The following is a 57671-nucleotide window of genomic DNA, read 5'->3' on the forward strand; positions in this document are numbered from 1 at the left end:
CGATGGATGTTTCTTTGATTGTTCCAATTGCCATGGAAGAGAAACTTCGTTTTGCTATTCGTGAGGGCGGTCGTACTGTTGGTGCAGGAATCGTTTCTAAGATCATTGAATAAATAATGGTTGTTGAAGAGTATTAAAGGTATAATTTTGAGAGTTAGGGGTATAGCTCAGTTGGTAGAGCGGCGGTCTCCAAAACCGCAGGTCGCGGGTTCAAGTCCTGCTGCCCCTGCCAAATAGTAGGGTTTTAGCTGTAAGAAGGTGGTTTTTTAAACTGCCCTCTTCTCTTTTTTTTGTATAGGGCTTGTTTTTTTGTGTGTGAATCGGTATTGAGTAGAGAATGAGGAAGCTGCATGAGGCTGAAGATTGGTTTTTGCATCTTTGTCATATTTATTTGTTGTATAAATCGCAATAAGATTAGAAAGTGTATAGTGTGACTGATGGCATCTAAAACCAATCCAATTACCTTTTTAAAGCAGGTTTATGCAGAAACAGTTAAGGTGAAGTGGCCTACGCGTCGTGAGACAGTAATTTCTACTGTTATGGTGTTATTGGTGACTGCATTGGCTTCAGCTTTCTTTTTTATTGTGGATCAGGTTATGCATTTTGGTGTTTGGCGGGGTATTGATCTTCTAAAGTATCTTTTTAGTTGATAGTACAAGGAAGTGTGACTGTGGCTGCTCGTTGGTATATTGTTCAAGCATATTCAAATTTTGAGAAGAAGGTGGCGGAAGCTATTGACAAGGAGGCAAAGCAAAAGGGGCTTGACCATCTATTTGAAAAGATTTTTGTTCCCACAGAGCGTGTTGTAGAAGTTCGTCGTGGGCGTAAGGTTGATGCTGAGCGAAAGTTTTTTCCTGGTTATGTTCTTGTTTGCGCTGAGTTGACAGATGAGGTTTATCATCTCATTAAGAATACTCCTAAAGTGACAGGCTTTTTGGGATCAGATGCGCGTCCTGTTCCTATTTCCGATCGGGAGGTTGAGCAAATTCTTAAACAAGTTCAAGAAGGGATTGATTCTCCAAAAGCTTCCGTATTGTTTGAGGTTGGAGAGCAAGTTCGTGTCGCTGATGGACCTTTTGTTTCATTTAATGGTATTGTTCAAGAAGTTGAAGAAGAGCGTTCTCGTCTTAAGGTTGAGGTGTTGATTTTTGGGCGTCCTACGCCTGTTGATTTGGAATTTGGTCAGGTTGAAAAACTCTGATTAGACTTAGAGTGGTTTTAATCGCTTTAAGTAATTGGTGGGAGGTGATTTATAGCTTTTGTCGGCTTGATGATCCGAACCACTCGACTGCAGCGGGTAGTGGGCAATGTGCATTGCCAGCTTACCTAGTGAAATTGAAGGCAGATTGTTATGGCAAAAAAAAGTATAGGTCAGCTTAAATTGCAGGTTCCTGCGGGAGCTGCTACTCCATCTCCACCGATTGGTCCTGCTCTTGGGCAGCGCGGTATTAATATTATGGAATTTTGTAAGGCGTTTAATGCAGCTACGCAAGAAATGGAAAAGGGGGCGCCAATTCCAGTGGTTATTACTTATTATCAAGATAAGTCTTTCACTTTTTCTTTAAAAACACCCCCTGTATCGTTTTTCTTGAAGAAGGAAGCAAATTTAAAATCTGGTTCGAAAGAGCCTGGTAAGGTTTCTGTAGGGAATATCTCTCGTGATAAAGTTCGTTTAATTGCACAAGCAAAAATGAAGGATCTTAACGCAAATGATATTGAGGCGGCGATGCGCATGGTTGAAGGTTCTGCTCGCTCTATGGGCTTAGAAGTGGTGGACTAATGTTATGGGAAAAGTAGCAAAGAGAGTGAAAAACATCCGTAAAGATGTTAATTTTAATGAACTTTACGCTTTAAAAGATGCAGTTTCGATGGTTAAAGAGCGTGCGATTGCTAAGTTTGATGAAACAATTGAGATTTCAATGAACTTAGGTGTTGATCCTCGTCATGCAGATCAAATGGTTCGAGGTGTTGCTCATTTACCTAATGGGACTGGGCGGAATATCCGCGTCGCTGTTTTCGCGCGTGGGGATAAAGCTGATGAAGCTAAAGCCGCTGGTGCTGATATTGTAGGAGCTGAGGATTTATTTGAAAGTGTTAATGGTGGAACGATTGATTTTGATCGTTGTATTGCAACGCCAGATATGATGCCACTTGTTGGTCGTCTTGGTAAGATTCTTGGTCCACGAAGTTTGATGCCAAATCCAAAAGTTGGTACTGTAACAGTTGATGTTGCTAGTGCTGTCAAAGCTTCTAAAGGTGGTGCTGTTGAATTTCGTGTTGAAAAAGCTGGTATCGTGCATGCTGGTATTGGTAAGGCTTCTTTTGGGGTTGAGAAGATAGTGGAAAATATTAAAGCTTTTGCTAGTGCTGTTATCAAAGCCAAGCCGCAAGGTGCGAAAGGTGAGTATATTAAGCGTGTTGCAGTTTCTTCGACTATGGGGATTGGAGTTAAAGTGGATCCTGCGACTGTTCGTTCGGAGTAAGCCTGAGAAGATTTATAATTTTGTTTTTTGGGGTATGTGAATATCAAGATTGTGTTTACAGTGTCGATTTTTATCGGCATTTGGCTATCTAAGCTTTATTAAGCTTGGGTTATACCGGAAGAAATTCCGGAATATCCTGTCCGAGATTGTGGGTGATACTATTTGAGTATCTTAATCGAAAAAAGCCTGCATGAGACTGGGGGTAAAAACTGAGAGTTAAAAAACTTAAAGGGTTTGAGCCAAGGTTGCCTTTGATCGCTCTGCGTGAAAAAGGGGACAGGATCCTCATCGGTAGCATAAGGTATTCTTATGTTGTCAAAGGTAACCAACAGATTTGTTTTAAGCAAATCTGTTAGATGGAGAGAGACAGTGAATAGAGCGGAGAAACGCGAATTTGTTACATGGCTTAACGAGGCTTTTCGAAAGTCTGGTTCTGTTATTGTTGCACATTATTCCGGTCTGACAGTTTCACAGATGAACGATCTTCGTTCAAAAATGGGTGAAGCTGGTGGTGCCGTTAAAGTCGCCAAAAACCGTCTTGCTAAAATTGCTCTTCAGGGCACGGAATCTGAATCGATAGTGGATTTGTTTACCGGACAAACACTTATTGCTTATTCAGAAGATCCAATTACAGCACCGAAAGTTGCTGTTGATTTTGCGAAAAGCAATGACAAATTTGTCATCCTTGGCGGTTCAATGGGAGCAACAAGTTTGAGTGTAGATGCTGTGAAGTCATTGGCTTCATTGCCTTCACTGAATGAGTTGCGGGCAAAACTCGTGGGTATGATTTCTACTCCTGCGACCCGTATCGCACAGGTTGTTAATGCACCTGCTGGTCAGGTCGCACGTGTCATTGGAGCATATGCTCAGGAGGATAAGGCGGCCTAAGGCTGTTTTGTATTCACGTTGATGGAAGAGCTTTGATGTTTTTCTGTTTTTTTGAATAAGTTAAATAATGGTTCAAATCTTTTAATTGAAGGAATTTAAAAATGGCTGATCTAGCGAAGATCGTAGAAGACCTTTCTAACCTCACCCTCTTGGAAGCTGCTGAGCTTTCTAAGTTGCTTGAAGAAAAATGGGGGGTTTCGGCTGCTGCTCCTGTAGCTGTAGCTGCTGTTGCTGGTGCTGCTGCTCCAGCTGCTGAAGAAAAAACAGAATTTGATGTTATTCTTGTTGAAGGTGGTGCGCAAAAAATCAATGTCATTAAGGAAGTTCGTGCTCTTACTGGGCTTGGTCTTAAAGAAGCTAAGGATCTGGTTGAAGGGGCACCTAAACCTATTAAAGAAGGGGCTTCTAAAGACGAAGCAGAAAAAATTAAGTCTCAACTTGAAGCTGCTGGTGCTAAGGTTGAACTTAAGTAAATTTTATTTTATCGGCGGGCATCTATGTTCGCCGATTTCCTGTCTCCTAAAAAGGAGGTAGAGGAACAATAAAAACCTTTTCCGAACAGTCCAGTAGCTGTGATGGGTATGGGATTTATTTTTAGTTCCCTCATCGTAGAGCTAAGTGAATAAGTGGCTTGAGTTTGTGGGGAAAATTGATGGTGCTCATTATTGGGTATCAAGTGAACTGGTCTGCATGTGCAGGTTAATGACATAAAGCTTTCAAGGTTTAGTCTACCTTGGAGAGTAAAGATCAAGGAGCGACGATGGCTCAGACCCTAGCGATGATGTCTCAATTCAATGGTCGTAAGCGCGTACGCAAATTTTTTGGTAAGATTCCTGAAGTAGCAGAGATGCCGAATCTTATTGAGGTTCAAAAAGCGTCATACGATCAGTTTCTCATGGTTGAGGAACCGAAAGGTGGACGACCAGATGAAGGTTTGCAAGCTGTTTTTAAATCGGTATTTCCCATTTCGGATTTTTCCGGTACAGCTATGCTCGAGTTTGTTGGTTATGAATTTGATTTACCAAAATTTGATGTTGAAGAATGCCGTCAGCGTGATTTGACTTACGCTGCACCATTAAAGGTGATATTACGTTTAATCGTTTTTGATGTTGATGAGGATACTGGCTCAAAGGATATCAAAGACATTAAAGAGCAGGGCGTTTATATGGGCGACATGCCTTTAATGACGACGAATGGTACCTTTGTCATTAATGGTACGGAGCGTGTTATTGTTTCACAGATGCATCGTTCTCCTGGTGTCTTTTTTGATCATGATAAAGGAAAGTCGCATTCATCGGGAAAGTTTCTTTTTGCCGCTCGCGTTATTCCTTATCGCGGCTCTTGGCTTGATATTGAGTTTGATGCTAAGGACATCATTTATGCTCGTATTGATCGGCGACGCAAGATTCCTGTTACGAGTCTTTTTATGGCATTAGGTATGGATGCATCAGATATTTTATCGACGTTTTATAATAAAGTTACTTATGAGCGAGATGGGGATGGATGGCGTATTCCTTATTCTGTTGATCGCTTTAAAGGGATGAAGCTCGTTTCTGACCTTATAGATGCAGACAGTGGTGAAGTTGTTGCTGAGGCTGGTAAAAAGATAACGGTTCGTGTTGCAAAGTCTTTGGCAGAAAAAGGTCTCAGTGCGGTTAAGGTCAGTGAAGATGATCTGTTAGGATGCTATTTAGCGGAAGATATAGTCAATTACCAGACAGGTGAGATTTACCTTGAAGCTGGTGATGAAATTGACGAAAAAATATTAAAGATTTTATTTGACGTTAATGCGGATCAAATTAATATCCTTGATATTGACCACATGAACATTGGGGCATATATCCGCAATACTTTAAAAGCAGATAAAAATGAAAGTCGGCAAGATGCATTGTTTGATATTTATCGTGTAATGCGTCCGGGGGAGCCACCAACAATGGATACAGCAGAAGCTATGTTCCATTCATTGTTTTTTGATCCAGAGCGCTATGATCTTTCAGCTGTTGGGCGTGTTAAGATGAATTTACGTATGGATCTTGATTGTCCGGACACAGTTCGCGTTTTGCGTCAAGAAGATATTCTTGCTGTTGTTAAGATGTTGGTTGAGCTGCGTGATGGTCGTGGTGAAATTGATGATATTGATAATCTTGGTAATCGTCGTGTTCGTTCCGTTGGGGAACTGATGGAAAATCAGTATCGCATTGGTTTACTTCGTATGGAGCGTGCGATAAAAGAACGTATGTCATCGGTTGAAATTGACACAGTCATGCCACAGGACTTGATAAACGCAAAGCCTGCTGCTGCAGCGGTTCGTGAATTTTTTGGATCTTCGCAATTATCGCAGTTTATGGATCAAACCAATCCATTGTCAGAGATTACCCATAAGCGCCGTCTTTCTGCTCTTGGTCCAGGTGGTTTGACACGTGAACGTGCGGGTTTTGAAGTTCGTGACGTACATCCTACGCATTATGGTCGTATTTGTCCGATTGAAACGCCGGAAGGTCCTAATATTGGTCTGATTAATTCCTTGGCAACCTTTGCGCGGGTTAACAAGTACGGTTTTATTGAGAGTCCATATCGCAGAATTATTGATGGTAAAGTGACAACAGAAGTTATTTATCTGTCTGCTATGGAGGAATCAAAGCATTATGTAGCTCAAGCCAATTCTTCACTGGATGCTGAGGGGCGCTTTACAGAAGAATTTGTTGTTTGTCGTCATGCGGGTGAAGTTTTGATGGCGCCGCGCGATCATGTGGATTTGATGGATGTTTCACCAAAACAGTTGGTTTCGGTAGCTGCAGCTCTTATTCCATTTTTAGAAAATGATGATGCGAATCGTGCATTGATGGGATCGAACATGCAGCGTCAGGCGGTTCCGCTTGTACGCGCTGAAGCGCCATTTGTTGGTACAGGAATGGAATCAATTGTTGCCCGTGATTCAGGTGCAGCGGTTAGTGCAAAGCGTGGTGGTATTGTTGATCAGGTGGATGCAACCCGTATTGTTATCCGTGCAACAGAAGATTTAGATCCTTCAAAGTCTGGTGTTGATATTTACCGTTTACAGAAGTTTCAGCGTTCTAATCAGTCTACTTGTATTAATCAGCGTCCTCTTGTGCATGTCGGTGATCGAATAGAGAAGGGTGATATTATTGCAGATGGTCCGTCTACGGATCTTGGTGATTTAGCGCTTGGTCGGAATGTTCTTGTGGCTTTTATGCCTTGGAATGGGTACAATTACGAAGATTCCATTTTGTTATCCGAGCGCATTGTTGCCGATGATGTTTTTACTTCGATTCATATTGAGGAATTTGAAGTCGCAGCACGTGATACAAAACTTGGACCTGAAGAAATTACGCGAGATATTCCTAACGTTGCAGAAGAAGCGCTAAGGAATCTTGATGAGGCTGGTATCATCTATATTGGTGCTGAAGTTCAACCTGGTGATATTTTGGTTGGAAAGATTACACCAAAAGGTGAAAGTCCCATGACACCGGAAGAGAAGCTTTTGCGTGCAATTTTTGGGGAAAAGGCTTCAGATGTTCGTGATACTTCTATGCGAATGCCTCCTGGAACTTTTGGGACTGTTGTTGAGGTTCGTGTTTTTAATCGTCACGGTGTGGAAAAAGATGAACGTGCGATGGCGATTGAACGTGAGGAAATTGAGCGTTTAGCTAAAGATCGTGATGATGAACAATCGATTCTTGATCGCAACGTTTATGCGCGTCTTGCCGATATGTTAACAGGTAAAGTTGCTATAGAAGGTCCAAAAGGCTTTTCAAACAGCAAGAAGCTTGACAATACGATAATGGATCAGTATCCGCGTTCACAATGGTGGCAATTTGCTGTTGAAGATGAGAAGCTTCAGAGTGAAATTGAGGCTTTGCGCAAGCAATATGATGAATCAAAAGAAGCATTACAACGTCGCTTTATGGATAAAGTTGAGAAGGTTCAAAGAGGCGATGAAATGCCTCCTGGTGTCATGAAAATGGTGAAGGTTTTTGTTGCTGTGAAACGCAAAATCCAACCAGGTGACAAAATGGCGGGACGTCATGGTAATAAAGGAGTTGTATCGCGTATTCTTCCAGTAGAGGATATGCCGTTTCTTGAAGATGGAACTCATGCTGACATCGTATTGAATCCGCTTGGTGTGCCTAGTCGTATGAATGTTGGACAAATTCTTGAGACACATCTTGGTTGGGCATGTGCTGGTATGGGCAAGAAAATTGGCGATTTGGTAGAGTTATATCAAGAGACAGGGGACATACTTCCTTTGCGTCAGCGCATTGAGAATCTTATGCCTGATAATAATCATAATGAACCAGTACGTCAGTATGATAATGAAAGTCTTTACAAATTGGCACTACAGATGAGGAAAGGCGTTTCAATCGCAACACCTGTTTTTGATGGGGCGCATGAAGCTGATATCAATATGATGCTGGAGGATGCAGGTTTAGATAGCTCAGGGCAGGTTACGCTTTATGATGGTCGTACTGGAGAGCCTTTTGATCGTCCAGTAACTGTGGGCTATATTTACATGTTGAAATTGCATCACCTTGTTGATGATAAAATTCATGCACGTTCGATTGGGCCATATTCGCTTGTTACACAACAGCCATTAGGTGGTAAGGCACAATTTGGTGGTCAGCGTTTTGGTGAAATGGAAGTCTGGGCTCTTGAAGCCTACGGTGCGGCATACACTTTACAGGAAATGCTGACTGTAAAATCAGATGATGTGGCTGGTCGAACAAAAGTCTATGAAGCAATTGTGCGTGGTGACGATACATTTGAGGCCGGTATACCTGAAAGCTTTAATGTGTTGGTGAAAGAAATGCGTTCACTTGCTCTTAATGTAGAACTTGATGATGCACGTGAACTTATTGCACAGCGGGCATTGTCTGATACAGCAGAGTGATAATTCAAGGAGTGCGCTCGAGAAAGTACGCTCTGATTACTCTGGAAGGCTAAATAAGGAAATTTCTATTAAGGTGACACAGACGGTTTAAAAGGTAGAAATAGGTTTTAAATAAGATCTGTGATAGAATTAATGAGATATTACAACAGGTTCTAAGAATCTTTGAAGGAGAACGGCATGAACCACGAGGTCATGAATCTTTTCAATCCTCAGGCGCCAGCGCAAACATTTGACTCTATTCGTATTTCTATTGCGAGTCCTGAGAAGATTTTGTCCTGGTCGTACGGTGAGATCAAGAAGCCTGAGACTATTAATTATCGGACTTTTAAGCCAGAACGTGATGGTCTTTTTTGTGCACGTATATTTGGCCCTATTAAGGACTATGAATGTTTGTGCGGTAAATATAAACGCATGAAATATAAGGGCATTATCTGTGAGAAATGTGGTGTAGAGGTTACTCTTTCGCGCGTACGTCGTGAGCGTATGGGGCATATTGAGCTCGCGGCACCCGTTGCACATATTTGGTTCCTTAAATCGTTACCAGGTCGCATTTCTACGCTTTTAGATTTAACTTTAAAAGATATTGAGCGGGTTCTCTATTTTGAGAATTATATTGTAACAGAACCAGGTTTGACATCCCTTAAACTTCATCAGCTTCTTTCTGAAGAAGAATATATGCTTGCTATTGATGAGTTTGGGGAAGATCAATTTACGGCTATGATTGGTGCTGAGGCCATTTATGAGCTTCTAGCTGGTATGGAATTAGAGAAAATCGCGAATGATTTACGCGTTGAATTATCTGAGACAACTTCGGAATTAAAGCAAAAAAAGTTGATTAAGCGGCTTAAGATCGTTGAGAATTTCCTTGAATCTGGCAATAAACCAGAATGGATGATTATGAAGACGATACCAGTCATTCCACCTGATTTACGCCCACTGGTTCCGCTTGATGGTGGACGTTTTGCGACGTCGGATCTGAATGATCTTTATCGGCGTGTAATAAATCGTAATAATCGTTTAAAGCGGTTAATTGAATTGCGTGCTCCTGGGATTATTGTGCGCAATGAGAAGCGTATGGTGCAAGAAGCTGTTGATGCATTATTTGATAATGGTCGGCGTGGGCGTGTGATTACAGGGGCAAATAAACGTCCCCTCAAGTCTCTGTCAGATATGCTAAAGGGTAAACAAGGACGTTTCCGTCAAAACTTACTTGGGAAGCGTGTTGATTACTCGGGGCGTTCTGTTATCGTGACAGGTCCTGAATTGAAATTGCATCAATGTGGTCTTCCCAAAAAAATGGCTCTCGAATTATTTAAACCGTTTATTTATGCGAGGCTTGATGCGAAGGGTTATTCATCAACTGTGAAGCAGGCAAAGAAACTTGTTGAAAAAGAGCACCCAGAAGTTTGGGATATTTTGGATGAGGTTATCCGTGAACATCCTGTTTTGCTTAATCGTGCTCCGACGTTGCACCGTTTGGGGATTCAAGCTTTCGAACCTATACTTATTGAAGGAAAAGCTATACAACTTCATCCCCTGGTGTGCACTGCTTTTAATGCGGATTTTGATGGTGATCAGATGGCGGTTCACGTTCCGCTTTCTCTTGAAGCACAGCTTGAAGCCCGTGTTTTGATGATGTCAACCAATAATATTCTTCATCCAGCCAATGGTGCACCAATTATTGTTCCATCGCAAGATATGGTCCTTGGTCTTTACTATCTTTCTATTGTTTCTGAAAAAGAACCAGGTGAGGGAATGGCTTTTGCTGATATAGGTGAGCTTCATTATGCCTTGGAAAATAAGGTTGTAACTCTTCACACGAAGATTAAAGGTCGTGTTAAAAATATGGAGAAGGATGGGAAAGAGGTTGCTAAGCTTTATGATACGACACCTGGACGTTTGATTATTGGTGAGCTTTTGCCCAAAAATCCGAATATCTCGTTTGATATTGTCAATCAAGAAATGACGAAAAAGAATATTTCTAAAATGATTGACCAAGTTTACCGACACTGTGGGCAAAAAGAGACTGTTATTTTCTGTGACCGTATTATGCAACTTGGCTTTTCTTATGCTTGTCGTGCAGGAATTTCATTCGGCAAGGACGACATGGTTATTCCTGATGGTAAATCGCGTTTGGTTGCAGAAACGGAGGCTTTGGCTAAAGAATATGAGCAGCAATATAATGATGGTTTGATTACGCAAGGTGAAAAATATAACAAAGTAGTAGATGCTTGGGGTAAATGCACAGATCGCGTTGCGGATGAAATGATGAAACGTATTCAGGCTGTTGAATTTGATCCCAAAACAGGTCGTCAGCGTCCAATGAACTCAATCTATATGATGTCGCATTCTGGTGCGCGTGGTTCTGCTAACCAGATGAAACAGTTGGCTGGTATGCGTGGGTTAATGGCAAAACCATCGGGTGAAATTATTGAAACACCAATTATTTCAAATTTTAAGGAAGGTCTAACCGTTAACGAGTACTTCAACTCAACCCACGGGGCACGTAAAGGTCTTGCTGATACTGCGTTAAAAACAGCCAACTCTGGTTATCTAACACGACGTCTTGTTGATGTTGCACAGGATGCTATTATTTCAGCAGTTGATTGCGGTACTGCAAAGGGGCTTACGATGCAGCCAATTGTTGATGCAGGACAAATTGTTGCCTCTCTTGGACAAAGAATTCTTGGTCGTACAGCACTTGTTGATATTTTGCATCCAGTTTCTGGAGAGATTATCCTTGAAGGTGGAGCAATGATTGAGGAGGCTGATGTTGCTAAGATTGAAGAAGCTGGAATTCAGTCTGTTCAAATCCGTTCTGCTTTGACGTGTGAAACGCGCCTTGGTGTTTGTGCTAAATGCTATGGTCGTGATTTGGCACGTGGAACACCGGTTAATCAGGGAGAGGCAGTTGGTGTTATTGCCGCTCAGTCAATTGGTGAACCGGGGACACAGCTTACTATGCGTACTTTCCACTTAGGAGGAACGGCACAGGTTGTTGATTCATCTCATTTAGAAGCTTCTTATGAAGGTATAGTGGAGATTCGTAATCGCAATGTGGTTCGCAATTCTGAAGGTCATTTGGTGGTTATGGGGCGTAATGTGGCTATTCTGATCAAGGATGAGTCTGGAAAAGAGCGCGTGGTGCATCGTGTTAACTATGGTGCGCATATTTTTGTTGATGATGGTGACGTGGTTAAATGTGGTCAACGTATAGCAGAATGGGATCCCTATACACGTCCTGTTTTAACTGAAGTTGAGGGTTATGTAGGCTTCGAAGACATGATAGATGGTTTATCAGTTACTGAAACAGCCGATGAATCTACAGGAATTACGAAGCGGTTGGTGATTGATTGGCGCGCCAATCCGCGTGGTGCTGATCTAAAACCAGCCATTATAATCCACACAGATAAAAAAGGTGAAACCATTGCCAAATTGTATAAGGGGGGAGAAGCTCGCTACATGATGTCAGTGGAAACCATTTTGTCTGTTGAGCCAGGTTCTCATGTGAAGGCCGGTGATGTTATTGCTCGCTTGCCGATGGAAAGTGCTAAGACAAAAGATATTACAGGTGGTCTACCACGTGTGGCTGAGCTTTTTGAAGCACGACGTCCAAAGGATCACGCGATCATTGCTGAAGTCAGTGGTACAATTCGATTTGGTCGTGGTTATAAGAATAAGCGTCGTATTATTATTGAACCAAATGATGAAACTCTTGAACCAGTAGAATATTTGATTCCAAAGGGGAAGTTGTTTCACTTCCAAGAAGGCGACCAAATTGAAAAAGGAGATTATATCCTCGATGGTAACCCAGCTCCTCATGATATCTTAGCGATTAAGGGCGTTGAAGCTTTGGCATCTTATCTTGTTAACGAAATTCAGGAAGTGTATCGTTTGCAAGGTGTTCTCATTAATGACAAGCACATTGAAGTGATTGTTCGCCAGATGTTGCAAAAAGTTGAAATTACTGAATCTGGAGATTCTGGTTATATTCTAGGCGATAATGTTGATCGTATTGAGCTTGATGAAATCAATGATAATTTGATTGCAGAAGGAAAGAGACCCGCATCTGGTACTCCAATTCTTCTTGGGATTACAAAAGCATCTCTTCAAACACCATCGTTTATTTCGGCAGCATCGTTTCAGGAAACAACAAGAGTGCTCACGGAGGCAGCAGTTTCTGGTAAAATTGATACTTTGCAAGGACTTAAAGAGAATGTTATTGTCGGTCGCCTTATTCCTGCGGGTACAGGTGGTACGATTGCTCAGATCCGCCGTATTGCTGCAGTTCGTGATGATCTCATCGTCGATGAGCGGCGCAAATCTAGCAATAACGAGATGGCGAAGGCTATGTTGACAAATATGACAACCGAAGCAGTTGCTGAGTAATCTAAGAACATACCAAAAAGAGTGATAGGGGAGCGCTCAAATTCTAGATTCGGGCGTTTTTTAGATCTCAAAATACAAATTTGCGTATTTTCCTAACAAATATTACTGTAAAGACTGTAAGAGGATTGGCATTTTAGCATCTTTGTTAGTTTATTATATTATTCTTATATAAGATTTATCTTCTCTATTGTTTCATTCATAATGTTTCTTGTTTATTACAATTAGTGAGATAGAGAGTTTATTTTAAAACATTTCGAAGTTGAAAAGTGCATAAGGTAATAGGGAGCAATATTTTAAAGGAAAAGGGTAGATTTTTTGAAGATAAGGTAACGATTGGTTTTGAATGTTTTTTCGATTAATATTCTCTATAAAAATTGAAAAGGCATCATAATGAATGATCAAAAATCTTTCTTATAATCCGAGAAATAATTAATTTTCTGCTATACAATGCTCGCATGATAGGAAAATATTATATTTCCTTATATTTAAAAATTCAGGAAAGCAGAGGATCAAATCTCACTAAAATTTTTATACAAAACAGCGATATTTCTAATAACAGTGTGGTCTATGAAAACAGAATGATAAAATGTACAGATATTATTCAATTAGTGAATTAACGCGCGAATTTTCAATAACTTCTCGAATTTTGCGTTATTACGAAGAAGAGGAAGGACTTCTTGTGTCTTTCCGGCGTGGAGGCACATAGTTTTATACGCAAACAGATCATTATAAATTAGAACAAATATTACGTGCAAAAAGAGTTAAATTTTCTTTGTCTGAAAGATCTGGTATGTTGACGATGATCGGAAAACCACCTGTTGATGAGGAAAAGCTTGAGGGATTAATTGCGATTATTAATAAAAAACAAGCTGATTTACAGTAGATTCAGCGTGATATGATGATCTTCTTCATGATTTAGAGCGCATAGAGGAGACTTTTTTGAGAGTTTAGCCGAAGTAAGAGTTAATCGCTGATTTTAAAGTTTATTTCATTAATTTTTGATGATTTTCTTTCCATAAAAAGGGATAAATTGTATTGTTTTCTACTGGTAGGAATCAGTAGAACCTCGGATATGGTAAGCTGTTTGGAAGGGGTAGTTTAAAAGGAGAAAGTTGTGAAGGTGTTTTCACGATATTTTAGCTTTGAATGAGCAAACAACAATATTTAAATTTATTTTTCAAAGAGATAGTAAAAACAATGACGGATGATTCTCCTCTTGATATCTTCCAATCTATTCTGTCACGTAAGTCAATTCGCGCCTTTACGCATCAGCCGGTTTCACAGGAAACGATTAGAGAAATCTTGAAACTTGCAGCACGTGCACCATCTGGGACAAACCTCCAGCCATGGCAAGTCATTGTGCTTACAGGGGATGTATTGCAGCAGCTAGGACAAGAGCTTACACGACTCGCATTCTCAGGTGTAAAAGGAGAGCGTGAAGTTCATTATTATCCACGTCAATGGCGCGAGCCTTATCTTTCAAGGCGCCGAAAAATTGGTTCAGATCTTTATAAGAGCCTTGGAATTCAGAAGGATGAGCAGGAAAAAATGCTTCAGCAGAAGGCGCGTAATTTTTCATTTTTTGGTGCACCTGTCGGACTTTTGTTTACAATGGATTACGATATGGAAATGGGAAGCTGGCTTGATTTGGGCATGTTTATGCAGACCATTATGTTAGCAGCACGTGGGTTTGGATTAGATACGTGCCCCCAAGCTGCTTTTGCTGATTATCATAAACAAATTCGTACACTTTTATCTGTGCCGTCTGATCGGCACATTATCTGTGGTATGGCACTTGGCTATCGCGATAGGAATGCTCCAGAAAATAATTTTGAAACTGAACGCGAACCAATTGAGAGTTTTGTACGTTTTATTTAATGGTATCTATAGAGTGTTTTATACTATTGAGTATAAAATTTTAGAGCTTGAAACATTATGAAAAATATTTCAGTGAGAATTTCTCTTTTTTGTTGAATTTTAATATTGCATGTTAACACTTATTTTACTACGCTCGAGACATTAAAAGATTGATTATCTCAATATCATTTTCCGTTTTGAAGGTTAGATATGGAAAGCGCTCTAGAAAGTAAGTGTTGGGTGGTAGCAAGACGAGCAACGTTTGTATTGATTGCTGTCATTTTTTTAGCTTATCTCGCAATTTGATTTTAAACGGGACAACTGTGATAAAAAAGCATATACTCAGGCTATAGGTAGTTTTGAGGTGATGTGTGTTTTTATCTGTTTTTGAGCTTTTTAAAATTGGTATTGGTCCTTCTAGCTCTCATACGATGGGGCCGATGACGGCTGCTAATATGTTTTTGCAGGAAATTCTTGTACGAAATTTTTCTCAGTCTTCTGATGCTGAGGTTTCTCGTATACGTGTTTATCTTTATGGTTCCTTGGCTTTTACAGGAATTGGTCATGCTACGGATAGAGCTATTACGTTAGGGCTTTTGGGAGAAAAAGCTTCTACAGTTGATCCTGATTCTATGGAATTCTTGTTAGAAAAGGTTACACGTGAAAAAAAAGTGCAACCAAAAGGCCATCCCGCTTACCAGTTTGATTTGCAAGATGATCTTATTTTTGAACGAAAGAGAGTCCTACCTGGGCATGCTAATGGGCTTGCGTTTGAAGGGATTGATGCTGATGGAAATGTTCTTTTGCGACAGATTTATTATTCTATCGGTGGTGGTTTTGTTGTGACTGAGGATGAATTAAGCCATATGAATGGTAATATACAACAAGAAACGTTTGAGGTTCCATATCCTTTTGATTCTGCACGTAAAATGTTGTCAATGGCAGAAAAATCAGGACTTTCAATTGCTGAAATGAAGCGCCTAAACGAAGAAACGAAGATGGAGCGTTCTGCTCTTGATACAGGGCTCGATGAAATTTTTTCAGCTATGACAAATTGTATTGATAGAGGTCTTTCAAAAGAAGGTGAGTTGCCAGGTGGATTGCATGTTCCAAGACGTGCTAAAAAGCTGCATGATAAGCTTTTGGAAAATCGAAGGAAAAATCGCAATCATCCACTTTGGGCAAATGACTGGCTTTCTGTATATGCTATAGCAGTGAATGAGGAAAATGCTGCTGGTGGTCGTGTTGTTACGGCACCGACGAATGGGGCAGCTGGTGTTGTGCCTGCAGTTTTGCGTTATTATCTCCAATTTTATGATGATTCGGATCGAGAGGGAATACATAATTTTTTGTTGACGGCAGCAGCTATTGGTGGTGTCATTAAACATAATGCTTCTATTTCTGGTGCAGAAGTAGGGTGTCAAGGTGAGGTTGGAACAGCATCTTCAATGGCAGCGGCAGGATTGACAGCGGCATTAGGTGGTACACCCGCTCAAATTGAAAATGCTGCTGAGATTGCGCTTGAGCATCATTTAGGAATGACGTGTGATCCGGTTGCAGGTCTTGTGCAAGTTCCTTGTATTGAACGCAATGCTATGGGAGCTGTTAAGGCGGTAACGGCTTCTTCTCTTGCTTTACATGGTAATGGAAATCATTTTGTTTCTCTTGATGCTTGTATAGAAACAATGCGCCAAACTGGGCATGATATGAGTGAACGCTATAAAGAAACGAGTAAAGCTGGTCTCGCAGTTAACGCAATATCCTGTTAAAGTATACAACAGATATTTAATCTAGTAAATTCTTTATGGGGTATTTTATCGCTTATAAAGGTACCAGAAGGCATCGTTATTATATTTTGCAATTCTGATATTACCAACTATTTTTGTATTAAGACGGGTCATAAAAAGGTATTTTAGTCCTTTCTTAAAGTTGGTTTTGATCCACATAGCTTTTTCATTTGTGCAAGCAAGCGTTTGTTATTGATTTATTGTGGTAAGATTTGAAATGAGAGAATATTTCTGTATTTGAGGTTTTCGCTCAGATTATAAAACAATGAATTATCTTTATAAAGATGTATTGAATAAAAAAGCTGATAATTCATTACAAATTATCATCTTTCACGTCATATAAAACTATTTTATATTGCGATATATTTTCATTTCATTCAATTACAGTGTGAAGAATAGATTGCTATGCATGAAAATTACTTGGGCGTAGCAGTATTGATGACATATGAGTAGTTAATAAATTATGATTGTGATAGTTTTTGGCTATATGATGCAAGGATTGAAGGATTTAATATGTGTTATAAGCTCCATAGACAGTGATGAGGAATGAAGGAAGAGACCGTAAAGAGTTTTATTTTAAAGTTGTTTTATATTTTGAAAAGCACACGAATTTGGAAAATGGTTTAGAAAATTTTGTACAATATATATGTTAAGACTGTTTTTTTACAATATTGAAGAGTATTTTCATCATTGAGTTGTGACGAATGGTGTAAAGCCAACGAACAAAATTTATATCCAAATATGTTCCATTTTTTTATGAAATATCAAGGATAATTTTTGATAAAAACTTCAAAAATAAGTAAGCATTTGATATTTTCTGTATATTTTAAGAGGTAGTTTTATTGAAGAATTGATCTGAGAGTTGGATAAAAAACTGCAAGCACAATTCTACCAATTTCAGGGAAAAGTGCGTTTGTTAAAGGGTTTCTAAAGATTGAAAGCAGTGTACAGAATATTCTGTTCAAGAGTTCTTGAGAAACTTACGTATAAAATCAGACATTTGTTGCACCCAGATGAATTTTAATAGGTACATTACCGGTTTGGCTGGCAACGCGTAAATGAATGCGTACAGGAGGCATTGTAAGACGACGATTTCGCATTGTTTGGTAAATGAGAAGGTTAACAAGAGACTGGGTGTCTAATGTTGCTGGAGTATGCTTTAAACCAGCGAGTTTTGTCGCAGCATCGTGAAGAGAGCGCAACGGGGAAAAAAATGATTGCTTCAATAATTTTTCTTTTTTTGGGGAAGAAGCAAGAGCATTATGTGTCATGGTACTATCCTTAACGCGAATTCAAAAACTTTCAGTAAGCTACCGTATAGCAGTTAAAATTTGCTTTCTTTAATGTAGAACAAGCATTGAGTGCAGCTTTTTTTGATTGAAATCCAACAAACCGTGCACGATAATAACGGCGTCCGCTTTTTTCAAACAGTTGCATATGTGAAGGTGCATTCTTTAAAGCGGAATACGCTGTATTTTTTGCTTTTAAAAGCAGAGTTTTTGCTTGTTCTTTATCGGGCAGAGAACCAATTTGAATGGCCCATCCAGCGCCTGTGGATAAAGAGGCCGTAACAACTTGATGCGTATCAATAGGTATTGCTTTTTGAGGGTTAGGAATTGGTATAATTGCTTGGTTTACAGCGACTATTGCCATATTGGAATTTCTCGGTTGTTCCGCAAATGCTGTCAACAGAGAAGAAATTTTGTCATCTGGATTGGTTGGCTCAGCTTTAACGATCGGTATAGGAATGTTTGCTCCAGTGGGTAAGTTATAGTGTAAAGAAGCCATAAAATGTCTATCGCTTTTCATCCGGCTTGCTTTTGGCAAATACTGGTTTAACAAGCTGGCCATATGTTCATCACGTGCGGTAGACGATTTACCTCCCATAACGACAGCAACAATAGAGCGCCCTTCAAGACGCATGGAAGTTGCTAAATTAGAACCTGACATTTGTGTATAGCCTGTTTTAATTCCATCAACGCCCTTCATTATTTTGATAAGTTTATTGTGGCTGTTAATTGTATGTCCTCGGAAAGTAAAACTTTTTATTTTGAATAAGTTATATTGTTTTGGAAAATGTTTGCGCAGGGCTAATGATAAAGTGGCCATATCACGTGCCGTAGAATAATTTCGCGTATCGGGGAGTCCTGAAGCATTTACGAAATTCGTGTGTATCATGCCAAGTTTGCGGGCTTTAGCTGTCATCATTCGAGCGAATTTCTTTTCATTTCCGCCGAGATATTCTGCAATGGCTGTAGCAACATCATTTGCTGATTTTGTAATGAGTGCTTTAGCCGCTACTTCTGCAGAAATTGTTTGGCCTGCTTTAAATCCGATTTTTGTTGGTGGGCGTGTTGCTGCATAATGTGAGACAGGGATTGGTGTATTAGGTGTCACACGACGCATATGCATAGCTTCAAAGAGCATGTACAGCGTCATCATTTTTGTTAAAGAAGCAGGATAACGCTTCAGTGTTGCATTGGCTTGAAATAAAGTTTTTCCTGTATTTGCATCTATAACGATAGCAGCATACTTATCAGGGTAAGCTCCTTGAGGAGTAGCTAATGCCCAAGAGTAAGAAAGAGCTAAAATAACAAAAGCAATTGCTACTTTTTTGTAACAACGCGCAATTTTTCGGCAGTTAATATACACTTGCGATATCCTATTTCTCCATTTACTCTGAAAATTCTGTAAAGCTCCTTTTTCTGCAGCTTATTGATGCAGTTTAGACGAATGGTATTACTAATTTATTTACAGAGATTATTTTATGAGTTTCCAATATTTGCGTTAAATACCATAACCATAAAAGAAAATTTCTTCTTTACACAAACAGGTATTGCAATAGCTATGAAAGAATTTAAGATTAACAAAAATACGCTCCACAGGAAATGATGATGGTACAGAAGCTAATGACAAATTTTATAGCGCATATTATGCACAATGAAAAGGGCAAGAATTGGGATGAAAGCAGGCATGATGCTATTATAATGCCCAAGATTAGCTTAAAACTTCAAAAGCCCAAGCTATATCGTATTCTTTTACTCAATGATGATTACACACCTATGGATTTCGTTGTTTTTGTTTTGAAAAAATTTTTTAGAAAAAGTTTTGAAGAAGCAACGCATATCATGTTAAATGTTCATCAGAATGGAGTAGGAGAGTGCGGAATTTATAGTTATGAAGTCGCTGAAATGAAAGTAGTACAAGTAAGAGAGTGCGCACGTCAAAATGAACACCCATTACAATGTGTAATGGAATGAAAGTGAGGGACTATGCCATCTTTTACACCTAGTCTTGAAGAGGTTTTGCATCGCGCATTAACAATTGCTGCTCAAGCGCGGCATGAATATGCTACATTAGAGCATCTTCTACTTGCTTTGCTAGATGATACTGATGCAAATTCAGTTATTCAGGCTTGCCAGGTAAATGTGGAAGAATTGCGAGAGCGCTTAACCAACTATATTCAGTCAGAATTAGATGTACAGATTAGAGCTGATGAGGATACAAAACCAACAACATTCTTTCAGCGAGTTATCCAGCGTGCGGTGATTCATGCTCAATCAGCTGGAAAAGACGAAGTATCAGGAGCAAACGTCCTCGTTGCAATTTTTTCTGAACGCGAAAGTTATGCGGCATATTTCCTTCAAGAGATGGGAATGACACGTTATGATGCTGTGCGTTTCATTTCACATGGTATTACGCGGGATGAGGGATTATCCATGTTACTTGATGGGCTTGAAGAGCAATTGGATCAGCAGATTTCAGACAATGATGAAAAGGTAACGAGCGCACTTACGAGTTATTGTGTTGATCTCAATTGTAAAGCACGCAATGGAAAAATTGATTTATTAATTGGTCGTGAAATGGAAATTTCACGCATGATTCAGGTTTTATGCCGAAGGTCAAAAAACAATCCGCTTTTGGTTGGTGATCCTGGAGTTGGAAAAACTGCTATAATTGAAGGATTAGCAAAACGCATTGTTGATGGGCACGTGCCTGAAGTTTTATCAAATGCAACGATATTTTCCCTTGATATGGGAGGACTTATTGCTGGTACACGCTATCGTGGTGATTTTGAAGAACGGTTAAAGCAAATTATGAAGGAATTTGAACAGTATCCAGATGCTGTTTTATTTATTGATGAAATTCATACCTTAATTGGAGCAGGGGCTACATTGGGGGGGAATATGGATGCAGCAAATCTTTTAAAACCTGCATTATCGTCCGGAACTATTCGATGTATTGGCTCTACGACTTATAAAGAATATCGCAAAATTTTTGAACAAGATCGCGCTTTAGAACGTCGTTTTCAAAAAATTGATGTGAACGAGCCTTCTGTTGCTGATGCGATTAAGATTTTGCAAGGGTTAAAGCCTTATTTTGAAAATTTTCATCAGGTCAAATATACTGATGAGGCGATGAGAGCGTCCGTAGAACTATCCTCACGTTATATGATTGATCGTCGATTACCTGATAAAGCAATTGATGTTATTGATGAAAGTGGTGCAGCGCAAAAGCTCTTGCCAAAAAAGCAACGCAAAAAGAGTATAGGCGTTAAGGAAATTGAAGTGACTATTGCTACTATGGCAAGGATTCCACAAAAAACAATTTCTGGTGATGACCAAAAGGTTCTTAGCAAGCTTGAAAGAGAACTCAAGCATGTTGTTTATGGGCAAGATCAGGCAATTTCAGCATTAGTGTCATCAATTAAGTTGGCGCGAGCAGGATTGCGCGAATCAGACAAACCAATAGGAAGTTATTTATTTTCAGGACCAACAGGTGTAGGAAAAACTGAAGTTGTAAAACAACTTGCATCTTCTTTAGGTGTTGAATTGTTACGTTTTGATATGTCAGAATATATGGAACGACATACAGTGGCGCGCTTAATCGGGGCACCTCCAGGTTATATAGGGTTTGATCAAGGCGGTCTCCTGACAGATGCGGTTGATCAGCACCCTCATGCAGTCTTATTGCTGGATGAGATTGAAAAAGCGCATCCAGAGTTATTTAATCTTTTATTGCAGGTGATGGATTATGGTAAATTAACAGATCATAATGGCAAAAAAATTGATTTCCGCAATATCATTTTAATTATGACGACCAATGCCGGTGCTTCAGATATGGCAAAGTCAGCTATCGGATTTGGCAAAGTGCTTCGCGAGGGTGATGATATTGAAGCAATTAATCGGCTCTTTACACCAGAATTTCGTAACCGGCTAGATGCAATCATTCCGTTTGCACCTTTATCTCAGTTAATCATCAATCAGATCATACAAAAATTTATTTTTCAACTTGAAGCACAATTAGCTGATAGGGGAATTTGTTTTGAATTAACTCCTCCTGCGATGGTTTGGCTTGCCAATAAAGGATACGATTCTCAGATGGGAGCACGCCCGTTGAGTCGTGTTATACAAGAATATATCAAGAAGCCATTAGCTGACGAAATTTTATTTGGAAAGTTGCGCAATGGTGGCACGGTTCGGGTATTGACACAACAATCAAATGGGGAAAAACAGAGGTTACAGTTAAAAATTTTACCTGCCGATATGTCTATTGATTCAAAGAATAGCAAAATAAAACATTTGATAAAAAAACGTGTGAAAAGAAAAAGCTCAATAACTTAAGGGGACTTTAGAGAGCAGCACGGATTTTTTTTGCATTTTCTTCAAGTGTTTCTGTGGGCGTTATAACATCATTATGGGGACAAAGCTCTATTCCTTCCATACGTGGTATAATATGGAAATGGAGATGATAAACGGTTTGTTGACTAGCTGCTTCATTAAATTGCATAACTGTTATACCATCTGCTTGAAAGGCTTTTTTGACAGCAATGGCGATTTTTTGAACAGCTTTAATAACAGGAAACAATATTTCAGTATCCGCATCCAGTAGGTTTCTCGAGTCTTTTTTAGGTATAACCAGCGTGTGTCCTGGTGCTTGTGGCATGATATCCATGAATGCAATAACATCATCATCTTCATAGACACGAACGGAGGGAATCTCATCGCGAATCAATTTAGCAAAAACATTATTGCTATCATAAGTTTGTTTCATAAAAATATTCCTTTTAGGCATTGTAATTCAGAATTTAAAAAAACTAAAGCATATTAAGGCTAATAGGGAGCTAGAATTAAAGAGAGGTTTCGTATTAGGTTGTCACTTTATAAAGGCGTGTTGCTATTGATGAGGGTTTTAGACTTCTATGATGGCTTCCACTTCTACTGGAACGTTCATTGGAAGAGAGGAAACACCAACAGCAGAACGGGCATGTTTCCCAGTCTCACCAAGGATATTGACGAATAAATCAGAAGCTCCATTGGCGACAAGAGGGATATCGGTAAAATGAGGATCTACGGCAACAAAAACAGTGACTTTTACTACACGTTTTATTCTGTTTAAATCACCCAGAGCTGCCTTGATTTGTGCGAGTATGTTGAGCGCACAGGTTTCTGCTGATTTCTTTGCTTGTTCAGTGCTAACAGCTGCACCAACTTTGCCAGTTGCTATTGGCTTTCCATCAAAAAGAGGGAGCTGTCCAGAAATAAAGAGTTGGTTGCCGCTTTGTGAGACTGTTACGTAATTGGCAATGGGTTGCGTTGCTTCAGGAAGAGTGATTCCAATTTTTTTTAAATGCCTTTCAATCGTGTTGGTCATAATTTAAACTCCATAGCTGTTCTATAATACATCAATTGCATAAACTATTTTTTGATTTAAGGAAATGTGTGGTTAATTGAGGGGTGGTCCTTTTTTGCCTTATTGTATGATGTTATGCAACGGGGATAGAATTGGAAGTTGGGAATGATCAGATCGTTATTTATAATAATTTTATATGTTGTTTTTCTATGTATTGCGAAAGCAGAAGAGTCTATTTTTATTGCACCTCATCGGGCAATTTATGATTTTCAGCTTGATAGTGTTTCTCATGACATGACAATTTCGGGAATGTCAGGGCGAATGGTCTACGAACTGACGGGGTCGGCATGTCAGGGTTATACCACACGTTTTCGTTTTATTAGCCGTATTCATCTTGAAGATATGCCGGAGCGTTTAACGGATCAACAGACGACGAGTTATGAAACAGGTGATAGCCGTACATTTCATTTTAGTGTTACAGATCAAGTTGGGCAAGAGGTTGCGCATCGTTCTGAAGGTGTAGCTGAACGTATCCAAGATGGGATCATAGTTAAACTAAAAAAGCCAAAGGAAAAAGAATACAAGCTTGCAATGGCCGAGTTTCCAATTATGCAACTGAAGAATATCATCCGCCATGCGAAAGCAGGTTATCATTTCTATCACGTTACCGTATTTGATGGAACGGATAAAGTCGACAAAGTCAAAAAAGAAAGTGTGATCATTGGAGAAAGGAATCTTCCTTTCTTTGATTCTGAAACGGGAAAAATGGGAAAATTGGATGAAGAGGAATATTGGCCCGTTACGATTTCTTATTTTGATGATGTAGAAAAAAAAGATGGTTTGCCAGTCTATCGCACCAGTTTTCTGTTATATGAAAGCGGTGTTATGCGTGATCTTCATATAGATTATGGAACTTTTTCAGTGCGTGCAAAATTGAGTAGTCTTGAATTTCTCGAAGTTGGAAAAGATCTTAATCAATGTAAACATTAAGTGATTGCAGAAAATAACTTGAAAAAGAATCAAATATTAGTATGTTCACAATATTCCACACGCGGAGTTTGGGTGTTTGCGAAGAAAATCTAGCAAACGTCCGCCGGTAGTAGGTTTCCCTACTTTTTCCGCGGAGGTTAAACCGGAAAGGATAAATTATGGCACTACCAGACTTTACTATGCATCAGCTTTTAGAAGCAGGTGTACACTTTGGCCACCAGACTCATCGCTGGAATCCCAAAATGACTCCCTACATTTACGGTCAGCGTAATAATATTCATATTATTGATTTGGCTCAGACTGTTCCTCTTTTGCACCAAGCGCTTAAACTTGTTTCAGATACGGTTGCACGGGGTGGCCGCATTCTCTTTGTTGGTACGAAGCGGCAGGCATCTGACATTATTGCTGATGCCGCGAATCGTTCAGCACAATATTATGTTAATGCGCGTTGGCTTGGCGGGATGCTCACAAACTGGAAAACGATTTCTCATTCAATATATCGCTTACGTAAGCTGGATAAAATCCTCGCTGCTGAAGCACAAGGTTTTACTAAAAAAGAACGTTTAAATCTTGAACGTGATCGTGAAAAACTTAATCGTGCACTTGGTGGCATTAAGGATATGGGATCTGTTCCAGATCTTATATTTATTATTGATACAAATAAAGAGAATATTGCACTCCAAGAAGCAAAACGTTTGGGTATTCCGGTTATTGCTATTATTGATACAAACTGCGATCCTGATAATGTTACACATCCAATTCCAGGTAATGACGATGCGTCACGTGCAATTTCTCTTTATTGTGATCTTTTTGCTCGTGCAGCTCTTGATGGTATTGCTCGCCAACAAGGTACAATGGGTGTGGATTTAGGGGCTCAAGTTGATGCGCCTGTGGAACCTGTTTTGGAAAATGCGGTTCTAGTTTCTGAGTAATATTAAGAAAGTGCCTATTGGGCTATTTAATTTTCTAAAGAAGAGGTTATAGGCGTGCATAAGGTTTTTCTTTTTGCACGCTTTCACTGTTACAGGATAAAGAGGCAAATATGAGTATTACTGCTGCACAAGTAAAAGAACTTCGGGAATTGTCAGGTGCTGGTATGATGGATTGTAAGGCAGCACTGGCGGAAACCAATGGGGATATGGAGGCTGCTGTTGATTGGCTTCGTAAAAAAGGGATAGCCAAAGCAGATAAAAAAGCGGGTCGTACGGCTGCTGAGGGATTGATCGGAATTGCATCAAAGGATTCAAGCGCAGTTTTGGTTGAAATTAATTCAGAAACAGATTTTGTAGCGCGCAATAATGTATTTCAAGACATTGTACGTAATGTGGCAACAGCTGCTTTGGGTACGCAAGGATGTGTTGACGCTGTTTCAGCGTCTCTCTACCCTAATTCTGAAAAGACTGTAGAGGCTACAATTAAAGATGCTATTGGTACCATTGGTGAGAATATGGCATTTCGGCGTTCTGCTAAAATTTCTGTTGAGAATGGTGTAGTCGCTACTTATATACACAATAGTGTGGCTGATAATCTTGGCAAACTTGGTGTTTTGGTTGCGATTGAAACAACAGGAAATAAAGAGGCTGCTCTTGCTTTTGGTCGGCAGGTTGCAATGCATATTGCGGCAACCAATCCGTTAGCACTGACAGCACAAGATGTTGATGCTGCTGCTGTTGAACGTGAAAAAGCAATTTTTTCAGATCAAGCACGTCAGTCTGGAAAGCCTGAAAATATCATTGAAAAAATGGTGGAAGGGCGTATGCGTAAGTTTTTCGAAGAGGTTGTTTTGCTTTCTCAGGCTTTTGTTATGAATCCTGACGTGACTGTTGAAGCGGCTTTAAAGGATGCTGAAAAATCCATTGGTGCGCCGGCAAAAATCACAGGTTTTATTCGTTTTGCGCTAGGAGAAGGTGTGGAGAAAGAAAATTCTGATTTTGCTGCAGAGGTTGCAGCGGCTGCAAAAGGATAGCTATTTGTAGATTATTGTCAGAGATTTAGAATCACACCATTGATTTATACAATCGCTGATAGGAGAAAGTATGATTATTGAGAGGGTGTCACGTGATAAAGTGGTGCCCTTGGTGTGTCGAAAGCAAAAAGTGAATGTGCTTTTTGGGAGATTATCAATGACATTAGCGCTACAGTATAAACGTATTCTTTTAAAGGTTTCTGGTGAGGCCCTTATGGGGGGGCAAAGCTTTGGAATTGATGTTTTCGTTGCAGATCGTATTGCTGCTGATATTGCTGAAGTGCGGGCGATGGGGGTAGAGGTTGCTATTGTTATAGGTGGGGGAAATATTTTTCGCGGTGTTGCTGTTGCTTCGCATGGTGGAGATCGTGTGACAGGTGATCATATGGGAATGCTTGCAACTGCTATTAATTCTTTAGCGTTGCGAACATCGTTGACAAAATTAGGGGTCGAAACGGTAGTATTATCTGCGATTGCTATGCCACAAATTTGTGAGAGCTTCTCACAGCGTAAAGCAATAGGTTATATGAATCAAGGAAAAGTCGTTATTTTTGCTGGGGGTACGGGTAATCCTTTTTTTACCACTGACTCTGCCGCTACTTTACGTGCAGCAGAAATTGGTGCAGATGTTCTTCTGAAGGGAACGCAGGTCGATGGTATTTATTCTGCAGATCCAAAGATAGACCCTACAGCTAAGCGTTTTGACCAGTTAACACATGTGGAGATTTTGCAATGGGGGTTGTCCGTTATGGATACAACAGCGGTTACTTTAGCACGTGAGAACAATGTACCAATTATTGTATATTCCATTCATGAAAAAGGTGGTTTAGCAAAGGTATTAAATGGCACGGGACGGTTTACAATAGTATCAGAAAAAGGATAAGCTTCAAGGTGTAATTGAAGGAGACAGAGATATGAGTATTACATCGATTATGGATGATCTGAAACGTCGCATGGATGGTGCTATTTCCGCTTTTAAACATGAATTAGGTGGTTTGCGGACAGGGCGCGCCTCGACCAGTTTATTAGAGCCGTTAACAGTTGAGGCTTATGGTTCTGTTGTACATATAAATCAGGTTGCAAATATTTCTGTTCCTGAACCACGGATGCTTTCAGTTTCGGTGTGGGATAAAACGATGGTAGGAGCTGTAGAGCGTGCTATTCGCGACTCTGGTCTTGGATTGAATCCTATCACAGATGGTATGAATTTGCGTATTCCTTTACCTGAATTAAATGAAGAGCGCCGTAAAGAACTTGTAAAGATTGCACATCAATATGCAGAGCAAGCACGTGTTGCTACCCGCCATGTTCGTCGAGATGGCATGGATAATTTAAAAAAATTAGAAAAAGAAGGTGAAATTGGTCAAGATGAAGCACATGGCTTATCTGAAAAAATTCAAAAACTCACGGATGAGACTATTGCTGATATTGATAAGATTTTGGCCGTGAAAGAATCCGAGATCATGCATGTTTAAGGCGATTTTGTCGTTAAAAGAAAAATATTTTTATTTATATTCTGTAGCATCTTTTTATAAGCGAGAGTAAGGAGTTGTGTATGCTGTTGATAGAAATGCAGGGGGATGTGGTGGCTGCGTTTTGTCGCAATTCTAAAGTATAAGGACAAGATTGATTTGAAGTGATAGATATTTTTAGATCTTTATCTGTGCGTTAGATGTGGCTCTCTACGAGAGCAGGTTATGTAGCAGGACAATGAAAGATTGTTTTGTTATGTAATGAAAATGCTTTGATTACTGAAGATTTTTAAATATTCTATAGCAAATATTAGAGAAGAATGGGATACAAGGGATAATGCCTTAATCTTGCTCTTACTTTCCGTTATGGAAGATGCGGTCGTATAGGTCAGATGATCATTGTTTTAGGTAATCTGTTTTCATGTGGCTGCTGGTTTGATAGAAGAGCGCTTATATACGAAACAAATATCAGGCCTAGGGTTTGTTATTCACATAGAGAGTGGGCTGCAGCTTTCTTATTTTAAAGGTTGAATGGTAGTGTTTGGAAACATATTTTAAGAATTGATCTTGGTACGTAAACTTTTGAGCCATTTTAGTATGTCGGATCGTTTGTGGTCAATTGTAAAAAATTTTGCAAAAATATGAATATGAATATGAAAATACTGCATGGTAAAACTCTCTGTTTGCATCGATTTTTGAGCTTGTATTTTTTGTTTTTATTTTTTGGGTATTATTTTGTCTAATCTTGTTTATCGTACTCTGACGGCTTTTGTTTTTGGCATTATTGCTTTGTGTATAACATGGGTTGGAGGTTTTCTCTTTTTTTTGTTTGTATGGATTATTGGCGGTTTTATTCTTTATGAATGGATTAGTATCACTAGAGAAAAGTGGCGTGATTCACAAAAAATATTAGCGAGTATTTTTTATTTGGTTTTTGGCTCTTTTTTGTTATCGAGTGGATCTGCTTCATTGATTTTTTGTGTTTTGATAGTTTTTGCAGCAGTGTTAGCTATTGGGCCTATGGAGAAGAGTGGTTGGATTTTTTGGGGTTTTTTATATGCATCTTTTCCGGTTGTAGCTGTATCCTTTTTACGGGGACATGAAACGTTAGGATTCCAGGTTGTTATTTTCTTGTTTACGATAGTATGGGGAACAGATATTGCGGGATATTTTTGCGGACGTGCATTTGGTGGACCTAAATTAGCACCACAATTTTCTCCTAACAAAACATGGGCAGGGGCAATTGGTGGTACGGTTGTCGGAGTTTCTTGCGGTCTATTGGTTGCTTTTCGATTTTTTGACGTAAATTTAACGAGTTTCTTTATACCATTCCTTGCTTTAGTTTTATCAATTTGTTCGCAATTGGGTGATTTAGGGCAATCGTGGCTAAAAAGGCGGTTCTCTGTTAAAGATTCTAGTTCTTTATTGCCTGGGCACGGTGGATTTATGGACCGTATGGATGGATTGGTAGGGGCTGCTTTTCTCCTCTATTTAATTGGCTCATTTATGTCTGGTATAGATACACCTTTCAATCTCTTTTGTATAGTTTAATTGGGAGGCGATATTTTGGAATTTTTAGATCATATGATCACGATGGGCAACTTTTTTTTAAGAAGTTTGAGTATTCTTTTCGTTGTTATGATTATCATTTTTGTGCACGAAATTGGGCATTATCTCATTGGGCGGTGGTGTGGTATTAAGGCATCAGTTTTTTCGCTTGGGTTTGGACCACAAATATTGAGGTATACAGATAAGCACGACACGCAATGGCGTTTAGCACTTATTCCCTTAGGAGGATATGTGAGGTTTATTGGGGATGGAGAAGATGTATCATCATTCCAGTCCTCTCCGGATGTTCAAGGATCGTTTGCTAGTGCGCATGCTTGGAAAAAAGCAGCAACTGTTTTTGCGGGTCCCTTATTTAATGGCCTTTTTACTATTGTTATTTTAACATTTTTTTTCTTTGTGTATGGTCGTGTAGCCATTGAACCGGTTGTTGGTTCTTTGGTAAAAGATTCTCCTGCTTTTCAGGCAGGTTTAGGACGAGGTGATCGTTTTATTGAAATGGATGGTCAACGGATTGAAAGTTTTGAAGATCTGATGAATTATGTGACTTTACATGGTGAAGATCCCATAGAGTTTAAAATAGAGCGTATGGGGAAGGTATTTACGACGGTGATCACGCCAAAAGTGATTGAAAGAGATGATGGATTTGGTAATCGGACTCAAAGTGGCATGATAGGTGTAGGAGTTCCTGTTGATCCCGATAATCCTACACGTTTAGATCCAGCTTATGTAAAACATATTAACTACGATTTTGTAAGAGCTGCAAAAGAAGCGTCAGCACGTGCCACATCTATTGTTACCCGAACAATTTTTCTTATGAGTCGTTTAATAGGGGGAAAAGAAGATCGTTGTCAAATGAGTGGGCCTTCTAAGATTATTCAAATTGCTTGGAAAGTGAGTGAAACAGGTTTTATCTCTTTGTTGAATTTTGCAGCTTTTCTTTCGATAAGTGTCGGGCTTATTAATCTTTTTCCACTTCCTCCACTTGATGGTGGGCATTTATTATTTCACGTTATTGAGATTTTTACTAGGAAGCCAATATCCGCTAAAATTCGGGAAATTTTTTTTCGCTTAGGTTCTTTGGTTGTCCTCTTCTTTATGATCTTTGCGCTCTTTAATGATTATTTTTGTTGGTTTAGCTAATAAATTATGGAAAACACTTTATAAATTGGGTAATAATAGAAAGAATGGATTAAAGGTCGTTTACCATGTCCACAAAATGTTGTGGCATCGTTTGCTATAATGAGTAATTAAGTGGTAAAAAGTTTCGCTATGAAATAAAGGGTTGTTATGGCGGTTAGCTTTTAGAGGCATCATGTCCAAGAAATAAGATAAGGTAAAAAAAGCCAATGACTACGAGTTCGAAATTTTTAAATGCAGCATCTGTGTTGGTGTTAGGGATGGGCTTAATTGCTCCTGCAACAGTCTTTATGTCAACTGTGATGGTTGGAGAAGTACAGGCATCTGTGGTCCATTCTATTGAGGTTCGTGGAAATAAGTTTGTAAGTGCTCAGGTAGTGCGCGACAATATAGGCATTAAAGCTGGACAGAGCTTTTCCAGTGGCGATGTCGATGCTGCGGTGAAGCGTCTTTTCGGATTAGGCTTATTTTATGATGTTAAAATAAATCAGGTTAGCAATAAGTTAGTTGTGTTCGTCAAAGAATATGAGGTAGTCAATCAGGTATTATTTCAGGGAAATAAATCTTTTAAGGATCCTGATCTTAAGCGGTTTATTTCTTTAAAACCAAATGAGCCTTTCAATTCTGCGAAGCTTTCAGCGGATATGAATACGATTCGTGAAGCTTATAAAACAGTTGGTCGTAATAATGTCGCTGTTACCGTTCAGACTATTAACTTAGGAAAAGGCCGCGTAAATGTGGTGTTCAATGTTGTTGAAGGCCGGAAGACAAAGATTAATGATATCATTTTTAAGGGGAATCACGCTTTTGGAAGCCGCCGTCTGCGTGATGTGATTTCAACAAAGCCTTCAGGAATATTCTCATTGTTGTTGGGTGGGGATGTTTATAGTGAAGAGCGTTTGGCTGCTGATGAAGAAGCTCTACGTCGCTTTTATTATAATCGTGGTTATGCAGATTTTCGCGTTGTTTCCTCTAAAGCAACTTTTGATGAAGCGAGTAATACATATAAAATTTATTTTGTTCTTGATGAAGGCGTGCGCTATAAAATTAGTGATATTCAAGTTGAGAGCGATATTGATGGGATTGATGTTCAATCTGTAAAAGGGATTCTTAAAACTCGGTCAGGTGACATTTACAGCGCAGAAAGTATCGAACAGTCTGTTGCAATTATCAATAATAAGGTTGCTGATTCGGGGTATGCTTTTGCTAAAATTGAGCCACGGGGAAATCGCGATTTGGCAAATCATACAATTTCAATTTTATATAACATTGAGCAAGGTCCGCGAGCTTATATTCAGCGCATTGAAATACGCGGCAATGAAAAGACTCGTGATTATGTTATTCGTCGTGAGCTTGATTTAAATGAGGGGGATGCTTACAATCAAACCTTGGTGCAGAGGGCAAAGCGTCGTCTAGAAAGTTTAGGCTTTTTCAAAGCCGTTAATATTTCAATAGTTCCCACAGATCAGTCTGATCAGGTTACCTTAGTTATAGATGTCGTTGAAGCTTCGACAGGAGATCTTTCTTTGTCTGGAGGATATACAACGGGTGGTACAAGCCCTGGTATGTCGCTTGAGGTGTCTGTTACCGAACGCAATCTTGGAGGGCGTGGTCAGTATGTTCGTTTGGGATTAGGTGCTGGGCAAGAAAAGTCCCGTAATTACAATTTGTCGTTTGTTGACCCTTATTTTTTAGGTTATCGCTTATCTGCGGGTGTTGATATTTTCCGTAGTACTTACCGTGCTGATAAAGCATATGATGTCCGACAGACAGGTGGATCACTTCGGTTTGCGATGCCTATTAATGATCAATTATCTGCTAATTTAGCTTATTCTTATGTGCAGGAAGAATATGATTTTGGTAAAGAATATGATTTAAGTAAAGAGGCTGACATAAGAGAATTATATGGGAAGTATTCTGGGGCAATTGTTCAAGCAGCACAGCACAGCCCTTGGAAGCGTTCATCGATTAGTTATGGTTTGACTTATAATACTATCGACGATATGAAAAACCCGCATGAAGGGTGGTACGTGCGTGTTCTTCAGGAGTATGCAGGACTTGGGGGGAGGGCAAAATTCTTAAAGACAACTGGTAAAGCGATGATGTACAAGACGCTTTCTGAACAGATGGATCTTGTCGGTTTATTTTCCTTTGGGGCAGGATATATTCACGAAATAGGCCGAGACGGTGTTCGTATCTTCGATATGTTTAAAGCGAATTCTGATATGATCCGAGGGTTCAAATACAACGGAATAGGTCCACTCCAAATTTCCAATAAAGGTGAAGCTTATTTCTTAGGGGGAACAACTTATATGAATGCGACCGCTGAAGTACAGTTTCCTATACCTGTTGTGCCTGAGGGATTAGGGTTGCGTGGTGCTTTATTTGCGGATATTGCAACGCTTTATGGCAATAATTATAAACCCGTTTTTCAGGGTGAGGCACCGGTTATAAATACCAAAAGTGCATGGCGTTCATCTGCAGGTGTGAGTTTGATGTGGGATTCGCCATTTGGACCGCTGCGTTTTGATTATGCTTGGCCAATAACAAAGCAGAAAGGTGATCGTCTGCAGAAATTAAACTTTGGTATTTCTACGAAGTTCTAATTTGGATTTTTTTAGAGGAAAAAATTTAAAGAGAATGGATTAGGCTGGGAGAGAAAGTTTTTTGATGGCGGATACATTTTTTTTTGCGCCGTCCCGGCGATTGACAGTTGCTAACGTTGCGGAGTTGACAGGTGCAAAACTTCTTAATCCAGAGTTTTCTAACACAGTTATAAATACTCTTTCTTCACTTGAGAGCGCTGTAGAAGGTTCTCTTGTTTTTGTGGAGCATCGAAAATTTTCTGATGCTCTAGCAGGGAGTTCTGCTGTTGCTGTTTTTTGTACAAATGAAATCGTTTTTAAAGTTCCTGAATCTATGGCAATTTTGGTGACATCTACACCGCAGCGTGATTTTGCCCAAATCGGTCGCATCTTATTTCCTGATTCTGTCAAGCCAATGCCTTGGTTTGGACAGAGAGAAATTTCACCGCATGCGCATATTCATCCAAGTGCTAAGTTTGCACATGATGTATGTATTGAAGCGGGAGCTGTTATTGGACGAAATGTTGAAATTGGTGCAGGGACTCTTATTTCATCTACGGCTGTTATTGGAGAAAATTGTCGTATTGGGTGTGACTGTTATATTGCCCCCAAGGTAACAGTTCAGTATTCTTTGATAGGCGATAGAGTTCAGCTTTATCCCGGTGTTTGCATTGGGCAAGATGGTTTTGGTTATGTTGGTAGTGTTTCTGGAATTGAAAAAATTCCACAGCTTGGCCGTGTTATCATCGAAGATGGTGTAGAAATTGGTGCAAATACAACTATTGATCGTGGGACATTTGAGGACACTATTATTGGTGAAGGGAGTAAGATTGATAATCTGGTACAGATTGCCCACAATGTGAAGATTGGTCGCTATTGTCTTATTGCTGCTCAATGTGGAATTGCTGGAAGTACATCCATAGGTGATATGTCTCAACTAGGCGGAAGCGTCGGGGTAGCGGATCATATCGTAATAGGTAAATGTGTTCAGATTGCTGCTGGTAGTGGTGTTATGAATGATATTCCGGATGGAGAAAAATGGGGAGGAAGTCCGGCACGACCATTCAAGCAGTGGTTTCGTGAAGTAGCGGCGTTGCGTAGTATTGGCAAAGTTAAAAAGGAGAAACGCTAATATGATCAACCCCGGAGAAATTAAAAATTTAGAAGCTGTAGATATTGAAAAATTGCTATCAATATTACCACATCGTTATCCATTTTTATTGATTGATCGTATAGTTGAAATTGATGGTGAGCAAGAAGCTATTGGTATTAAGAATATAACGATTAATGAGCCACATTTTACGGGGCATTTTCCCGTGAAGCCGGTTATGCCTGGGGTTTTGATTTTAGAGGCTATGGCGCAAACAGCGGGAGCAATTTCACTTTTAAGATTAGGGAATAAGCAAACAAATTTGGTTTATCTTATGACTGTTGATAATGCGAAATTTCGTAAGCCGGTTGTGCCTGGCGATCAACTAAAGATTCATGTTCAGCTTTTAAAAAAGAGATCTGGTATGAGGCGTTTTTCGTGTATTGCAAAAGTAGAAGATATTCGTGTCGCTGAAGCGGAAATTGCTGCAATGATTATTGAAAAAGAGTAAACAATATTAATGGGAATTTAAAAATGTCCGGTACAAAAATTCATCCAACTGCTCTTGTGGAGAAGGGAGCGCAGCTTGGTGAGAATGTACGAGTTGGACCGTTTTGTCATATTAGTGCAGATGCTATTATTGGTGATGAATGCAGTTTGATGAGTCATGTTGTGATAATGGGGAAGACAACGTTAGGAGCTAATAGTAAAGTGTTTTCACATGCAGTTTTGGGGGCAGAACCGCAAAATAATAAACATAGAGGAGGTCATACAACGCTTTCTATTGGTAAAAATTGTATGATTCGTGAAGGCGTAACGATGCATAGAGGCTCTGACTCAAGTGCGGGAATGACGATTGTTGGTGATAATTGTCAATTTTTTTGTTATGCTCATGTCGCCCACGATTGCTATGTAGGGAATAATGTGACTTTTGCGAATAATGCGATGATTGCGGGGCATGTTACTGTTGGTGATTGCGCTATTATTGGTGGTGGATCCGCTGTTCACCAGTTTGTTCGTATTGGGCATTATGCATTTATTGGTGGTGTATCTGCATTGGTTGGTGATCTAATTCCTTATGGAACAGCTGTTGGTGTGCAGGCAAAACTTGCTGGATTAAATATTATTGGGATGAAACGTGCTGGTCTTGACCGTAAGGATATTCATGCACTACGTCATGCAGTTGCCATGCTTTTTGATCATAGCAAGCCATTTAAAGAGCGTGTCAACGATGTTGCTTCTTTCTATTCCACTTCTCAGTCTGTTATTGATGTAGTTAATTTTATCAGAGAAGAAGGAAAACGTTTTTATTGTACACCTAAATTTTAAGGTGATAGAGTAAAACAAAATAAGGACTAAAAATGCTTGTTTCTGGTGCCAGAAGTGTTTTTTCCGGCCGTACTGCTATCATAGCAGGAAATGGTGTTCTCCCTATCGCTGTTGCTCAAGAACTTAAGAAGAATGGACAAAATCCTTTTCTTGTACTTTTGCGTGATGAGGCAGATGCTGTGCTTTATGGCTATGAGCATTGCGAGTTATCAATTGTAGAATTAGCGCGACTTGTTAAAGTCTTAAAGGAAGCTGGAATTTGTAATATTGTTTTGGCAGGTGGGGTAAAAAAACGGCCATTTCTTACGCAATTGCAACTCGATTGGACAACATTTTTAGCCCTCCCTAAGTTAATCTGGGCTTTGAGGGGGGGAGATGATGCGTTATTAAAAGCTTTTATACGGGTTATTGAAGCGCACGGTTTTTATGTACTTGGTGCTCACGAGATAGTACCAGATCTTTTAGCTCCGATAGAATTTAATTTAACATTACGACGAGCGACGCGAAAAGAGAAAAAAGATATTTTCTTAGCAGCAGAAGCAGCAAAGCTTTTAGGTCGATTAGATATAGGGCAAGCAGCTGTGGCTATTAATGGGAGAGTGATTGCTGTTGAGGGAGCAGAGGGAACTGATAATATGCTATGGCGGGTTTGCGAAATGCGAGAAAGAGGGCAAATTCCACCTAAGGGTGGTGTTCTTGTTAAATGTGCGAAACCACAACAAGATCATCGTGTTGATTTGCCATCAATTGGGCCTACGACAATAATGAATGTTGCAAAGAGTGGATTGTTTGGCATTGCAGTGGAAGCAAATAAAAGTCTGATATTATCAGTGCAAACGACAGTAGAAAAAGCCAACAAATATTCCCTGTTTATAGAAACATTTGAAAAGTTTGATCATGAATGATTGTGTCTTAAAAATTGCTGTTGTTGCAGGCGAGGAATCCGGTGATTTTCTTGGAGCTGATTTGATTTCTTGTTTATCAGAACAGACAGGATGCAATATCCATTTGATTGGTGTTGGTGGAAGGCATTTAAAGGAGTTAGGTTTAAAAAGCCTTTTTGATTCTCAAGAGATTGCTTTAATAGGTCTAGGTGCAGTGTTAAAGAAACTGCCATCACTGCTGATGCATATTTACAATTTGTCTAAATTTATCGCACAAGAACAACCCGATTGTTTAATTATTATTGATAGTCCTGACTTTACCCATCGTGTTGCAAAAAAGGTGCGTGCTTTAGCGCCTTCAATTCCTATCATTAAATACATTGCACCAACTGTTTGGGCATGGCGGCCGAAGCGCGCTAAAACTATGCGTAAATTTGTTGACCATGTTTTAGCAGTTTTTCCTTTTGAAGAAAAAATTATGCAAGATTTGAGTGGTCCTCCCACTACTTATATTGGACATCGCCTTTTAACTTATCCTCTGCTCTTGACTGTTCAAGCAGAAAAAAAGCGCCAATCAGAAAAAAAACATTTGTGTAGTCAGCATACACTATCACCCACGTTAGTTATTCTACCCGGATCACGCAATTTAGAGATTCGCTCTTTAATGCCTGTTTTTCGAGAAGTAGTAGAAATTCTTGTACAACGTATCCCTCATTTACGTATTGTTTTGCCAACTTTACCACATTTGGTGGATAAAATCCGTGATTTTTTACAGGGTTGGAAAAGCAAAGTAGAAATTGTTGTTGGTGAAGATGCAAAATGGCGTGCTTTTGCACAAGCAGATGTTGCGCTTGCGGCCCATGGAACGGTTTCGCTTGAATTAGCCTTAGCAAAAATTCCCATGGTCCTTTGTTATAAACTTGATCACTTTTCTAAATTATTTATTTTTCCCAAATTAATGTTATGGAGCGCTGCTCTTCCCAATATTATTTCTGATAAGCCTTTTGTGCCAGAATATTTTAATGAATTTTTGCGCCCTGGAATGTTAGCGAGGCAGATAGAACAACTTTTGTATAATTCTTTAGTGCGACAGACACAACTTGATGCTTTTGAATTAGTAGAACAAAAAATGAAGACTGAACTACCATCCGGGGTTGTTGGTGCGCAAACGATTATCACTCTTCTAAAAAACAGGACTAAACAAATAAAACAGCGTTGATAATTAATGTTTAATTTTAGCAAGAAAATCGCAAGCACGTTGGCTTTTAGGATTGGTAAAAAATTCGTCAGATGCTGTATCTTCAATAATCTTTCCGTTTTCTAGAAAGAGTATTCTTTCTGAAACTTCACGCGCAAAACCCATCTCATGGGTAACACAAAGCATTGTTATGCCTGTATTAGCCAATTGAACCATAACTTCTAAAACTTCTCCAACGCTTTCTGGATCAAGAGCTGACGTAGGCTCATCAAAAAGCATCACTTCAGGTTCCATACAAAGTGCACGAGCAATTGCAACACGCTGTTGTTGTCCACCAGAGAGTTGTAAAGGGTATTTGTTACAGTGTTTTTCAATTCCGACATCTGTAAGATAACGAATTGCTCGTTCTTTTGCTTGTTGTTTAGAAAGCCCTTGAACTGTCATAGGTGCTAAAATGCAATTCTGCATAACGCTCATATGAGGAAACAAATTAAAATTTTGAAAAACCATTCCTATTTTACGGAGAACATTTTTTTGTTGGTGTAAAGGGGCAGCATGAATATCAATATCATGAACACAAATGGAACCTCTTTGTGCTTTTTCTAATTGATTAATACAACGAATCAACGTTGATTTTCCTGATCCGGAAGGGCCACAGATAACAATGCGTTCGCCAGCTTTAACATCAAAGTTAATATCATAGAGTACCTGAAAATCTCCATACCATTTATTTAAATTTCGAATAGAAATCACAGAGTTTTGAGTAATATGAACAGATTGATTATTTTCCAAATTCATTTTGTTTTATTCTTTCATTGATAAATAAACTGATTAATTTAACATTTTGATTTGGTAAAGATTTTTGTGATCATTTTATTTACCGTAAATATCGGGTTAGACGATATTCGATAAAAACAATAAAACGGTGAATAAGCTCAACGATCAGAAGATAAATAAGAGCAGCCCAAATGTACACTTGAAAATCGAATGTACGCGAATAAGTGAGTTTGGCAATCCCCATTAAATCATAAATAGTGATGAGTGAGGCAATGGCACTGGATTTAATCATTAAAATAACTTCATTTCCCAAAGGGCGTAATGCTACAATCATTGCTTGGGGAAGAATAATTTTAAAAAATGTTACGGAACTACTCAACCCTAATGCTTTTGATGCTTCACGTTGTCCAGTTGTGACAGAGAGAAAACTTCCTTTAAAGATTTCAGATTGATAGGCAGCAGAATTGAGTGCAAAAATGAAAAGGCAACAATACCATGCGTTTTTAAAGAACCACCACAGTCCAACTTGTTGCCAGAAGTTGTTCATTGAACCAAGGCCGTAGTAAAAAAGAAAAAGTTGGGCCAATAAAGGAGATCCACGAAAAAAATAGACATAAATCTCTGCAAAATATCGTAAAAACTTATTATTTGATAAACGTGCAAACGCGATAAGCATACCAAGAAAAAAGCCAATGGAGCAAGCAATAGAAACAAGCTCAACAGTAACAATAAAGCCCCCAATAAATTTAGGCCCATAACGGTTTAAAAGAGCAGGATTAAAAAGGAAATAAAGCCACTCAGGAATCATGAACCCAACACCTTTCTATATCCTGCTTGAGTGTATATTTCCAGATAGTGCAAGACTGCAGAAAAGAACGCTGAAAATAACAAATAGAGTAAGCATGCCACAAGATAAAAAAGCATAGGCTTATCTGTGGCTGCGACTGCTAAGTTTGTTTGTCGCATAAGATCAACAAGTGAAATGGTTGACACCAAGGATGTATCTTTAAGCAAAGTCAGCCAATTATTAGAAAGACCTGGTAAGGCATTTTTAATCAGCTGAGGAAAGACAATACGAAAAAATGTAGTTGAGCGTGAAAGCCCTAGAGCTTTCGCCGCTTCATACTGACCTTTATCAAAAATATTGAATGCTCCAAGCCAAACTTCACAAGAAAAAGCTGCAAGAACCATACTGAGTGCAAGAACACCAGCAACAAAAGCATTGATACTGAACGTCATTTCAATATTAAAATAATCGAGAACAATTTGAATAATATTTTGCAAGCCGTAGTAAACTAAAAATAAGGTTAAAAGCTCTGGTAGCCCACGGAAGATCGATGAAAAAAGGATCGCTATAGCTTTAGCTATCTTAATATTGGATCGAATCATCACAGCACCCAGAAGACCTAAAGGAAGCCCTAAGAGCCCACAGCACAAAGCTAATGATAATGTCATCCCCGCACTAGAAAGTATAACCACACCCCATCCACCATTGCTAAATGATAGCAATGCTAAATTTTCAATCATTCTTGCATTCCTCACAAAGAGTTAGATAATGTTTTTTAGAAATAATCAGTTTGTTCAATTTTAGTTTGTATTGGTATTTAATAAATATCGAATGTAAAATATTTTTTCATAATTTTTTCATAAGTTCCATCCAGACGGATCTCTTTTATCGCTTCATTAAATTTATCTTTAAGCTCATTATTATTTTGACGTAGTGCGATTGCAATAGGAAAATTTGTTCCTTCCAAGGTTCCTAAAAGTTGGCAACACTCTTTTCCTTCATTGTTGAGCCAGTTTAATGCTTGCAGTTTATCAATGATAACAACATCAAGCCGACGACTTAAAAGATCGCGATTCACTTCTATTGTTGTCGGGTAGAGCTTAATGTTCACCCCTTCAGGAGCATAATGATCTTCTGCGTATGCAGCTTGTGTTGTATTGGATTGCACACCAAGATTTTTACTTTTAAAAGCTTTAGCCGAAATCTCTTTAATTTCTGAATCTTTGCTAACAATTACAGCGAGTGCTGTGTTATAATAGGGATCTGTGAAGTCAATTTTTTGTAAGCGCTCTTGTGTAGGAGCAAGGGAAGCAATGATCGCGTCGTATTTTTTTGCAAGAAGACCGGGAATCATTCCCTCTAAATCTTGAGTGGTGATAGTACACTCTACATTCATTTTTTTACAAAGTGCATAAGATATATCAATATCAAAACCTTTGAGCTCATTATTTGAGTCAATATAACTAAATGGAGGGTAGGTACCTTCACTCGCAATTTTCAGCGTTTGGGCATTGGTAAATTGGGAGAAAAATGTCGCGCTTATTATAAGAGTGACTGCTAATAATTTCATTATGTTCTCCTGTTGAATAAGCGGGAAAATATGATGCGCATATGTGAGGTCGTCATGTATTGTATAATCTGGAAGCTCTTTTGAGAGCAATATAAAAATTCACTGGTGTCCCATGTTGTTATCATTATGATAGACATCATGATCAAAAAACATTTTAGCTTTGAAAAAAAACTATCCAATTAAATATAAAAGTGCGAATTTTCTCGTAAGAAATGACAAAAACGCTAGATTTTCAATTATTCCCATGCTTCTTGAAAAGAGTTAAATAACATTTTTTAGAAATAAAAGTGTTTTTAATTTCAATACATATTGATATTTAATAAATATCGAATGAAAAATATTTTTTCATAATTTTTTCATAAGTTCCATCCAAGTGGATTTCTCTTATCGCTTCATTAAACTTATCTTTAAGCTCATTGTTATTTTGACGCAGTGCGATTGCAATAGGAAAATTTGTTTCTTCCAAAATCCCTAGAAGTTGACAGCAATCTTTTCCTTCATTGCTGAGCCAGTCTAATGCCTTTAGTTTATCAAAGATAACTAGATCAAGCCGACGACTTAAAAGATCACGATTCACTTCTATCGTTGTAGGATAGAGTTTAATGTTCACCCCTTCAGGAGCATAATGATCTTCTGCATATGCAGCTTGTGTTGTATTAGATTGCACACCAAGATTTTTACCTTTAAAGGCTTTAGCCGAGATCTCTTTAATTTCTGAATCTTTGGTGACAATTACAGCGAGTGCTGTATTATAATAAGGATCTGTGAAGTCAATTTTTTGTAAGCGCTCTTGTGTAGGAGCAATGGACGAAATGATCGCGTCGTATTTTTTTGCAAGAAGACCGGGAATCATTCCCTCAAAGTCTTGAGTGATGAGAGTACATTCGACATTCATTTTTTTACAAAGTGCATAAGATATATCAATATCAAAACCTTTGAGTTCATTATTTGAGTCAATATAACTAAAAGGGGGATAGGAAGCATCACTTGCAATTTTCAGCGTTTGGGCATTGGTAAATTGGGAGAAAAATGTCGCGCTTATTATAAGAGTGACTGCTAATAATTTCATTATGTTCTCCTCTTGAATAAGCTAGAAAATATGAGACCGTCACGTATTTTATAATCTGTAAGCTCTTCTGGAGCAATGCAAAAATTTATGAGTATTCATTTTGCTTAGGAAAGTTTTAAGAGGGTGTTTCATTCTTTTCCTCACCTGCTGAAGAGAAGAAGTATTTGGTGTATAGTTATAAAAAGCATTTTGTAATTACTCTTTGGTAATGCTTTTTTAGGGACAGAGAAAAAAGTTCTTAACATTGCTGAGTTTAGTATGTGATAGGGCTTCTGGTAGAGAGACGATGGGGAATAAACCTAATTGGGTGGAATGCGGCTCAAAAGTTAATTTTTTATCTCTTTTTGGCAAAGTATTTTTCTGATCTAAGAAAGAGCGTTTTGGATTCTATTGATTTATTAAGAAAAAGCCATCAAAAAACGTTTTTTACAGCTTTTATGATAGTATTATACCTGTAGAAAGATTTCCAAAATCGAGGTACAATACTCTTTAAATTGTACTCTTGATTATTCACAATAAAGCTTCAATCCATTGAAGCTTTATTGATTGTTTGTTTTCTTTTCTTTAATTTGTACGTTTATCTATAGGAACATATTCACGCATGGCGTAGCCTGTATAGAGTTGGCGAGGCCGACCAATCTTTTGTGCAGGATCCTCAATCATTTCTTTCCATTGTGCAACCCAACCGACACTGCGCGCTAATGCAAAAAGAACAGTAAACATTTCGGTTGGGAATCCTAGGGCTTTTAATGTAATGCCAGAATAGAAATCGACATTTGGATAAAGCTTTTTCTCAACAAAATACTCATCATTTAGAGCGATTTTCTCAAGTTCCATAGCGATATCAAGAAGTGGATCGTCTTGAATATTGAGTTCTTTTAAAACCTCATGGCAGGTTTTTTGCATGATTTTTGCACGTGGATCATAATTTTTATAGACTCTGTGACCAAATCCCATAAGGCGGAAAGGATCACTTTTATCTTTTGCACGTGCAATGAATTCAGGGATTCTCTCAACGGAACCTATTTCTTGTAGCATCTTTAAGCATGCTTCATTAGCTCCACCATGCGCTGGTCCCCAAAGGCACGCAACACCTGCTGCGATACATGCAAACGGATTAGCACCTGATGATCCAGCAAGGCGTACAGTGGATGTAGAAGCATTTTGTTCATGATCTGCATGCAGGATAAAGATTCGATCCATTGCCCGAGTGAGAACGGAATTGATTTTGTATTCTTCACAAGGAACGCAAAAGCACATACGGAGAAAATTTGCAGCGTAACTAAGATCATTGCGTGGATAAACAAAGGCTTGCCCTATACTATATTTATAAGCCATCGCAGCAAGAGTTGGAACTTTTGAGATAAGGCGAACAGAAGCAATCATTCTTTGTTGTGGGTCTGTAATATCAATAGAGTCGTGATAGAATGCAGACATAGCTCCAAGGCATGCAACCATAACGGCCATAGGATGTGAGTCACGACGAAATCCATGAAAAAACCGTGCGAACTGCTCATGTACCATCGTGTGCTGCATAATACAACGGTCAAAGTCATGTTTTTCTTGCTTTGTTGGAAGTTCACCGTAAAGTAAAAGGTAGCAGCTTTCGAGAAAATCTCCTCTTTCAGCCAGTTGGTCAATAGGATAACCACGATAAAGCAATATTCCTTTATTACCATCAATGTAAGTGATTTTTGATTCACAAGAAGCAGTTGAGGTAAAGCCAGGATCATAAGTAAAGGTGTCTGTTTCTTTATAAAGAGAAGCAATTTCAATGACATCAGGTCCACTCGTGCCTCTACGCACGGGAAATTCTATTTTTTTATCTTTCACTGTAATGTACGCTTTATTCTCAGACATTAGATACTCCTTTCAGATCCTTCGCTCCTAAAAATCAAGATGCTACCTCCTCAGATAGGAAGACATGTGATCGAAGTTTCTCCTACCTATATTGAAGGGTAGATTTACCCTAAAAGTTGACACATGCAATCTAAAAATATTTTTTATTTGCAATTTTACCAACTCAAATATGTAATTTCACGATCTAAGAAAAAAGATAGCTTTCAGTTTGTGCGGAAACATTTATAGATGACACCTATTGAGCTGATAAATTATAGGTATATTGTTAATATGTCGTTGTCATAAGTTGGTCATTGATGCGGTTAAGAGCTTCATCCTGTCCTAATAAAACAAGGAGATCAAAAACTCCCAGTGATGTTGCACGGCCTGTGAGAGCTGCGCGAAGAGGTTGGGCAACAGCCCCAAGTTTGAGATTTTGTTTTTCTGTATAATATCGAAGAGTTTCATCCAAGCTTTTTACATCCCAATGGGAGCATGTTTTCAGGGCAAGATAAATACCTTCTAAGATGGCTAGCCCATTTTTGTCTAAGAGTGTTTGTGCTTTTTCATCGAGAAGTAACGGCCGTTGCGTAAAAATGAAGGAAGCATTGTCAATGAGTTCACACAATGTTTTTGAACGCTCTTTCAAATTTGGTATAGCTTTTAGAAATTGAGCGCGTTGTTGTTCATTAAGTGTTTCAATTATTTGTAATCCACCTTCAATTTCTGGTAAAATATTAAGAGCGGCATCAAAAAGGTCTTGATCATTGCTCATACGTATATAGTGTCCATTAATGGCATCGAGCTTTTTGAGATCAAAGCGCGCTGCACCCTTATTAATATCATCGATATCAAACCAAGAAATCATGTCTTCGATTGATATGATTTCGTCATCACCATGACTCCAACCTAGACGGACAAGGTAATTACGCAAAGCAGCAGGAAGGTATCCCATTGTTCGATAAGCATCAACACCTAGTGCGCCATGCCGCTTTGAGAGTTTTGCGCCATTTTCACCATGTATAAGTGGAATATGTGCCATAACAGGAATATCCCATCCCATTGCATTAAAAATGATTGTTTGGCGAGCTGCATTTGTGAGATGATCATCACCACGTATGATATGTGTTATCCCCATATCATGATCATCAACGACGACGGCATGCATATAGGTGGGCGAACCATCGGAACGCAAAATAATAAAGTCATCGAGATCTTTATTGGGAAAGCGAACATCACCTTGAACGCGGTCGTGCACAATTGTTTCGCCATGTTGGGGTGCTTTGATGCGAATAACAGGTTTAATATCTTTGGGAGCTTCAGAAATATCACGGTCTCGCCAACGTCCATCATAACGTGGTGGTCGACCTTCTACGCGGGCATTTTCACGCATTTCAGCCAATTCGTCAGGAGAAGCATAACAATAATAAGCTTTGCCATCTTTTACTAATTGTTCAGCGACTTGTCGATGACGTTCTGCTCGTTCGAATTGTGAAATAGGAGTACCATCGTAGCTGAGTCCCATCCAGTGTAAGCCATCTATAATGGCTTTTACAGCTGCTTCTGTTGAACGCTCTCGATCTGTATCTTCAATCCGTAGAAGCATTTTCCCACCAGTATGTTTTGCATAAAGCCAATTAAAGAGGGCCGTACGGGCACCCCCAATATGAAGGAATCCTGTTGGTGAGGGAGCAAAACGGGTAATAACGGACACGGATATCTTCCTTTAAATTAAGATGTTACTTATGGAATTTTATGGAAGGGGTATGTTAGCATAGATGATAAGGTGTGCAAGAGCCGCATTATAAGTAAAGTGGGGATTTGCGGATGTTTAATCAAAATAAAGTTAAGGATGCTTTATCCATAAGCGGTGTAACAGAAAGAAAAAAATCGAGTCCGATAGAGCAGGATGCTTTTTCTACGCATTATGATACAAATAACAACAAGTGTACCGGGAAAAAGCTTTTTTTATTTACACCTTTAAAAGAAGCAATAACTTTTTTCTGGAAATGGTTGGTAGATTGCATAAACAAAGAAATCTCTTTTGGAATTCTTTTTTCATTGATTTTAATCTTTTTTTCCATAGGCATCATTTATTATTTTAGTGTGGAGAGAGAGCCAAGTTGGAGACAATTTGGTGTGTTGGTTAGCATCTTTCTTGGAATACTCTACATTTCACGTTTTTATCGGAAAGTATGGATTACCACGGGATTTCTGTTTTGTATTGTATTGGGTGCTTTGGCTGCAAAAATAGAAACGTGGCGTGTATCTACAACAATGTTGAGTGGAGACATTGTTACCACATTAACAGGAAGGATTGTTTCTATTGATTCAAGGCAAAAAGGGGGATTTCGTTTAGTTCTAGATGTTTTGAGTACACAAAAGCCAATATTACACCATCCTCCTCATTGTATTCGTTTGTCAGCAAGGTATTTACCCTATGGGTTAGCAATTGGTGATGTCCTATATGGGAAAGTCAAGATTCGTGCGTTATCTGGGCCAGTACGTCCAGGAGGTTACGATTTTAGTTTCCATAATTATTTTAAAGGAATTGGTGCTCAGGGAGTTTACTTAGGAAAACCAATAAAAATATCAGTTTTACAGTCGGATAAAATATTAACTATAGTCCAACAGAAAATTGAAAATTTACGGACAAACATGACACAGAGAATCCGTATGGCGATTGACCAAGAAAAAGGGAGTGTTGCGGCTGCTCTTATAACGGGACAGCGGGGTGGTATTTCAAATGATACAAATGAAGCATTGCGTGCGGTTGGATTAGCGCACATTTTATCAATATCAGGTTTGCATATGGCTTTGTTGAGTGGCATAGTTCTTGTGTGTATTCGCAGTTTTTTAGCACTTTCCCCAGTTTTTTCATCCTATTATTCTTCTAAAAAATTCGCTGCCATTGCGGCACTAGTGATGACAGCTTTTTATTTGATACTCTCTGGCGCCGCTGTATCAGCGCAGAGAAGCTTTGTGATGATTGCTGTTATGTTGATTGCCGTATTGTGTAATCGTTCTGCTGTAACAATACGTAATTTTGCTATTGCAGGTTTGATAACCCTTGCTGTTACGCCGCATGAAATATTAGGTCCAAGCTTTCAAATGTCTTTTTCTGCAACGGCAGCTTTAATTGCGTCTTTTGATTGGTGGAGCGGGAGTTCACTTTTTCGTAAAAGGAAAACAACACCATCTTACGTTGGAGGTGGAATGATTCGTTTTGTACTCTTAACGATACTTTCAACATGTGCATCTTCATTTGTGGCGGGCGCTGCCAGTGGAATTTATGCTGCTTATCATTTTTCCAATATTGCAATTCTTAGCATTATCAGTAATGCGTTAGCTCTGCCAATAGTATCAATGCTCATTATACCTTTTGGATTAATCGCAGTCCTTGCAATGTTTTGGGGGCTTGAATGGTTACCGCTTCAAATTATGGGTTTTGGTGTTGGTCTTGTGATAAAAATTGCTTACGCTATAAAAGCCATTTCTCCTGATTTGAATCCTGGATTTATGCCGTTATCTGCGTTGGTTCTATTGAGTATAGGTTTGGTTGGGCTAATTTTTTTTAAAACATCCATCAGGTATTTTTTTTGTCTTGTTATCTTGGCTGGTATTTATGTTTGCTTAGTGCATTCACCTATACAACTTATTATAGCAGATAATATGAGACTCGTGGGGATTGTTAATGAAAAGAAATTATATATTGATCGTTACCATATTTCTAAATTCACGACTTCTATATGGGAAAAATCATTTCGTGTGAATGAGATGATAAAACCAACGAAATATGGTCCTTCATTTCATGAGCAGTTCGTTTGTGATAATCATGTTTGTGCGTCCTTATTAGAAAATGGATTAAGAGTGATTGTCTTGCATGGAGAAACAGATCAATGCATAGAGGCAGACATCATGATTAAGACATTTGCAATGAGCAATCAAACATGCAACAAGAAGACAAAAATAATATTTACTCCCCAACAATTGTTATCACGAGGGAGTGTTATGATGACAAAAAGTGGTGATATTATTTGGTCTTCTATGGGGTTTTATAGACCGTGGAATATACACAGGCAACATTCACAAGAACTGTATAACTTATCGCATTCTCGATCCTTTTTATGACAGAGAAACAACAAAACAGGAAATTATAGGAACATTTTTCCAATTATGCTTTGTTATGTTTCTGTGACGAGGTTATCAATTCCGCTAGATCTGCATAAATTGTTTATAGTTTTTCAAAACAGACGATTTGTTGATATCCTGAACAATTTATAATTTTGTAGAGGCCTTTTATGGATGCACCTCATTGATAGTGAAAGAGAAGCTAAAAATGCTTATTTGATATGGAAAATGTCAATGAATTTTATAAAGAGATAAAATTGTTAATTATTCTATTTTATGATTATCATATATTCTTATAATCATTAACATTTCTTCAATCAAAAAGATGACGAATAAATTTATGGCAGATTAAGGCAATAGATTCATTTTTGTTATCGATCACACTGGTTGGTAAAAGGTAAAGTAATTCATGAATGTTCAGCAGTTAAAAAAAGTGGCGGCTATTAAAGCGCTTGAATTTGTTGAAGATGGTATGCGGCTTGGTATCGGAACTGGTTCGACAGTAAATGAATTTATTCGCCTTCTAGGTGAGCGTGTTGGAGATGGTCTTCGTGTAACTGGTGTTGCTACCTCACAATATTCTGAGCAACTCTGTCGTAAATTTGGGGTGCCTATCAGTACTTTAGAACAGATACCTGAACTAGATCTTGATATCGATGGGGCTGATGAAATTGGTCCAGAGATGACTCTCATTAAAGGGGGAGGGGGGGCACTGTTGCATGAAAAAATTGTAGCATCGGCTTCTCGTGCAATGCTTATTATTGCTGATGAAACAAAGATAGTAAAAAGGCTTGGTGCTTTTGCATTACCGATTGAAGTTAATCCGTTTGGTATGCATACTACACGCAGAGCTATCGAAAAAGTAGCCGATGATTTAGGGCTTTCTGGAGAAATTGCATTACGGATGAATGGAGAAACTCCTTTTGAAACAGATGGTGGACATTTCATTTTTGATGCATTTTTGGGGTGTATTTTGCAGCCAAAACTATTATCGGATGCACTCCTTGCTATTCCTGGTGTTGTTGAGCATGGTCTTTTTTTGGGATTGGCTTCGCGTGCAATTATAGCGATGGCTGATGGACAAATAAAAGTTTTAGAAGCGTTTAATTTTAGAGAAGACAATTTACATGAGGATATGCTAGCACAATAAAAAAGGGTATTGAAAGTTTTGGATAAAATAACGAATTTGGATTATAATTAGTCATCGGGGTAATCATTAAATGAAAACAATATTTTCTTTTCAGCGTTTTGTCGCGTATTGTGGTGTAGCTGCCGTTTTTGTGGTCAATATTGGGATGGCTTATGCGCAAGGCGTGAGCGAACAGCATTTAGATTCGGCAAGAAAGGCTATCAGCGCTATTCGTGCAACTGATCAATTTGATAGCTTTTTACCGAATGCGGCACATGATTTTAAAAATGAATTGATCAGCGATGATCCCAATTTGGCAACTTCTATTTCTGATATTGTTGATAAACAGGCGCTTGCTTTAGCTAAACGGCGCTCTGATTTAGAAAAAGAGATTGCTCATGTGTATGCAAAATATTTTACTCAAGAAGAACTTGATGCAATCACGGCATTCTATAGTTCTGATACCGGTAAAAAGTTTTTGACAGAGGTTCCAAATATTGCGCGTGATGCTTATTCTACATTTGATACGTGGCGTTCTGCTCTTATGCAGGATCTTATAAAAAATGTGAAAAAAGAGATGTCTGAAACACTTCATTTAAATAACTCTGCTACGCCTATGAAATCGGGATCTTCAGAAAATCACAAATAGTTTGATTGATATCATTATATAAGAGTGTGGGATTCTTTAATTTATTATAAAAACCGGCGGTGTCTCCGCCGTTTTTAATAGAAACAGGTCCTTTTAGGATTATTACTTTATAAAAATGCTGCTTGAAAATAAAATTGAAAACAAAAAGGTTTTCATTTGATAATAAACGATCGTAGCTTATTATTGTAGATGTATGAGAAGGAATAGTTCGTGGGTTCTTTTGATTTTGATTTATTCGTTATTGGAAGCGGTTCTGGTGGGGTGCGTGCAGCACGCCTTGCTGGAGGGCTTGGTAAGCGTGTCGCTATAGCAGAGGAATATCGTATAGGGGGTACTTGTGTTATTCGCGGTTGCGTTCCTAAGAAATTGTATGTTTATGCCTCACAATATGCAAAAGAGTTCCGTAAAAGCGTTGGTTTTGGTTGGAAATATGCTGAACCAATTTTTAGTTGGGAAAAATTAGTTGCAGCTAAAAATAAAGAAATATCAAGATTGGAAGGACTTTATCGCCAAGGACTGCAAAATAATAATGTTCATATTTATGAAAGTCGTGCTGTCTTTGTCGATGATCATACATTAGAGCTTTCTGTAACAGGTGAACGGGTAACCGCGGAAAAAATTTTAATCGCAACGGGTGCAAAAATTGCGTCAAATACTGCAATAAAAGGCAGTGATTTATGCCTTACTTCCAATGAAATTTTTGACCTTGAAAAACTCCCAAAATCAATAGTCATTGTTGGTGGCGGGTATATTGGTGTTGAATTTGCTAACATTTTTCATGAATTAGGTGTGAAAACAACGCTCCTCCATCGTGGTGATTTAATTCTTCGTAACTTTGACTATGATTTGCGACAGCTGCTTAATGATGCAATGGTTGAAAAAGGGATTTCTATTATTTATGGGGAAACAGTTTCCAAAGTGCAAGCTACAGGAAATTATTATAATCTTGTTTTATCCAGTGGGCAAATGATCAGTACTGATCAGGTGATGTTAGCTACGGGGCGCGTACCAAATACAATGGGTTTAGGACTCGAGCGGGCAGGCGTTAAAGTGAATGAGTTTGGTGCAGTTGTTGTTGATGAAAGAATGACAACAGATGTTCCCCACATTTGGGCTGTGGGTGATGTAACAGGTCATATTCAATTGACGCCTGTTGCGATTCATGATGCAATATGTTTTGTTAAGACTGCATTTGAGAATATACCCACTACACCCGATTATGATTTAATTACAACGGCGGTTTTTTCACAGCCTGAGATTGGAACGGTAGGTCTTTCAGAAGAAGATGCGCTACATCGTTATAAGCGTCTTGAAATTTATCGTACGGTTTTTCGTTCTATGCGCAATGTTCTCTCCGAGAGTTCTGAAAAAATGTTTATGAAGCTTATTGTTGATGGTGAAAGTCGTATTGTTGTGGGTGCTCATATTTTAGGGGAGAACGCTGGTGAGATAGCACAGCTCATTGGCATATCTCTCAAGGGGAGACTGACGAAAGATGTCTTTGATGAAACTATGGCAGTGCATCCAACTATGGCAGAGGAATTGGTAACGATGTATAAACCAAGTTACATCTATGAAAATGGAAAGAAAGTAGAAGGTTAAACAGCACATATTGTGGTAAGTGAGCGAGTTTTAGTACGATGAGCTATGATTTTAAGCTCTGGAGAGAATGCAATGATAAAAGAATGGGCTCCTGACTCTTGGAGAGCAAGACCAATTAAACAAGTTCCGATTTATCCGGATAAATCTGTGTTAGCAGATGTTGAACGAAAGCTACGTAGCTATCCTCCTTTGGTTTTTGCGGGTGAAGCACGTGATTTGCAAAATAAATTAGCAGCTGTTGCACAAGGTCAGGCTTTTTTATTACAAGGTGGAGACTGTGCAGAAAGCTTTGCAGAACATGAAGCTGATAATATTCGTGATTTTTTTCGCGTATTTTTGCAAATGGCGATTGTTTTAACTTTTGGCAGTTCTAAACCCGTTGTTAAAATCGGTCGCATCGCAGGTCAGTTTGCAAAGCCACGCTCTTCCGATATGGAAAGCAAAGGAGGAGCTGAGCTTCCTTCTTATCGCGGGGATATTATTAATGGTATTGAATTTAGCACGGATTCTCGTATTCCTGATCCGCAACGAATGTCTATGGCTTATCGCCAATCTGCAGCAACATTGAATCTATTGCGTGCTTTTTCACAAGGGGGGTATGCAGATTTAGAAAATGTTCATGCATGGATGTTGAGTTTTGTTTCTAACAGCCCGCAGGGCGAGCGTTATGAGTTGTTGGCAGAACGTATTTCGGAAGCGATAGATTTTATGCGTTCCATAGGGATTACGTCCAAAACAAATTCTTCATTACGTGAAACATCTTTTTATACCAGTCATGAAGCGCTTTTGCTTGGCTATGAAGAGGCTTTGACGCGAATTGATTCGACTTCTGGAGATTGGTATGCAACGTCTGGTCATATGTTATGGATTGGTGATCGTACACGTCAGATTGATCATGCGCATGTTGAATATTGCCGCGGTATCAAAAATCCACTTGGGTTAAAGTGTGGTCCTTCCATTGAGCCCTATGAGCTTTTGAGATTGATTGATATTTTAAACCCTGAAAACGAAGCGGGGCGATTGACGCTCATTACGCGTTTTGGTTATGATAAGGTTGAGAATTATCTTCCTAAATTGATCCAAGCAGTTGAGCGCGAGAAGCGTAAAGTTATATGGTCGTGTGATCCAATGCATGGCAATACGGTTACTGTAAATGGTTATAAAACGCGTCCCTTTGATTATGTGTTAAAGGAGGTAGAGAAGTTTTTTTCAGTACATTATGGAGAGGGAACTTATCCAGGGGGCATTCATATTGAAATGACAGGTCGTGATGTAACAGAATGCACAGGTGGGGCGCATGCTATTTCTGTAGAAGATTTGTCTAATCGTTATCATACCCAGTGTGATCCGCGATTAAATGCAGATCAAGCGTTAGAATTAGCTTTTCTTGTTGCAGAATTACTTAAGAAAAATCGTAATACTGATTCATTAGCTCTTGCTGCAAATGGTTAGATAAAAAGCTCGATCATATTTCATTTTAGGTGTTTATGGGAGAAGAGTTTTTTGAAAAAGAAGTGTTTTCAATAATTAAAATAGAGTTGTAATTGTCAAGCTGATGAAATGATATAAAGACTTATGAAAAATGATTTTCGGGTAGCTGTTGCCCAATTAAATCCCGTCGTTGGTGATATTGAAAGGAATTATTCTCTTGCTGTTATGGCGCATCAAACGGCTAAAGAAGAAGGTGCAGATCTTGTTTTATTCACTGAGCTTTTTATAAGCGCTTATCCGCCGGAAGATCTCGTTCTTAAGCCTGCTTTTATAAAAACATGTGAAGATGCTGTTAAGGAATTAGCAAAGATAACAGTAGGGGGACCAGGAATTATAATGGGCCTTCCTCTCAAGCGTAATGATAACATTTACAATGGTGTCATGATTCTTGATGAAGGACAGATAGTTGCTGAAAGCTTTAAGTTTGATTTACCTAATTATGCTGAATTTGACGAAAAACGACTATTTTTTCCCGGTCCATACCCTGAGCCGATTGTCTATCACGGGATAAAACTAGGAATAGTGATTTGTGAAGATATTTGGAATGATTCTTCTTTGTGTGCAAAGCTTGGCAATAAAGGAGCTGAGATCATTCTCGTTCTTAATGGTTCTCCTTATTATCGTGATAAAACATTAAAGCGTATAGAAATTGCTCGTGCGCAGGTGCTTCAATCTGGCATACCGATTATTTATGCTAATCCTGTTGGAGGGCAGGATGAGCTCGTTTTTGATGGGGGATCTTTTGCACTAAGTGCGCAAGGCAAAATAGTGTTCCAAATGAAACATTTTGAAAGCCACATTGCTTTAAGTCATTGGCAGAGAAAAACGACAGGGTGGCAATGTATTTCTGGCCCAAATGAGAATCTCCTTAATGGATTAGCGGCTGATTATCAAGCCTGTGTTTTGGGTTTGAGAGATTACGTCAATAAAAACCGTTTTAAGGATGTTATTCTTGGTCTTTCAGGAGGAATTGATTCAGCTCTTTGTGCGGCAATGGCAGTGGATGCTCTTGGAGCTGAGAGGGTTCGCACCATAATGATGCCCTATCATTATACCTCACAAGAGTCATTGAAAGATGCTAAAGAGTGTGCACGTTTTTTAGGATGTCACTATGAAGTGGTACCAATTGTACAACCTGTTGAGGCTTTTTTGAAGACAATGGCACCTATTTTTTTAGGGTTGCCATCTGATGTGACAGAAGAAAATCTTCAAAGTCGTATACGCGGTACTATTTTGATGGCCCTTTCAAATAAATTTGGCTCAATGGTGATAACAACAGGTAATAAGTCGGAAATGGCTGTGGGATATGCAACACTCTATGGTGATATGAACGGAGGGTTTAATCCTATTAAAGACATTTATAAAACGCAGGTCTATGCATTAGCGAAGTGGCGTAATAACAATCACTTGCAAAATTTGTTGGGGCCAGAAGGGATTGTAATTCCACCCAATATTATAGAAAAAGCACCTTCTGCGGAGCTTCGGGAAAATCAAAAAGATGAAGACACTCTTCCGCCTTATCCTGTTTTAGATGATATCTTGCAATTTCTTGTAGAAAATGACATGAGTATCTGTGATATTGTTAAACGTGGATATTTACGGGAAACAGTTGAGAAAATAGAACATCTTCTTTATGGTGCCGAATACAAAAGACGACAATCTGCTCCCGGCGTAAAAATCAGTTATAAAAACTTCGGACGTGATCGTCGTTATCCCATTGTAAATCGGTTTCGTGATAAAATTTGAGCATTATTTTATGATAAAAGTCCGTTTTGCACCCTCTCCAACAGGTTATATTCATATTGGCAATACCCGTAGTGCCCTGTTCAACTGGCTTTATGCGCAAGCGCATAAGGGAGCTTTTATTTTGCGTTACGATGATACAGATGTTGAACGCTCTAAACAGGAATATATTGATGCTATTGCAGTTGATCTTGAATGGCTTGGTATTCAACCAGATGAGATTTATTATCAATCTAAACGGTTTAGTCGATATGATGAAGTTGCGGAAACTCTAAAACAACGTGGTCTTCTTTATCCCTGTTATGAGACCGCGGAAGAATTAGATCGGCGCCGTAAAATCCAACTTTCTCGCAAATTACCCCCTATTTATGATCGCGCTGCATTGAAATTAACACCAGAAAATAAAAAAGCATTTGAATTGCAAGGTCGGAAACCTCATTGGCGTTTTCTTCTCCCTAATTTTGCAAATGATCCTTTGCAAACAAGGAGAACAGAAATTTGCTGGAATGATGCGGTAAAAGGAAAACAGGCGATTGATTTAGCCTCTCTTTCAGATCCTGTTTTAATTCGTGAAGATGGAAGCTACCTTTATACATTGCCTTCCGTCGTTGATGATATAGATATGGCCATTACTCATATTATTCGTGGGGACGATCACATTACAAATACAGGCGCTCAGATTGCTCTTTTTAAAGCACTCAATGCAGAATTGCCAGTTTTTGGCCATATTAATTTATTGTCTACAGTTTTAGGAAAAGGGTTTTCAAAACGGAACAACGATCTCTCTATTCGCTCTCTACGGGCGGAAGGGTTTGAATCTATCGCTGTTCAATGCCTCGCTGTTTTGATTGGGACATCACAAAATGTACATCCGTATCCCAATCAAGCAGCGCTTTTAGAGCATTTTAATCTGCAAGATACGTCAAAATCAATTGCAAAATTTGATACTACCGATCTTTTTGCTTTAAATCGTCATCTTGTGCATGAGTTAACCTATGCGGAAGTTAAAACACGACTTAAAAATCTTTCTATTGATGGCGATAAGGCGGAGTGTTTTTGGAATGCGATGAGAGGTAATATTGACAAAGTAAATGATGCTGTCTTTTGGTGGAAAATGATTCATGATGAACAAAAGGGCTTTGATACAGTAGCGCTTGAAGATCGTGCATTCGTGCGTCAATCACTCAATTTCTTGCCTGAAGGTGCATTAAATGATGAAAGTTGGAAAGTTTGGACAACGGCATTAAAAGAAAAAACAGGTCGCAGCGGAAAAGCTTTGTTTATGCCATTACGTCAGGCGCTTACTGGAATGGATCATGGACCTGAAATGGGAAAGCTTTTGCAGCTCTTAGGGCGTGAGAAAGTAGTAGAAAGATTGACATTTCAAGGAGAGTAAGTTTCCAGTTTAAGTGCGGGTTTTTATGAGCATAAATGCTGGGATATCATTGCCAAATCCAAGAGGAGACAAATCCTTATTTTTTCTAGGGTTCTGCTGCTCAGATGGTTTTACTTTATTATTTGTGGCTTGAATGTAATCTACTTTATCGTTTTTTAAGGATTTTTGAGTTTGGACAACGCGCTCTTTTTGAGTAGTTCTTTTTGACGGTTTTGGAGATCTTTTCTTTAAAACAATGTGGTCTTCTTGATCATCAGTCGTTAAAGTAGAGAGATCTCCATTGAGCCATTCAATTTTTTCGTTGCTCATTTCCTCAATGGCGTTGATATATTTTTGGTCATCTTTTGTGACGATCGTAAAAGCTTTTCCACTACGATTTGCACGTCCTGTACGACCAATTCGATGAATATAGTCTTCAGCATGTGTAGGGACATCATAGTTGAAAACATGGCTGACAGCTGGGATATCGAGTCCACGGGCAGCAACATCAGAAGCAACAAGAAGTGTGAGTTTATTATTTTTAAAATCGGCTAATGTATTTGTGCGCGAATATTGGTCCATATCTCCATGAAGGGCGCCTACACTAAAATGATGTCTGACGAGAGACCTAAAAAGTTCAGAGATATCCCTCTTTCGATTGCAAAAAATAATAGCATTTTTAAGCTCATTGCCTTCATTGTGGATAAGTTCTCGCAAAACAGCTCTTTTATCCCATGGCTTATTTCCAGATTTGACAAGTCTCTGTGTAATTGTGGTGGCTGTTGAGGATGCTTTTGTAACTTCAACAGATACAGGAAAATGTAAAAACTGTTTTGTTAGTTTGGTAATTTCTGGCGCCATTGTTGCGGAAAAGAACAAAGTTTGACGCGTAAAGGGGGTTAGTTTACAGATACGTTCAATATCAGGAATAAAACCCATATCCAACATGCGATCAGCTTCATCAATAACAAGAATTTCAACACCCATTAGGAGCAATTTACCGCGTTCAAAATGATCAAGAAGGCGGCCTGGTGTTGCTATAAGAACATCAGCTCCTCGTTCAAGTTTACGATCTTGGTGATCAAAAGAAACACCACCAATCAAAAGTGCAACATTTAGGCGATGATTTATTCCGTATTTATCGAAATTTTCTTCAACTTGAGCCGCAAGTTCCCGTGTTGGTTCTAATATAAGAGTACGGGGCATACGCGCTCTCGCGCGGCCTTTTTCAAGTAGTGTGAGCATAGGCAAAACGAAAGAAGCTGTTTTCCCCGTTCCTGTTTGAGCGATTCCTAGAACGTCTTTTCTTTGAAGCACGTGGGGAATCGTCCCACTCTGAATAGGCGTTGGAACTGTATATCCCGCTGATTTTACCGCTTTAATAACCTTTGCGGAAAGACCTAAATCATCGAAACTATTTAAAGGTGGCATCATTTTTATCAATTGCTCTGCGATTTTAATCTCGCTATCCAAACTATTTGTGAGATTAAGTATTCTACACTATTTTAGAGGGTTAAGGCGCTTTCACAAAAAAGTCAACTATAACAGCCATATACGTATAGAAAGCATAATACAATAATTAATAGCGAAATTGTTCTGATAAAATACGCTCGTCCCATGAATGATTAGAGTCAAAAAGGATTGAGGCTGTTACTTCTGTTGCTGTTGAAATAATAACTGAATGGACAGATTTGACCTCAACATTATCGGCTGCAGCATTTACGGGACGTTTGTCAGGTTCAAGCATATCCAAGCGTACTGTTGCCGTATTAGGAAGTAATGCTCCATGCCAGCGCCGAGGACGGAAAGGACTAACGGGAGTGAGTGCCATCAGTGGGGCCATGAGGGGCAAAATAGGTCCTTGTGCTGATAAATTATAAGCCGTAGATCCTGCTGGTGTGGCAACAAGGATACCATCGCAACTTAATTGTTCCATGCGTACGTTATCATCAATACTAATACGAATTTTAGCTGCTTGATAAGATTGACGAAAGAGGGAGACTTCATTGATAGCGAGTGCTTCAATAGTTCCTTGACATTCAGCTTCTGCAATCATGCGTAGGGGATGAATTTCTTTTTTATGTGCGGCAGCAATACGGCTTGGCAATTTTTGTTCATGGAATTCATTCATAAGGAATCCTACAGAGCCTTGATTCATGCCGTAAATAGGTTTTCCGGTGTTCATAACATCCCGTACTGTTTGTAACATTGTTCCATCGCCACCGATTGCAACAACAACGTCAGCTTCTTCTAGAGAAGAATGACCGTAAACAGAAATTAATTTATGAGTAGCTTTTATGGCTTCTTTAGTTTCAGCGGAAATGAAATGAAAGCGGTTTGGTA

47 protein-coding genes and 1 tRNA gene (1 of these 48 running past the window's edge) are annotated in these 57671 nt (G+C 38.9%); 35 read left to right on the top strand and 13 right to left on the bottom strand.

The window, feature by feature from the left end:
• The 13 genes from J7R13_RS07130 to J7R13_RS07190 form a co-directional block, all read left to right on the top strand.
• The coding region (locus J7R13_RS07130; RefSeq protein ID WP_017196482.1) for an EF-Tu C-terminal domain-related protein at window positions 1-113 on the top strand (113 nt) is incomplete at its 5' end.
• 43 nt (window positions 114-156) lie between these two features.
• Window positions 157-232, top strand: a tRNA-Trp gene (locus tag J7R13_RS07135).
• A 205-nt stretch (window positions 233-437) separates the two neighbouring features.
• Window positions 438-650: a preprotein translocase subunit SecE gene (gene secE / locus J7R13_RS07140; RefSeq protein ID WP_004860158.1), complete on the top strand. Its 213-nt coding sequence runs from the start codon at window positions 438-440 to the stop codon at window positions 648-650.
• A gap of 20 nt (window positions 651-670) precedes the next feature.
• Window positions 671-1201, top strand: a complete 531-nt coding sequence (nusG, locus tag J7R13_RS07145) for a transcription termination/antitermination protein NusG (protein ID WP_208438079.1) — start codon at window positions 671-673, stop codon at window positions 1199-1201.
• Window positions 1202-1351: 150 nt separating this feature from the next.
• Window positions 1352-1780, top strand: a complete 429-nt coding sequence (rplK, locus tag J7R13_RS07150; RefSeq protein ID WP_208438080.1) for a 50S ribosomal protein L11 — start codon at window positions 1352-1354, stop codon at window positions 1778-1780.
• A 4-nt stretch (window positions 1781-1784) separates the two neighbouring features.
• Window positions 1785-2483, top strand: a complete 699-nt coding sequence (rplA, locus tag J7R13_RS07155; RefSeq protein WP_208438081.1) for a 50S ribosomal protein L1 — start codon at window positions 1785-1787, stop codon at window positions 2481-2483.
• A gap of 369 nt (window positions 2484-2852) precedes the next feature.
• The gene (gene rplJ / locus J7R13_RS07160; protein WP_208438082.1) at window positions 2853-3371 is read left to right on the top strand and encodes a 50S ribosomal protein L10; all 519 of its coding nucleotides are present in this window, start codon (window positions 2853-2855) and stop codon (window positions 3369-3371) included.
• Between the two features lie 101 nt (window positions 3372-3472).
• Window positions 3473-3844 carry a 50S ribosomal protein L7/L12 gene (rplL, locus tag J7R13_RS07165; RefSeq protein WP_004860149.1) on the top strand — a complete coding sequence of 124 codons (372 nt, stop codon included), beginning with the start codon at window positions 3473-3475 and terminating at the stop codon, window positions 3842-3844.
• A 287-nt stretch (window positions 3845-4131) separates the two neighbouring features.
• Window positions 4132-8280, top strand: a complete 4149-nt coding sequence (gene rpoB, locus J7R13_RS07170) for a DNA-directed RNA polymerase subunit beta (RefSeq protein ID WP_208438083.1) — start codon at window positions 4132-4134, stop codon at window positions 8278-8280.
• 177 nt (window positions 8281-8457) lie between these two features.
• Window positions 8458-12669 (top strand): DNA-directed RNA polymerase subunit beta', encoded by a 4212-nt coding sequence (rpoC, locus tag J7R13_RS07175; protein WP_208438084.1) that lies wholly within the window; start codon window positions 8458-8460, stop codon window positions 12667-12669.
• Window positions 12670-13255: 586 nt separating this feature from the next.
• Complete coding sequence (locus J7R13_RS09680) at window positions 13256-13375, top strand: MerR family transcriptional regulator (RefSeq protein WP_246786311.1); 120 nt, start codon at window positions 13256-13258, stop codon at window positions 13373-13375.
• A 491-nt stretch (window positions 13376-13866) separates the two neighbouring features.
• Window positions 13867-14547: a nitroreductase gene (locus tag J7R13_RS07185; protein WP_208438085.1), complete on the top strand. Its 681-nt coding sequence runs from the start codon at window positions 13867-13869 to the stop codon at window positions 14545-14547.
• Window positions 14548-14897: 350 nt separating this feature from the next.
• Window positions 14898-16295 carry an L-serine ammonia-lyase gene (locus tag J7R13_RS07190; protein WP_208438086.1) on the top strand — a complete coding sequence of 466 codons (1398 nt, stop codon included), beginning with the start codon at window positions 14898-14900 and terminating at the stop codon, window positions 16293-16295.
• A gap of 1010 nt (window positions 16296-17305) precedes the next feature.
• Here the strand turns inward: J7R13_RS07190 and J7R13_RS07195 are convergent.
• Window positions 17306-17584, bottom strand: coding sequence for a hypothetical protein (locus J7R13_RS07195; RefSeq protein WP_208438087.1), 279 nt, complete (start codon window positions 17582-17584; stop codon window positions 17306-17308).
• Window positions 17585-17615: 31 nt separating this feature from the next.
• Window positions 17616-18965, bottom strand: a complete 1350-nt coding sequence (locus J7R13_RS07200; protein WP_208438088.1) for a D-alanyl-D-alanine carboxypeptidase — start codon at window positions 18963-18965, stop codon at window positions 17616-17618.
• Window positions 18966-19207: 242 nt separating this feature from the next.
• Between J7R13_RS07200 and clpS the strand changes: the two genes are divergently transcribed.
• Together clpS and clpA are read left to right on the top strand one after the other, a co-directional pair.
• On the top strand, window positions 19208-19573 hold the full coding sequence (gene clpS, locus J7R13_RS07205; RefSeq protein ID WP_208438089.1) for an ATP-dependent Clp protease adapter ClpS: 366 nt from the start codon (window positions 19208-19210) through the stop codon (window positions 19571-19573).
• Window positions 19574-19585: 12 nt separating this feature from the next.
• Window positions 19586-21937: an ATP-dependent Clp protease ATP-binding subunit ClpA gene (clpA, locus tag J7R13_RS07210; RefSeq protein ID WP_208438090.1), complete on the top strand. Its 2352-nt coding sequence runs from the start codon at window positions 19586-19588 to the stop codon at window positions 21935-21937.
• A 7-nt stretch (window positions 21938-21944) separates the two neighbouring features.
• Here clpA and J7R13_RS07215 read toward each other — a convergent pair whose 3' ends face one another.
• Entirely contained in the window at window positions 21945-22367 is a 423-nt protein-coding gene (locus J7R13_RS07215; RefSeq protein WP_208438091.1) for an HIT family protein, read from the bottom strand.
• Window positions 22368-22505: 138 nt separating this feature from the next.
• Window positions 22506-22967: a RidA family protein gene (locus tag J7R13_RS07220; protein ID WP_208438092.1), complete on the bottom strand. Its 462-nt coding sequence runs from the start codon at window positions 22965-22967 to the stop codon at window positions 22506-22508.
• A gap of 144 nt (window positions 22968-23111) precedes the next feature.
• Between J7R13_RS07220 and J7R13_RS07225 the strand changes: the two genes are divergently transcribed.
• From J7R13_RS07225 to lpxB, 13 genes are all read left to right on the top strand, one after another.
• Window positions 23112-23936: a cell envelope integrity EipB family protein gene (locus J7R13_RS07225; protein ID WP_208438093.1), complete on the top strand. Its 825-nt coding sequence runs from the start codon at window positions 23112-23114 to the stop codon at window positions 23934-23936.
• 158 nt (window positions 23937-24094) lie between these two features.
• Window positions 24095-24868 (top strand): 30S ribosomal protein S2, encoded by a 774-nt coding sequence (gene rpsB / locus J7R13_RS07230; RefSeq protein ID WP_208438094.1) that lies wholly within the window; start codon window positions 24095-24097, stop codon window positions 24866-24868.
• 110 nt (window positions 24869-24978) lie between these two features.
• Window positions 24979-25902, top strand: coding sequence for a translation elongation factor Ts (tsf, locus tag J7R13_RS07235; protein WP_208438095.1), 924 nt, complete (start codon window positions 24979-24981; stop codon window positions 25900-25902).
• 157 nt (window positions 25903-26059) lie between these two features.
• Window positions 26060-26785, top strand: coding sequence for a UMP kinase (gene pyrH, locus J7R13_RS07240; RefSeq protein WP_208438132.1), 726 nt, complete (start codon window positions 26060-26062; stop codon window positions 26783-26785).
• Between the two features lie 31 nt (window positions 26786-26816).
• Window positions 26817-27377 carry a ribosome recycling factor gene (gene frr, locus J7R13_RS07245; RefSeq protein ID WP_007551964.1) on the top strand — a complete coding sequence of 187 codons (561 nt, stop codon included), beginning with the start codon at window positions 26817-26819 and terminating at the stop codon, window positions 27375-27377.
• A gap of 732 nt (window positions 27378-28109) precedes the next feature.
• A complete protein-coding gene (locus tag J7R13_RS07250) occupies window positions 28110-28925 on the top strand; it encodes a phosphatidate cytidylyltransferase (RefSeq protein WP_208438096.1) in 816 nt (271 codons plus the stop codon).
• Window positions 28926-28940: 15 nt separating this feature from the next.
• Entirely contained in the window at window positions 28941-30083 is a 1143-nt protein-coding gene (gene rseP / locus J7R13_RS07255) for an RIP metalloprotease RseP (RefSeq protein ID WP_208438097.1), read from the top strand.
• Window positions 30084-30289: 206 nt separating this feature from the next.
• A complete protein-coding gene (bamA, locus tag J7R13_RS07260) occupies window positions 30290-32686 on the top strand; it encodes an outer membrane protein assembly factor BamA (RefSeq protein WP_208438098.1) in 2397 nt (798 codons plus the stop codon).
• A gap of 64 nt (window positions 32687-32750) precedes the next feature.
• Window positions 32751-33797, top strand: coding sequence for a UDP-3-O-(3-hydroxymyristoyl)glucosamine N-acyltransferase (gene lpxD, locus J7R13_RS07265; protein WP_208438099.1), 1047 nt, complete (start codon window positions 32751-32753; stop codon window positions 33795-33797).
• A 1-nt stretch (window position 33798) separates the two neighbouring features.
• Window positions 33799-34266 carry a 3-hydroxyacyl-ACP dehydratase FabZ gene (gene fabZ / locus J7R13_RS07270; protein WP_208438100.1) on the top strand — a complete coding sequence of 156 codons (468 nt, stop codon included), beginning with the start codon at window positions 33799-33801 and terminating at the stop codon, window positions 34264-34266.
• 23 nt (window positions 34267-34289) lie between these two features.
• Entirely contained in the window at window positions 34290-35084 is a 795-nt protein-coding gene (gene lpxA / locus J7R13_RS07275; RefSeq protein WP_208438101.1) for an acyl-ACP--UDP-N-acetylglucosamine O-acyltransferase, read from the top strand.
• A gap of 32 nt (window positions 35085-35116) precedes the next feature.
• The gene (locus J7R13_RS07280; protein WP_208438102.1) at window positions 35117-35989 is read left to right on the top strand and encodes an LpxI family protein; all 873 of its coding nucleotides are present in this window, start codon (window positions 35117-35119) and stop codon (window positions 35987-35989) included.
• Window positions 35982-37187, top strand: a complete 1206-nt coding sequence (gene lpxB / locus J7R13_RS07285) for a lipid-A-disaccharide synthase (protein WP_208438103.1) — start codon at window positions 35982-35984, stop codon at window positions 37185-37187. Before J7R13_RS07280 ends, lpxB begins: the two co-directional genes overlap by 8 nt.
• Before the next feature lie 3 nt (window positions 37188-37190).
• Here the strand turns inward: lpxB and J7R13_RS07290 are convergent, their stop codons facing one another.
• The 7 genes from J7R13_RS07290 to gltX (J7R13_RS07320) form a co-directional block, all read right to left on the bottom strand.
• Window positions 37191-37964, bottom strand: coding sequence for an amino acid ABC transporter ATP-binding protein (locus tag J7R13_RS07290; RefSeq protein WP_281432493.1), 774 nt, complete (start codon window positions 37962-37964; stop codon window positions 37191-37193).
• A gap of 79 nt (window positions 37965-38043) precedes the next feature.
• Window positions 38044-38751 carry an ABC transporter permease gene (locus tag J7R13_RS07295; protein ID WP_208438104.1) on the bottom strand — a complete coding sequence of 236 codons (708 nt, stop codon included), beginning with the start codon at window positions 38749-38751 and terminating at the stop codon, window positions 38044-38046.
• Entirely contained in the window at window positions 38748-39470 is a 723-nt protein-coding gene (locus J7R13_RS07300; protein ID WP_208438105.1) for an ABC transporter permease, read from the bottom strand. The genes J7R13_RS07295 and J7R13_RS07300 overlap by 4 nt, the downstream gene beginning before the upstream one ends.
• Window positions 39471-39547: 77 nt before the next feature.
• Entirely contained in the window at window positions 39548-40300 is a 753-nt protein-coding gene (locus tag J7R13_RS07305; RefSeq protein ID WP_208438106.1) for a transporter substrate-binding domain-containing protein, read from the bottom strand.
• A 316-nt stretch (window positions 40301-40616) separates the two neighbouring features.
• On the bottom strand, window positions 40617-41369 hold the full coding sequence (locus J7R13_RS07310) for a transporter substrate-binding domain-containing protein (RefSeq protein ID WP_208438107.1): 753 nt from the start codon (window positions 41367-41369) through the stop codon (window positions 40617-40619).
• A gap of 564 nt (window positions 41370-41933) precedes the next feature.
• A complete protein-coding gene (gene gltA, locus J7R13_RS07315; RefSeq protein ID WP_208438108.1) occupies window positions 41934-43229 on the bottom strand; it encodes a citrate synthase in 1296 nt (431 codons plus the stop codon).
• A gap of 265 nt (window positions 43230-43494) precedes the next feature.
• A complete protein-coding gene (gene gltX / locus J7R13_RS07320; RefSeq protein WP_208438109.1) occupies window positions 43495-44922 on the bottom strand; it encodes a glutamate--tRNA ligase in 1428 nt (475 codons plus the stop codon).
• Window positions 44923-45035: 113 nt separating this feature from the next.
• On the opposite strand from gltX (J7R13_RS07320), the gene J7R13_RS07325 reads away from it, so the two are divergent.
• The 7 genes from J7R13_RS07325 to gltX (J7R13_RS07355) all read left to right on the top strand — a co-directional run bounded on the left by J7R13_RS07325 (window position 45036) and on the right by gltX (J7R13_RS07355) (window position 55349).
• Window positions 45036-47339: a ComEC/Rec2 family competence protein gene (locus J7R13_RS07325; RefSeq protein WP_208438110.1), complete on the top strand. Its 2304-nt coding sequence runs from the start codon at window positions 45036-45038 to the stop codon at window positions 47337-47339.
• A gap of 409 nt (window positions 47340-47748) precedes the next feature.
• Window positions 47749-48489, top strand: coding sequence for a ribose-5-phosphate isomerase RpiA (gene rpiA, locus J7R13_RS07330; RefSeq protein WP_208438111.1), 741 nt, complete (start codon window positions 47749-47751; stop codon window positions 48487-48489).
• A 70-nt stretch (window positions 48490-48559) separates the two neighbouring features.
• The gene (locus J7R13_RS07335) at window positions 48560-49117 is read left to right on the top strand and encodes a DUF2059 domain-containing protein (RefSeq protein ID WP_208438112.1); all 558 of its coding nucleotides are present in this window, start codon (window positions 48560-48562) and stop codon (window positions 49115-49117) included.
• A 210-nt stretch (window positions 49118-49327) separates the two neighbouring features.
• A complete protein-coding gene (gene gor, locus J7R13_RS07340) occupies window positions 49328-50719 on the top strand; it encodes a glutathione-disulfide reductase (RefSeq protein WP_208438113.1) in 1392 nt (463 codons plus the stop codon).
• A gap of 72 nt (window positions 50720-50791) precedes the next feature.
• Window positions 50792-52171 carry a class II 3-deoxy-7-phosphoheptulonate synthase gene (locus tag J7R13_RS07345; RefSeq protein ID WP_208438114.1) on the top strand — a complete coding sequence of 460 codons (1380 nt, stop codon included), beginning with the start codon at window positions 50792-50794 and terminating at the stop codon, window positions 52169-52171.
• A gap of 123 nt (window positions 52172-52294) precedes the next feature.
• The gene (locus J7R13_RS07350) at window positions 52295-53956 is read left to right on the top strand and encodes an NAD+ synthase (protein WP_208438115.1); all 1662 of its coding nucleotides are present in this window, start codon (window positions 52295-52297) and stop codon (window positions 53954-53956) included.
• Between the two features lie 10 nt (window positions 53957-53966).
• A complete protein-coding gene (gene gltX / locus J7R13_RS07355; protein WP_208438116.1) occupies window positions 53967-55349 on the top strand; it encodes a glutamate--tRNA ligase in 1383 nt (460 codons plus the stop codon).
• 9 nt (window positions 55350-55358) lie between these two features.
• On the opposite strand, the gene J7R13_RS07360 is transcribed toward gltX (J7R13_RS07355), so the two are convergent.
• Entirely contained in the window at window positions 55359-56762 is a 1404-nt protein-coding gene (locus J7R13_RS07360) for a DEAD/DEAH box helicase (protein ID WP_208438117.1), read from the bottom strand.
• A 145-nt stretch (window positions 56763-56907) separates the two neighbouring features.
• A protein-coding gene (locus J7R13_RS07365) for an NAD kinase (protein ID WP_004860075.1) crosses the window boundary here: on the bottom strand, window positions 56908-57671 show its 3' portion. It continues 10 nt past the right edge of the window; only the last 764 of its 774 coding nucleotides appear in the window; its start codon lies beyond the right edge, outside the window; it ends in the stop codon at window positions 56908-56910.

This window comes from Bartonella taylorii 8TBB (assembly GCF_902825155.1).
GTDB classification, from domain to species: domain Bacteria; phylum Pseudomonadota; class Alphaproteobacteria; order Rhizobiales; family Rhizobiaceae; genus Bartonella; species Bartonella taylorii_A.

Coding starts and splice junctions, on each gene's coding strand:
- J7R13_RS07325 (WP_208438110.1), top strand. CDS start 45,036: ATGTTTAATCAAAATAAAGTTAAGGATGCTTTATCCATAAGCGGTGTA.
- rplL (WP_004860149.1), top strand. CDS start 3,473: ATGGCTGATCTAGCGAAGATCGTAGAAGACCTTTCTAACCTCACCCTC.
- J7R13_RS09680 (WP_246786311.1), top strand. CDS start 13,256: ATGTACAGATATTATTCAATTAGTGAATTAACGCGCGAATTTTCAATA.
- rpoB (WP_208438083.1), top strand. CDS start 4,132: ATGGCTCAGACCCTAGCGATGATGTCTCAATTCAATGGTCGTAAGCGC.
- gltX (WP_208438116.1), top strand. CDS start 53,967: ATGATAAAAGTCCGTTTTGCACCCTCTCCAACAGGTTATATTCATATT.
- J7R13_RS07345 (WP_208438114.1), top strand. CDS start 50,792: ATGATAAAAGAATGGGCTCCTGACTCTTGGAGAGCAAGACCAATTAAA.
- rpoC (WP_208438084.1), top strand. CDS start 8,458: ATGAACCACGAGGTCATGAATCTTTTCAATCCTCAGGCGCCAGCGCAA.
- lpxD (WP_208438099.1), top strand. CDS start 32,751: ATGGCGGATACATTTTTTTTTGCGCCGTCCCGGCGATTGACAGTTGCT.
- rpiA (WP_208438111.1), top strand. CDS start 47,749: ATGAATGTTCAGCAGTTAAAAAAAGTGGCGGCTATTAAAGCGCTTGAA.
- gltA (WP_208438108.1), bottom strand. CDS start 43,229: ATGTCTGAGAATAAAGCGTACATTACAGTGAAAGATAAAAAAATAGAA.
- rplK (WP_208438080.1), top strand. CDS start 1,352: ATGGCAAAAAAAAGTATAGGTCAGCTTAAATTGCAGGTTCCTGCGGGA.
- fabZ (WP_208438100.1), top strand. CDS start 33,799: ATGATCAACCCCGGAGAAATTAAAAATTTAGAAGCTGTAGATATTGAA.
- J7R13_RS07290 (WP_281432493.1), bottom strand. CDS start 37,964: ATGAATTTGGAAAATAATCAATCTGTTCATATTACTCAAAACTCTGTG.
- J7R13_RS07185 (WP_208438085.1), top strand. CDS start 13,867: ATGACGGATGATTCTCCTCTTGATATCTTCCAATCTATTCTGTCACGT.
- bamA (WP_208438098.1), top strand. CDS start 30,290: ATGACTACGAGTTCGAAATTTTTAAATGCAGCATCTGTGTTGGTGTTA.
- lpxA (WP_208438101.1), top strand. CDS start 34,290: ATGTCCGGTACAAAAATTCATCCAACTGCTCTTGTGGAGAAGGGAGCG.
- J7R13_RS07220 (WP_208438092.1), bottom strand. CDS start 22,967: ATGACCAACACGATTGAAAGGCATTTAAAAAAAATTGGAATCACTCTT.
- J7R13_RS07305 (WP_208438106.1), bottom strand. CDS start 40,300: ATGAAATTATTAGCAGTCACTCTTATAATAAGCGCGACATTTTTCTCC.
- pyrH (WP_208438132.1), top strand. CDS start 26,060: ATGACATTAGCGCTACAGTATAAACGTATTCTTTTAAAGGTTTCTGGT.
- J7R13_RS07225 (WP_208438093.1), top strand. CDS start 23,112: ATGATCAGATCGTTATTTATAATAATTTTATATGTTGTTTTTCTATGT.
- J7R13_RS07215 (WP_208438091.1), bottom strand. CDS start 22,367: ATGAAACAAACTTATGATAGCAATAATGTTTTTGCTAAATTGATTCGC.
- secE (WP_004860158.1), top strand. CDS start 438: ATGGCATCTAAAACCAATCCAATTACCTTTTTAAAGCAGGTTTATGCA.
- J7R13_RS07335 (WP_208438112.1), top strand. CDS start 48,560: ATGAAAACAATATTTTCTTTTCAGCGTTTTGTCGCGTATTGTGGTGTA.
- tsf (WP_208438095.1), top strand. CDS start 24,979: ATGAGTATTACTGCTGCACAAGTAAAAGAACTTCGGGAATTGTCAGGT.
- J7R13_RS07280 (WP_208438102.1), top strand. CDS start 35,117: ATGCTTGTTTCTGGTGCCAGAAGTGTTTTTTCCGGCCGTACTGCTATC.
- J7R13_RS07295 (WP_208438104.1), bottom strand. CDS start 38,751: ATGATTCCTGAGTGGCTTTATTTCCTTTTTAATCCTGCTCTTTTAAAC.
- J7R13_RS07360 (WP_208438117.1), bottom strand. CDS start 56,762: ATGATGCCACCTTTAAATAGTTTCGATGATTTAGGTCTTTCCGCAAAG.
- frr (WP_007551964.1), top strand. CDS start 26,817: ATGAGTATTACATCGATTATGGATGATCTGAAACGTCGCATGGATGGT.
- J7R13_RS07300 (WP_208438105.1), bottom strand. CDS start 39,470: ATGATTGAAAATTTAGCATTGCTATCATTTAGCAATGGTGGATGGGGT.
- rpsB (WP_208438094.1), top strand. CDS start 24,095: ATGGCACTACCAGACTTTACTATGCATCAGCTTTTAGAAGCAGGTGTA.
- J7R13_RS07195 (WP_208438087.1), bottom strand. CDS start 17,584: ATGACACATAATGCTCTTGCTTCTTCCCCAAAAAAAGAAAAATTATTG.
- clpA (WP_208438090.1), top strand. CDS start 19,586: ATGCCATCTTTTACACCTAGTCTTGAAGAGGTTTTGCATCGCGCATTA.
- lpxB (WP_208438103.1), top strand. CDS start 35,982: ATGAATGATTGTGTCTTAAAAATTGCTGTTGTTGCAGGCGAGGAATCC.
- J7R13_RS07350 (WP_208438115.1), top strand. CDS start 52,295: ATGAAAAATGATTTTCGGGTAGCTGTTGCCCAATTAAATCCCGTCGTT.
- J7R13_RS07310 (WP_208438107.1), bottom strand. CDS start 41,369: ATGAAATTATTAGCAGTCACTCTTATAATAAGCGCGACATTTTTCTCC.
- clpS (WP_208438089.1), top strand. CDS start 19,208: ATGGTACAGAAGCTAATGACAAATTTTATAGCGCATATTATGCACAAT.
- rplA (WP_208438081.1), top strand. CDS start 1,785: ATGGGAAAAGTAGCAAAGAGAGTGAAAAACATCCGTAAAGATGTTAAT.